This is a genomic window from Agromyces bracchium (assembly GCF_009709675.1).
Lineage (GTDB): Bacteria > Actinomycetota > Actinomycetes > Actinomycetales > Microbacteriaceae > Agromyces > Agromyces bracchium.
This window is the reverse complement of record NZ_WMLB01000026.1, coordinates 1-55,802: the sequence shown is the minus strand read 5'-3', so window position 1 is coordinate 55,802 and position 55,802 is coordinate 1. Positions and strand designations below refer to the sequence as shown.

General features: G+C 71.3%; 55 protein-coding genes and 1 pseudogene (1 of these 56 running past the window's edge). 32 read left to right on the top strand and 24 right to left on the bottom strand.

The window, feature by feature from the left end; translation table 11 throughout:
* The 3 genes in view from GJ743_RS13280 to GJ743_RS13270 are tightly spaced (at most 4 nt apart) and all read left to right on the top strand, a layout consistent with a single transcriptional unit that may run on beyond the window.
* Positions 1-1,116 carry the 3' portion of a C-glycoside deglycosidase beta subunit domain-containing protein gene (locus GJ743_RS13280; protein ID WP_155052393.1) on the top strand. Its footprint begins 360 nt before the window's first position, so only the last 1,116 of its 1,476 coding nucleotides appear in the window; the start codon falls outside the window, past its left edge; the stop codon is at positions 1,114-1,116.
* Positions 1,113-2,063: an alpha/beta hydrolase gene (locus GJ743_RS13275; protein WP_155052392.1), complete on the top strand. Its 951-nt coding sequence runs from the start codon at positions 1,113-1,115 to the stop codon at positions 2,061-2,063. Before GJ743_RS13280 ends, GJ743_RS13275 begins: the two co-directional genes overlap by 4 nt.
* 4 nt (positions 2,064-2,067) lie before the next feature.
* The gene (locus GJ743_RS13270; protein WP_328289176.1) at positions 2,068-3,531 is read left to right on the top strand and encodes a family 43 glycosylhydrolase; all 1,464 of its coding nucleotides are present in this window, start codon (positions 2,068-2,070) and stop codon (positions 3,529-3,531) included.
* Here GJ743_RS13270 and GJ743_RS19660 read toward each other — a convergent pair.
* The 5 genes and pseudogenes from GJ743_RS19660 to GJ743_RS13245 form a co-directional block, all read right to left on the bottom strand.
* Positions 3,524-4,420, bottom strand: coding sequence for a DUF5597 domain-containing protein (locus GJ743_RS19660; protein WP_230386779.1), 897 nt, complete (start codon positions 4,418-4,420; stop codon positions 3,524-3,526). The genes GJ743_RS13270 and GJ743_RS19660 overlap by 8 nt on opposite strands.
* Before the next feature lie 206 nt (positions 4,421-4,626).
* Positions 4,627-5,184: pseudogene (locus GJ743_RS20370) on the bottom strand (beta-galactosidase); the annotation flags it as partial.
* Positions 5,181-7,397 (bottom strand): glycoside hydrolase family 3 N-terminal domain-containing protein, encoded by a 2,217-nt coding sequence (locus GJ743_RS13255; protein WP_155052388.1) that lies wholly within the window; start codon positions 7,395-7,397, stop codon positions 5,181-5,183. The gene GJ743_RS13255 and the pseudogene GJ743_RS20370, both read right to left, overlap by 4 nt.
* Positions 7,398-7,486: 89 nt before the next feature.
* Positions 7,487-8,788, bottom strand: a complete 1,302-nt coding sequence (locus GJ743_RS13250; protein WP_155052387.1) for an ABC transporter substrate-binding protein — start codon at positions 8,786-8,788, stop codon at positions 7,487-7,489.
* A 168-nt stretch (positions 8,789-8,956) separates the two neighbouring features.
* The gene (locus tag GJ743_RS13245) at positions 8,957-11,746 is read right to left on the bottom strand and encodes an alpha-L-rhamnosidase (RefSeq protein ID WP_196217001.1); all 2,790 of its coding nucleotides are present in this window, start codon (positions 11,744-11,746) and stop codon (positions 8,957-8,959) included.
* Positions 11,747-11,932: 186 nt separating this feature from the next.
* Between GJ743_RS13245 and GJ743_RS13240 the strand changes: the two genes are divergently transcribed.
* The 13 genes from GJ743_RS13240 (at position 11,933) to GJ743_RS13180 (ending at position 24,358) form a co-directional block, all read left to right on the top strand.
* Positions 11,933-12,895: a carbohydrate ABC transporter permease gene (locus GJ743_RS13240; RefSeq protein WP_155052385.1), complete on the top strand. Its 963-nt coding sequence runs from the start codon at positions 11,933-11,935 to the stop codon at positions 12,893-12,895.
* Between the two features lie 2 nt (positions 12,896-12,897).
* Positions 12,898-13,734, top strand: a complete 837-nt coding sequence (locus GJ743_RS13235) for a carbohydrate ABC transporter permease (RefSeq protein ID WP_155052384.1) — start codon at positions 12,898-12,900, stop codon at positions 13,732-13,734.
* Between the two features lie 118 nt (positions 13,735-13,852).
* Positions 13,853-14,647, top strand: coding sequence for a TIM barrel protein (locus tag GJ743_RS13230; protein ID WP_328289175.1), 795 nt, complete (start codon positions 13,853-13,855; stop codon positions 14,645-14,647).
* Positions 14,644-16,194 carry a GMC oxidoreductase gene (locus tag GJ743_RS13225; protein ID WP_155052382.1) on the top strand — a complete coding sequence of 517 codons (1,551 nt, stop codon included), beginning with the start codon at positions 14,644-14,646 and terminating at the stop codon, positions 16,192-16,194. Before GJ743_RS13230 ends, GJ743_RS13225 begins: the two co-directional genes overlap by 4 nt.
* A gap of 38 nt (positions 16,195-16,232) precedes the next feature.
* Complete coding sequence (locus tag GJ743_RS13220; RefSeq protein ID WP_155052381.1) at positions 16,233-16,640, top strand: C-glycoside deglycosidase beta subunit domain-containing protein; 408 nt, start codon at positions 16,233-16,235, stop codon at positions 16,638-16,640.
* The gene (locus GJ743_RS13215; RefSeq protein WP_155052380.1) at positions 16,637-17,749 is read left to right on the top strand and encodes a sugar phosphate isomerase/epimerase family protein; all 1,113 of its coding nucleotides are present in this window, start codon (positions 16,637-16,639) and stop codon (positions 17,747-17,749) included. Before GJ743_RS13220 ends, GJ743_RS13215 begins: the two co-directional genes overlap by 4 nt.
* On the top strand, positions 17,746-18,783 hold the full coding sequence (locus GJ743_RS13210) for a sugar phosphate isomerase/epimerase family protein (RefSeq protein WP_155052379.1): 1,038 nt from the start codon (positions 17,746-17,748) through the stop codon (positions 18,781-18,783). Before GJ743_RS13215 ends, GJ743_RS13210 begins: the two co-directional genes overlap by 4 nt.
* 13 nt (positions 18,784-18,796) lie before the next feature.
* The gene (locus GJ743_RS13205; RefSeq protein ID WP_155052378.1) at positions 18,797-19,579 is read left to right on the top strand and encodes a nuclear transport factor 2 family protein; all 783 of its coding nucleotides are present in this window, start codon (positions 18,797-18,799) and stop codon (positions 19,577-19,579) included.
* Between the two features lie 12 nt (positions 19,580-19,591).
* Entirely contained in the window at positions 19,592-20,008 is a 417-nt protein-coding gene (locus GJ743_RS13200; RefSeq protein WP_155052377.1) for a C-glycoside deglycosidase beta subunit domain-containing protein, read from the top strand.
* Positions 20,005-21,180 (top strand): Gfo/Idh/MocA family protein, encoded by a 1,176-nt coding sequence (locus tag GJ743_RS13195; RefSeq protein ID WP_230386778.1) that lies wholly within the window; start codon positions 20,005-20,007, stop codon positions 21,178-21,180. Before GJ743_RS13200 ends, GJ743_RS13195 begins: the two co-directional genes overlap by 4 nt.
* A 38-nt stretch (positions 21,181-21,218) precedes the next feature.
* Positions 21,219-22,229: a sugar phosphate isomerase/epimerase family protein gene (locus GJ743_RS13190; RefSeq protein ID WP_155052376.1), complete on the top strand. Its 1,011-nt coding sequence runs from the start codon at positions 21,219-21,221 to the stop codon at positions 22,227-22,229.
* A gap of 1 nt (position 22,230) precedes the next feature.
* The gene (locus GJ743_RS13185; RefSeq protein WP_328289174.1) at positions 22,231-23,082 is read left to right on the top strand and encodes a ThuA domain-containing protein; all 852 of its coding nucleotides are present in this window, start codon (positions 22,231-22,233) and stop codon (positions 23,080-23,082) included.
* Positions 23,083-23,248: 166 nt separating this feature from the next.
* A complete protein-coding gene (locus GJ743_RS13180; protein WP_155052375.1) occupies positions 23,249-24,358 on the top strand; it encodes a Gfo/Idh/MocA family protein in 1,110 nt (369 codons plus the stop codon).
* Between the two features lie 111 nt (positions 24,359-24,469).
* On the opposite strand, the gene GJ743_RS13175 is transcribed toward GJ743_RS13180, so the two are convergent.
* The 3 genes from GJ743_RS13175 to GJ743_RS19655 are packed head-to-tail and all read right to left on the bottom strand — an operon-like array spanning position 24,470 to position 25,962.
* Positions 24,470-24,739: a hypothetical protein gene (locus GJ743_RS13175; RefSeq protein WP_155052374.1), complete on the bottom strand. Its 270-nt coding sequence runs from the start codon at positions 24,737-24,739 to the stop codon at positions 24,470-24,472.
* A 60-nt stretch (positions 24,740-24,799) separates the two neighbouring features.
* Positions 24,800-25,690 (bottom strand): aldo/keto reductase, encoded by an 891-nt coding sequence (locus GJ743_RS13170; protein WP_328289173.1) that lies wholly within the window; start codon positions 25,688-25,690, stop codon positions 24,800-24,802.
* 56 nt (positions 25,691-25,746) lie between these two features.
* Positions 25,747-25,962, bottom strand: coding sequence for a hypothetical protein (locus GJ743_RS19655; protein ID WP_230386777.1), 216 nt, complete (start codon positions 25,960-25,962; stop codon positions 25,747-25,749).
* A 121-nt stretch (positions 25,963-26,083) separates the two neighbouring features.
* Between GJ743_RS19655 and GJ743_RS13165 the strand changes: the two genes are divergently transcribed.
* Positions 26,084-26,590, top strand: coding sequence for a hypothetical protein (locus tag GJ743_RS13165; RefSeq protein WP_155052372.1), 507 nt, complete (start codon positions 26,084-26,086; stop codon positions 26,588-26,590).
* 105 nt (positions 26,591-26,695) lie between these two features.
* Here the strand turns inward: GJ743_RS13165 and GJ743_RS13160 are convergent, their stop codons facing one another.
* The 5 genes from GJ743_RS13160 to GJ743_RS13140 form a co-directional block, all read right to left on the bottom strand.
* On the bottom strand, positions 26,696-28,288 hold the full coding sequence (locus GJ743_RS13160; RefSeq protein WP_230386776.1) for a dihydrolipoamide acetyltransferase family protein: 1,593 nt from the start codon (positions 28,286-28,288) through the stop codon (positions 26,696-26,698).
* Positions 28,285-29,313 carry an alpha-ketoacid dehydrogenase subunit beta gene (locus GJ743_RS13155; protein WP_155052370.1) on the bottom strand — a complete coding sequence of 343 codons (1,029 nt, stop codon included), beginning with the start codon at positions 29,311-29,313 and terminating at the stop codon, positions 28,285-28,287. The genes GJ743_RS13160 and GJ743_RS13155 overlap by 4 nt, the downstream gene beginning before the upstream one ends.
* Complete coding sequence (gene pdhA / locus GJ743_RS13150; RefSeq protein WP_155052369.1) at positions 29,310-30,455, bottom strand: pyruvate dehydrogenase (acetyl-transferring) E1 component subunit alpha; 1,146 nt, start codon at positions 30,453-30,455, stop codon at positions 29,310-29,312. Before pdhA ends, GJ743_RS13155 begins: the two co-directional genes overlap by 4 nt.
* Positions 30,456-30,564: 109 nt before the next feature.
* Complete coding sequence (locus GJ743_RS13145; RefSeq protein ID WP_155052368.1) at positions 30,565-31,059, bottom strand: Lrp/AsnC family transcriptional regulator; 495 nt, start codon at positions 31,057-31,059, stop codon at positions 30,565-30,567.
* A complete protein-coding gene (locus GJ743_RS13140) occupies positions 31,056-31,898 on the bottom strand; it encodes an oxygenase MpaB family protein (RefSeq protein ID WP_196217000.1) in 843 nt (280 codons plus the stop codon). Before GJ743_RS13140 ends, GJ743_RS13145 begins: the two co-directional genes overlap by 4 nt.
* A gap of 62 nt (positions 31,899-31,960) precedes the next feature.
* Here GJ743_RS13140 and GJ743_RS13135 point away from each other — a divergent pair, with 62 nt between their 5' ends.
* On the top strand, positions 31,961-33,154 hold the full coding sequence (locus tag GJ743_RS13135) for a glycoside hydrolase family 3 N-terminal domain-containing protein (RefSeq protein ID WP_328289172.1): 1,194 nt from the start codon (positions 31,961-31,963) through the stop codon (positions 33,152-33,154).
* Between the two features lie 74 nt (positions 33,155-33,228).
* A complete protein-coding gene (locus GJ743_RS13130; protein WP_155052366.1) occupies positions 33,229-33,795 on the top strand; it encodes a YceI family protein in 567 nt (188 codons plus the stop codon).
* A gap of 167 nt (positions 33,796-33,962) precedes the next feature.
* Here GJ743_RS13130 and GJ743_RS13125 read toward each other — a convergent pair whose 3' ends face one another.
* Positions 33,963-35,081, bottom strand: a complete 1,119-nt coding sequence (locus tag GJ743_RS13125) for a winged helix DNA-binding domain-containing protein (protein ID WP_196216999.1) — start codon at positions 35,079-35,081, stop codon at positions 33,963-33,965.
* 114 nt (positions 35,082-35,195) lie between these two features.
* On the opposite strand from GJ743_RS13125, the gene GJ743_RS13120 reads away from it, so the two are divergent.
* Both GJ743_RS13120 and GJ743_RS13115 read left to right on the top strand, forming a co-directional pair.
* Positions 35,196-36,794, top strand: coding sequence for an ABC-F family ATP-binding cassette domain-containing protein (locus tag GJ743_RS13120; RefSeq protein ID WP_328289171.1), 1,599 nt, complete (start codon positions 35,196-35,198; stop codon positions 36,792-36,794).
* 44 nt (positions 36,795-36,838) lie between these two features.
* Positions 36,839-37,066 (top strand): RNA-binding S4 domain-containing protein, encoded by a 228-nt coding sequence (locus tag GJ743_RS13115; protein WP_155052364.1) that lies wholly within the window; start codon positions 36,839-36,841, stop codon positions 37,064-37,066.
* A gap of 127 nt (positions 37,067-37,193) precedes the next feature.
* Here the strand turns inward: GJ743_RS13115 and GJ743_RS13110 are convergent, their stop codons facing one another.
* Complete coding sequence (locus GJ743_RS13110; RefSeq protein ID WP_196216998.1) at positions 37,194-37,619, bottom strand: nuclear transport factor 2 family protein; 426 nt, start codon at positions 37,617-37,619, stop codon at positions 37,194-37,196.
* Positions 37,620-37,798: 179 nt separating this feature from the next.
* On the opposite strand from GJ743_RS13110, the gene GJ743_RS13105 reads away from it, so the two are divergent.
* A complete protein-coding gene (locus GJ743_RS13105) occupies positions 37,799-38,167 on the top strand; it encodes a DUF2200 domain-containing protein (RefSeq protein ID WP_328289170.1) in 369 nt (122 codons plus the stop codon).
* On the opposite strand, the gene GJ743_RS13100 is transcribed toward GJ743_RS13105, so the two are convergent.
* The 3 genes from GJ743_RS13100 to GJ743_RS13090 are packed head-to-tail and all read right to left on the bottom strand — an operon-like array spanning position 38,164 to position 39,775.
* Entirely contained in the window at positions 38,164-39,072 is a 909-nt protein-coding gene (locus GJ743_RS13100; protein ID WP_155052362.1) for an SURF1 family cytochrome oxidase biogenesis protein, read from the bottom strand. The two genes, GJ743_RS13105 and GJ743_RS13100, sit on opposite strands and share 4 nt — an antisense overlap.
* A complete protein-coding gene (locus GJ743_RS13095) occupies positions 39,069-39,338 on the bottom strand; it encodes a hypothetical protein (RefSeq protein ID WP_328289182.1) in 270 nt (89 codons plus the stop codon). Before GJ743_RS13095 ends, GJ743_RS13100 begins: the two co-directional genes overlap by 4 nt.
* Positions 39,338-39,775 carry a DUF3099 domain-containing protein gene (locus GJ743_RS13090; protein ID WP_155052361.1) on the bottom strand — a complete coding sequence of 146 codons (438 nt, stop codon included), beginning with the start codon at positions 39,773-39,775 and terminating at the stop codon, positions 39,338-39,340. The genes GJ743_RS13095 and GJ743_RS13090 overlap by 1 nt, the downstream gene beginning before the upstream one ends.
* Positions 39,776-39,961: 186 nt before the next feature.
* Between GJ743_RS13090 and GJ743_RS13085 the strand changes: the two genes are divergently transcribed.
* Entirely contained in the window at positions 39,962-40,672 is a 711-nt protein-coding gene (locus GJ743_RS13085) for a beta-ketoacyl-ACP reductase (protein WP_155052360.1), read from the top strand.
* Between the two features lie 72 nt (positions 40,673-40,744).
* Here the strand turns inward: GJ743_RS13085 and serB are convergent, their stop codons facing one another.
* Positions 40,745-41,407, bottom strand: a complete 663-nt coding sequence (serB, locus tag GJ743_RS13080) for a phosphoserine phosphatase SerB (protein ID WP_328289169.1) — start codon at positions 41,405-41,407, stop codon at positions 40,745-40,747.
* Positions 41,404-42,651 (bottom strand): glucose-1-phosphate adenylyltransferase, encoded by a 1,248-nt coding sequence (gene glgC / locus GJ743_RS13075; protein WP_155052359.1) that lies wholly within the window; start codon positions 42,649-42,651, stop codon positions 41,404-41,406. Before glgC ends, serB begins: the two co-directional genes overlap by 4 nt.
* 78 nt (positions 42,652-42,729) lie before the next feature.
* On the opposite strand from glgC, the gene glgA reads away from it, so the two are divergent.
* The 3 genes from glgA to GJ743_RS13060 all read left to right on the top strand — a co-directional run bounded on the left by glgA (position 42,730) and on the right by GJ743_RS13060 (position 45,117).
* Complete coding sequence (gene glgA, locus GJ743_RS13070; protein ID WP_155052358.1) at positions 42,730-43,920, top strand: glycogen synthase; 1,191 nt, start codon at positions 42,730-42,732, stop codon at positions 43,918-43,920.
* A gap of 51 nt (positions 43,921-43,971) precedes the next feature.
* Positions 43,972-44,760: an ABC transporter ATP-binding protein gene (locus GJ743_RS13065; protein ID WP_155052357.1), complete on the top strand. Its 789-nt coding sequence runs from the start codon at positions 43,972-43,974 to the stop codon at positions 44,758-44,760.
* A 108-nt stretch (positions 44,761-44,868) separates the two neighbouring features.
* Positions 44,869-45,117: a type B 50S ribosomal protein L31 gene (locus GJ743_RS13060; RefSeq protein ID WP_155052356.1), complete on the top strand. Its 249-nt coding sequence runs from the start codon at positions 44,869-44,871 to the stop codon at positions 45,115-45,117.
* A 57-nt stretch (positions 45,118-45,174) separates the two neighbouring features.
* Here the strand turns inward: GJ743_RS13060 and GJ743_RS13055 are convergent, their stop codons facing one another.
* Positions 45,175-45,657 (bottom strand): hypothetical protein, encoded by a 483-nt coding sequence (locus tag GJ743_RS13055; protein ID WP_155052355.1) that lies wholly within the window; start codon positions 45,655-45,657, stop codon positions 45,175-45,177.
* Between the two features lie 53 nt (positions 45,658-45,710).
* Positions 45,711-46,412, bottom strand: a complete 702-nt coding sequence (locus GJ743_RS13050; RefSeq protein WP_155052354.1) for an exonuclease domain-containing protein — start codon at positions 46,410-46,412, stop codon at positions 45,711-45,713.
* Between the two features lie 61 nt (positions 46,413-46,473).
* Here GJ743_RS13050 and GJ743_RS13045 point away from each other — a divergent pair, with 61 nt between their 5' ends.
* Both GJ743_RS13045 and GJ743_RS13040 read left to right on the top strand, forming a co-directional pair.
* A complete protein-coding gene (locus GJ743_RS13045; protein WP_155052353.1) occupies positions 46,474-47,382 on the top strand; it encodes an alpha/beta fold hydrolase in 909 nt (302 codons plus the stop codon).
* On the top strand, positions 47,379-48,479 hold the full coding sequence (locus GJ743_RS13040) for a glycosyltransferase family 4 protein (protein ID WP_328289168.1): 1,101 nt from the start codon (positions 47,379-47,381) through the stop codon (positions 48,477-48,479). Before GJ743_RS13045 ends, GJ743_RS13040 begins: the two co-directional genes overlap by 4 nt.
* A 42-nt stretch (positions 48,480-48,521) precedes the next feature.
* Here the strand turns inward: GJ743_RS13040 and GJ743_RS13035 are convergent, their stop codons facing one another.
* A complete protein-coding gene (locus tag GJ743_RS13035) occupies positions 48,522-49,301 on the bottom strand; it encodes a Sir2 family NAD-dependent protein deacetylase (RefSeq protein WP_155052417.1) in 780 nt (259 codons plus the stop codon).
* Positions 49,302-49,425: 124 nt separating this feature from the next.
* Between GJ743_RS13035 and GJ743_RS13030 the strand changes: the two genes are divergently transcribed.
* Both GJ743_RS13030 and GJ743_RS13025 read left to right on the top strand, forming a co-directional pair.
* The gene (locus GJ743_RS13030; protein ID WP_155052352.1) at positions 49,426-50,250 is read left to right on the top strand and encodes a TrmH family RNA methyltransferase; all 825 of its coding nucleotides are present in this window, start codon (positions 49,426-49,428) and stop codon (positions 50,248-50,250) included.
* A 23-nt stretch (positions 50,251-50,273) separates the two neighbouring features.
* Entirely contained in the window at positions 50,274-51,584 is a 1,311-nt protein-coding gene (locus GJ743_RS13025; RefSeq protein WP_155052351.1) for a D-alanyl-D-alanine carboxypeptidase family protein, read from the top strand.
* A 15-nt stretch (positions 51,585-51,599) separates the two neighbouring features.
* On the opposite strand, the gene GJ743_RS13020 is transcribed toward GJ743_RS13025, so the two are convergent.
* Positions 51,600-52,403: an SGNH/GDSL hydrolase family protein gene (locus tag GJ743_RS13020; RefSeq protein ID WP_155052350.1), complete on the bottom strand. Its 804-nt coding sequence runs from the start codon at positions 52,401-52,403 to the stop codon at positions 51,600-51,602.
* Positions 52,404-52,507: 104 nt separating this feature from the next.
* Between GJ743_RS13020 and GJ743_RS13015 the strand changes: the two genes are divergently transcribed.
* Complete coding sequence (locus GJ743_RS13015; protein ID WP_328289167.1) at positions 52,508-54,340, top strand: DEAD/DEAH box helicase; 1,833 nt, start codon at positions 52,508-52,510, stop codon at positions 54,338-54,340.
* Positions 54,341-54,397: 57 nt separating this feature from the next.
* Positions 54,398-55,786, top strand: a complete 1,389-nt coding sequence (locus GJ743_RS13010; RefSeq protein ID WP_155052349.1) for an MFS transporter — start codon at positions 54,398-54,400, stop codon at positions 55,784-55,786.
* Positions 55,787-55,802 lie beyond the last annotated feature (16 nt).

The following is a 55,802-nucleotide window of genomic DNA, read 5'->3' as shown; positions in this document are numbered from 1 at the left end:
ATGTACGTGCCCAACGTCGTGCGCCAGACCCTGACGCTGACGGCCACCGACCGCGACGCGCCGGCGCCAGCGACGGTGACGGATGTCGCGCCGCCGCCGCCCGCGACGGACGCCGACCCGTTCAAGCTCGGCCTCACGCTCTACTCCGCGAGCGCGGAGTTCCGCGCGGGCTGGTACGACTTCGACGGGCTGCTCGACCGGGTCGCGGAGCTCGGCATCGGCCCCGGCATCGAGATCGTGGCCTCGCAGGTGCTGCCGACCTACCCGGTCGTCTCCGACGAGTTCGTGCGCACGTGGCGCAACGCGTTCGACCGCCACGGGTTCGACGCCAGCTCGTTCGGCGCGAACCTCGACATGGGCCGCCGTCGCGACCGCGACATGACGCCCGACGAGGAGTTCGAGTTCAGCGAGACGCTCTTCCGCGGCGCGGCGAAGCTCGGCTTCCCGCTCGTGCGCATCCAGTCGGCGAAGCCCGAGCTGCTGCGCCGGCTGCTTCCGGTCGCCGAGGAGCTGGACCTCAAGCTGGGCTACGAGATCCACGCGCCGCTCGGCCCGAACGCCGACCCGATCCTGAAGGTCCGCGAGACCTACGCCGAGCTCGACTCGCCATTGCTCGGCTTCGTCGCCGACTTCTCCTCGACCATGCACGCGATGTCGCCGACGCTGCTGCGCGCCGTGCGCCGGGCGGGACTCGACGACGACGCCCTCGATCGCCTGCAGGCGATCTGGGCGACCGACGCGCCGATGCGCGAGCGGCAGGAGGAGTTCATCGGCTACCTCCGCGGCCGCGACTTCGACCCGGGGCGCCTCGGGTCGTTCGCCCACCTCGCCTTCAACATGCACGGCCACATCGACCCGCGCGAGTGGGCCGACATCATGCCGCAGATCCTGCACGTGCACGCGAAGTTCTACGACATCGACGACGAGGGCCAGGAGCCCGCGATCGACTACCCCGAGCTCGTGCGCGTCTTCGTCGACGGCGGCTACCGCGGCTACTGGTCGAGCGAGTGGGAGGGCCACGCGTTCGCCGAGCTCGGCGAGGTCGACCCGCTGCTGCTCGTGCGCCGCCAGCACGACCTGATCCGCGCGAGCATGCGGGCGGTGCAGCCGGCATGACCGAGGCCGCTCTCGAGGCGGACACCGCCGGCGTCCCCGACTTCCGGCGGATGCCGGTGCCGGATGCCATCCGATGGCTGGCCGAACACGGCGAGCCTGCCGACCCTCGGCCCGAGATCGACACGGCGTCGCTGGTGCGGCGATTCCCGCACCTCGCGAGCGTGGAGACCGAGGACCGGTCGGTCGACGGTCCGCACGGCCCGGTGCCCGTCCGGGTCCACCGGGACGCTTCCGCCACGCCGACCGGCCGCGCCCTGGTGTGGGTGCACGGCGGCGCCTTCATCGGCGGCCATCTCGACATGCCCGAGTCGAACTGGGTCGCGCGCGAACTCGCCGCGCGTGGCATCCCGGTCGTCTCGGTCGACTACGCCAAGTGCCTCGGCGACGTGCACTTCCCCGTGCCGTCCGACGACGTCCTCGCGGCGTGGCGGTTCGTGACGGATGCCGCGGCCGACCTCGTCGGCGTGGCGCCCGAGTCGCTCGTGCTCGGCGGCGCCAGTGCGGGCGGAGCGCTCACGGCGGGTGCGGTGACCCGCCTCCGCGACGCGGGCGAGCCGCTGCCCGCCGGGCTCGTGCTCGTCTATCCCGTGCTGCACCCGAACGGTCCGGAGGCCTCCGCCGACGTGGACCACGCATCGCCGCACGGTCAGCTCGCCCTGAACTACGCCGGCAGCGAGGCCGCGCTCGCCGACCCGCACGCGTTCGCCGGCCTCGGCGACGGACACGGCTTCCCGCCCACCCTCGTCGTGGTGTGCGAGCGGGACGAACTCCGCCCGTCCGGTGAGCGATTCGCCGAGACGCTCGCCGCTGCGGGCGTCGACGTCGACCTCCGCATCGAGGCGGGCGCCGCCCACGGGCACATCGACCATCCCGGCGACGAGGGCGCGTTGCGCACGATCGCCGCGGTCGCGGACTGGGTCGCACGCGACATCCGGAACCATGATTGACGCGGTGCACTTCACGAACCCGGTGCTCGGCGGCGACCGGCCCGACCCCTCCGTCATCCGAGTCGGCGACGAGTACTGGATGACGTACTCGTCGTTCCAGGCGGCACCCGGCCTGCCGCTGTACCGCTCGACCGACCTCGTGAACTGGACGTACGAGGGCTCGGCCCTGCCGCAACCGCTCGGCAATACGTTCGCGGTCGACATCGCCGAGCACGACGGCCGGTTCTTCATCTACATCCCGTTCATCCCGACGCCATGGTCGGAGCTGACCGAGCCATCGATCTTCGTGATCCACGCGCCCTCGATGCGCGGCCCGTGGTCCGACCCGATCGACCTCGGCATCCGGGGCGCGATCGACCCCGGCCACGTCGTCGGCGAGGACGGGCGGCGCTACCTCTTCGTCAACGGCATCCGGATGGTGCGACTCACCGACGACGGTCTGGCGACGGTCGGCGAGCTCGAGCAGGTCTACGACGGATGGCGCTACCCCGACGAGTGGGTCACCGAGGCGTACGCCCTCGAAGGCCCGAAGCTGTTCCATCGCGGCGAGTGGTTCTACCTCGTCAGCGCCGTCGGCGGCACCGCCGGACCGCCGACCGGGCACATGGTCATCGTCGCCCGCTCGCGCTCGGTGCACGGGCCGTGGGAGAACCACCCGGGCAACCCCATCGCCCGTACGCAGGATGCCCGGGAGCGCTGGTGGTCGCGCGGCCACGCGACGATCCTCCGCGGTCCCGCCGGAGACTGGTGGATGCTCTCGCACGGGCACGAGCACGGCTTCCGCACGCTCGGCCGCCAGATACTGCTCGAGCCGATCGCATGGACCGACGACGGATGGCCCGTGGCGGCCGCCGACCACATCGGCGCGCGGCAGGCGGCACCGGCGGGTGCCGCACCGCAGCGCCCGGCGTCGGGGTTCGCCGAGGACCTCGGCGCGTTCCTGCTCGGCGAGCGGTGGACCTTCCACGCTCCGTCGCCCGATGAGGCCGACCGGCTTCGCATCGACGACGGCCTGGTACTGCGCGCGCGGGGCGACGGGCCGTCCGGCACGTCACCGCTCTGCCTCGTGACCGGCGACCACTCCTACGAGATCGAGGTCGACGTGGAGCTGCTCGGCGAGGACCCGGTCGAGGCCGGCCTGCTGCTGTACTTCAACGACCGGCTGTTCTGCGGCTTCGGCATCGACGGCGAGCGCATGCCGAGCTACTCGGGCGGTCTCCGCACGCATTGGCGCGAGCCCGCCCCACCGGATCGGCGGATGCGCCTGCGGATCTGCAACGAGGAGCACATCGTCACGTCGTGGTACCGGTCGCCCGGCGAGGACTGGGTGCGGCACGCCATCCGCTACGAGACGTCGGGCTACCACGCGAACACGGCCGGCGACCTGCAGAGCCTCCGCCCCGCGATCTACGCGAGCGGCGATGGCGAGGTGCGCTTCCGCGACCTCCGCTACCGCCCGCTCAGCTGAACACTGCTCGCGGCTCGCGCCGCAGGAGCCGGATCCGCGCCGCTCCGACTCTGTGGGTCGGCAGGATCGCCAGCCGCTCATCACCATTGATGATCCGCCCCGCGGTCACGGAGCCCGCCTCCAGCAGGAGTTCCTGCACCGAGTCGATCTCGACGACGGCACCCTCCACGGCGAAGTCGATCGTGACGCCCTGGCCGACGATGATGAACGTGTCCGGCGCCTCCGCGATCAGGAGACCGAAGGGTCGGTGGTCTGCGGCGGCCGGCACCGGAGCCGTCGGCATCGTCTCGTCGGGCAGCGACAGCTCCGGTGCGGGTGCCTGCACTCCCGCGTCGAGCAGCATCCGCTGGAGCAGTGCCAGCGTGCCGCGCGCCGTGACCTGGAGCGGCCCCTGGGTGCGTACGGGCACCGCCTCCTGGCCGGGTTCGATGACGACGGCCGCGAGGGCGCCCCGGCGTCCCGCCGCGGTGACTTCGGACTCGAGCGCGGTCAGGAACGCGAGCACCGTCGCGACCTGCCCGGCGGGATTCGCTCGGTCGATGCCGAAGGCCGACCATCCGATCGCGCCGTAGGTGCCGATCGCGCGAACCAGCTCACCGGCACGCGGCCGGCTCTCCGGGACGAAGAGCGGCTGGCTCGCCGACGCGTACGTCCGCATCGCGCTGTCTGCGTCGTCGACGTAGAGGTCGGGACCCAGCAGTTCGAGAGAGGGTGCGCCCGTGCGCCAGACCTCCATGACGGGCGACGCCGGTCCGCCGCTCGGATACTGCCCTGGGTGTTCCTGGCCGGGCTGGGGCCCGAGCCACGCATTGGCGTACATCGGTATCCGCTTGATCGCCCGACCCCGCCGGGCGAGGTGCTCGACGTACGTGGAGAACGCCCAGGCCATGAACACCTCGTCGGCGCGCGCGTCCCCGCCGAACACCTCCGGCCACGAACCCGATCGGACGGCGCCGCGCTCCAGCAGAGGTCGTGCATCGCGGAGGAACCGCCAGAGCCGAGACGGTCGAGCAGTGCGGCGGGCACGGCCGCGCCCCAGGCGAGTTCGGCGAGCGGACCGCGGTCGCGGCTGTCCGCGAGCAGGCCCGACTCGTTCTCGACCTGGACCATCGCCACGGTGTCGTCGACGTCCATGACGACGAGGTGCCGCATGAGGGTCTCGAACGCGGCGGCGTCGGCATCTCGGAGTTCCGGGCTGAAGACCGAGAGCACCGGCTTCGCCGTCGCACCCGGATACGTGAACGCCGTGCGCCGTTGCGTGTCGACCTCCGCACGCGGGAACCGCCCGGCGTCGGCGCGGACCCAGCTCGGGGCGTAGGTCGACGCGGCGTTCTTGAACGCGCCGAACCAGAGCAGGACGAGTCGAAGCCCGTTCGAGCGCGCCTCCTCGAGCATCGCATCGACGAGCGAGAGGTCGAACGTCCCCTCCGTCGGCTCGAGCAGCGCCCAGCTCACCGGCGCCAGGACGGTGTTGCCGTTCATCCGGCGAACGTGGGCGAACGAATCGGCGATCGACTTCCGCGAGGACGAGGAGGAGTTGTGCACCTGTCCGCCGAGCAGGAGCGCAGGGCGCCCGCCGTGGAGCAACCGGAACCCGCCATCCCGCTCGATCGACCAGCCGCTCGGTGCCGTCGGGATCGTCGTGACCGTCATCGTGGGTCTCCTTCAAGGGTGGTGATCGAGGCGGGCCGCCCGCTGACGCGCAGTTCGACCGCCTGCGTGCGCTCGAGCGTCGGGCCGACGTGCAGTCGGAAGAGCCCGGGCTCGACGGCGAAGCGCGCGCCAGCGGCATCCGTCGCCCAGAAGCCGAGCTCACGTTCGCCGATTTCGAACGAGAAGGTCGCCGTCTCACCGGCGTCGAGCGTGCGCCGTTCGAACGCGACGAGCCGGCGGACGGGCGGCGCGATGCTCGCGACGACGTCCTCGACGAAGACGAGCAGCACCTCGTCGCCGCGACGATCGGACGTGTTCGTCGCGTCGATCGTGATGGTGAGACGAGCGCCCCCCTCGACTTCGCCGAGTGCGACCTCCTCGCGATCCAGCCGGGGCCGCCCGTGGGCGAAGCTCGCATAGCCCGAGCCGTGCCCGAACGCGAACTGCGGTCCGAGCTCGAGGTCGAGGTACTTCGACGTGTACTTCTCGTGCACGTTGTCGGGACCGTGAAGGCCGACGTCGGCGCTCGTCTCGGTCAGCGTGCCGCCGGTGGCGGCCGGACGTCCGGTGCGCTCGTGCGCGTAGTACACGGGCACCTGGCCGGCCGAGCGCGGGAACGACATGGGCAGGCGACCGGCCGGGTCGGCGTCGCCGAGCAGCACGTCGACGATCGCCGCGGATGCCTCGGTGCCGCCGTGCCACGCCTCGAGCACGGTCGGCGCATCGTCGATCCAGTCGGCGACCACGAGCGGCCGCCCATTTTCGAGCACGACCGCGAACGGCGTGGCCGTCGCGGCGATCGCCCTGATCAGGTCGGCCTGTCGGCCGGGAAGGCGGAGGTCGCTGCGCGAGGCCGCCTCGCCGGACAGTGAGCTCGGTTCGCCGGCGAGGAGGACCACGACGTCGGCGTCGCGTGCTGCCGCGACGGCGTCGGCGATGCCGCTGACGTCGTCGTCCAGGAACCCGACGCCCGGGACGACGCGCACGTCGACCTCCGGACGCCGCTCGCGGAGCTCGTCGGCGATGCTGCGAGCCGGCGCGGCGAACGACTGCGTCCATGCGCCGAGGTGGTCCGTCGACTCGGCGTAGGGCCCGGTCAGCAGCACGCGCCGCGGCTCGCGCAAGGGCAGCGTGCCGTCGTTCTTCAGCAGCACGCACGCTCGCGCGGCCGCCTCCCGCACCATGCGCCGGGAGTCGTCGGTCGGCTCGATGCGCTCGTCGGCCTCGGGCACGTACGGATCGTCGAAGAGGCCGAGCGCCTCCTTCAGCGCCAGCACCCGGGTGACCGCGTCGTCGATGCGAGCTGGGGCGAGCCGCTCAGGTGCAAGCACGGACGGGTCGAGCTCGCCGGGCGTGCCGCCCATCTCGATGTCGAGGCCGGCGGAGTAGGCCAGTCGCACGGCGTCCGCGAGGTCGGCCGCGACGCCGTGGGGGATCAGGTTCCGCACGCCGTCGGCGTCCCCGACGACGACTCCGTCGAAGCCCCACTCCTCCTTGAGGACGCCGGTCAGCAGACGACGGTTGGCGTGCATGGGCCGCCCCGCCACGGTGTTGAACGAGGCCATGACGGACGCCGTACCCGCATCGACCGCCGCGCGGAAGGGCTCGAGGTGCACGTTCCGGAGGCGGTGCTCGGAGACGTCCGCTGCGTCGTAGTCGCGCCCGCCCTCGGGTTGACCGTACGCCACAAAGTGCTTCGCGGTCGCCGCGATGGCGTCGGGCGCCGCGAGCGAGGCGCCCTGGTAGCCGCGCACCATCGCCCGGCCCATCTCGGCGGTCAGGTGCACGTCCTCACCGAAGCCCTCGACCGCGCGGCCCCAGCGCGGATCGCGCGACACGTCGAGCATGGGGGAGAACGTCCAGTTCGCGCCGCCCGAACGCGCCTCGGTCGCGGCGAGTCGCGCCAGCCGTTCCACCGTCACGGGGTCGAAGCTCGCGGCCTGCGCGAGTGGGACGGGCGCGATGGTGCGCTGCCCGTGGATGACGTCGAGCCCGACGAGCAGGGGGACACCGAGCCGGGTCTCCTCGACGGCGACCCGCTGCAGTGCGTTGGTCGCGGCGGCCGATCGCGGCCAGAACACCGAGCCGATGCCCTCGCGCACGAGCTTCGCGGCATCGTCGGCCCGGGGCCGGAACACGATCTGGAGTTGGCCGAGCTTCTCGGCGACGGTCATCTCGTCGACCAGGGCGCGGACGCGGGGGCTCGCGAACATGCGGTCTCCTTCATGGCTGGGACGCGGATCGCCGCCCGGGGCGCGAGGCCCCGAGCGGCGATCCGTCGGTGAGGGGATGTCCCCGCGGGTCACTGGTCCCAGGCGGCGTCCATCTCGTCGAGGATGCCGTCGACCGTCGTCTGCCCGGTGAGCAGGCCCTGCACGCCCGCGCCGAGCGCGTCGTACACCGCGGGGTTCGGCCAGGTCGCGTTCGGGAGGCCCGTGAAGGCGCCCGATTCGAGCAGGCCGCCGATGGGCTGGTAGATGGGGAGGAGGTCGTCGCCGGCGACGCCCGTGATCGGCACGGCGCCGAAGATGTCGGCGAAGGTCTTCGCCTGCTCGGGCTCGGCGGCCCAGTCGAGGAACTCCTGCACCGCCGCCTTCACGTCGTCATCAGCGGAGGCGTTGATCGCCCACGCGTAGTTCGCCGAGGCCATCGTGAACTCGCCCGCGCCGTCGGCCGGCGGGAACGCCTGCACGTCGGTCTCGAGGCCGGCGCCGGCGTTGATCGAGTTCGCCGCCGAGCCGGGAACCGGCGCGCTGAGCGCCGTGCCGCCGCCGATGCCGTTCGTGATGTTGTCGAAGGTGCCGCCCGCTGCGCCGTCCTGGAAGCAGCCGGCCTCGTTCAGCTCGACGAAGTCCTCGAGCGCGTCGCGCCATCCGCTGTCGGCGAAGGTGACGTCGCCCGCTGTGCGCTGCTCGTTCCAGTCGGGATCCTGTTCGTACACCCGGGTCGCGGAGAGGATCTGCGAGAACAGGCCGGTGTTGAACGGGACGGACCCGGCGATCACGAGGAAGCTCTTGCCGCCGTCGCGTGCCGTGGCACAGGCATCCAGCAGGTCCTCGTACGTCGCCGGGAACTCGTCGATGCCGACCTCCTCGGCCGCCGCCGGGTTGTAGACGAGGCCGACCGGCTGCAGCGAGGTGGGCTGGGCGTAGATCTCGCCGTCGACCTCGTACAGCGACTCGGTGCCCTCGGGGATGATCCCCGCCGAGGTGTCATCGAGCGGCTCCAGGAAGCCCGCCTCGGCGAGCGTGATGACCGAGATCGGCTGGCCGGTGCCCGGCGAGAGGATCATCGCGTCGGCGGCGTTGCCGCCCTGCAGCTGCGTGGTGACCTGCGTGTTGTAGGCCTCGGAGGGGTAGGGGATGACCTCGACCTCGACGCCGGTCTCCGTCGAGTACTGCTCGAGGAGCTGCGCGTAGGCGTCGTCGGTGTCGTTGGCCTGGGCGACCATGACGGAGAAGCTGTCGGCGGAGCCGCCGGCGGAGTCGCCTCCGTCGTCGTTCCCACCGCCGGAGCAGCCGGCGAGGACCAGTGCACCGGCGACCGGTGCGGCGAGGAGCGACCACCGGAGCTTGGCTGCGGGGTGCTGTGCGTGCTGTGGCATTTCGACCCTTTCGTGACGTCGTTGTCGCCAGCTCTGGGAGGCTGGCACGGCGCTCGGCCGTGGAACCAGCGTTGCACACATTCGCACGATTCTGACATTAGTATCGGTTATGCGGGGCAATAGTCCGGCTGATTCGGGCTGCGGGCACCGGGCCCCGCGTCGCCGATGTCAGAGATCGAACGAGACGGTGGCAGACCCCGATCCGAGGTCGGTCTCGGCGGCGACCTGCCGCGTCAGGCCGGCGCGTTCGAGCCGGATCCCTCGGGCCGACGCCGGCAGTGCGATCGTCGTGGTCGTGTTCGGCGGCACGTCCACGCGGAGTTCCACGCGCCCGTTCTCGAGCCGTTGCCACGAGGACGCCAGCCGCCCGCTCGGCGTGTCGACGTGCGCGGAGACCCGGGTGAGCCCGCACTCGAAGTCGGGTTCGATCCGTGATCGCCGGTAGCCGGGCTCGATGAGCTGCAGCCCGGCCAGGCGTCGGAAGATCCAGTCGTCGACGCAGCCGAAGGCGTAGTGGTTGAACGAGAGTTCGGTCACCGTGCCGTCCGTCCGGATCGCCTCCCAGCCCTCCCAGATCGTGGTGGCGCCCTGCGTCACCTCGTAGAGCCATGACGGCGCCGTCTCCTGGAAGAGGATCCTGCGCGCGAGGTCCCGCTGCCCGGTGTCCCAGAGCACGTCGAGCAGGTGCGGCACCGACAGGAAGCCCGTGTCGAGGTGGTCGTCTGCGCGCTTGATGAGCTCGACCAGTTGGTCGGCGACGAGCGGCACGAGGTCGTCGGGGACGAAGTCGAAGGCCAAGGCGAGCACGTACGGCCCCTGCAGGTCGCCCGGGATCCGGCCCTGCGAGTCGATGTACTCGTCGGCGAAGGCCGCGCGGACCGCCGAGGCTCGAGCGGCGAAGCGCTCGGCGTCCGCTGACCGTCCGAGGACGGACGCGATCTGCGACAGCCGGTCGAGCAGGTGGCCGTGGGAGAGGGAGCCGACGATCTCGCCGGTTCGGCGCGGGGCGTTGATCTGGTCGCCGTCCGGTCCGACGAGCGTGCTGGGCGCGAGCCAGTCGCCGAAGTTCGGCTCGTTGTTCCAGAGGTAGCGCTGGCGCGCGCGGCGCGCGTCGTCGAGTTCGACGCCGACGAGGCGCGGCGGGAGCCCGCGTTCGGCGCTCCGGATCTGGTACTCGGCCCAGGCGACCATGGCGGGGTAGTTCTCCTCCAGGACGCGGACGTCGTCGAAGTGCTCGTAGAGCACGTGGGGGACGATCGCGATCGCGTCGCCCCAGCCGGCCGAGGAGACGAGCAGCATGACGGGGTCGTCGTAGCTCGGAGGCGGCCCCTCGGCGATGAACCGCAGGGACGGCGGATCGGGCGAGATGTTGGTGATCCGTCCGTCCTCGAGTTGGTCGGCGCGGACGTTCGCGAGCCACCGGCTGAGGAACGGCGCGACCGCCATGTTCGTCGCGGCGGTCGGCGCGAACACCTGGATGTCGCCGGTCCACCCGTATCGCTCCCGCTGCGGGCAGTCGGTCGGGATCGAGAGGAAGTTGCCGCGCTGGCTCCAGCGCACGTTCTGATGGAGCCGGTTCAGCCGCTCGTCCGAGCAGCTGAACTCGCCGATGACCGGGAGGTCGGACGAGGTCACGACGGCCGTGAAGTCGTCGGGTCGGATGCCCTCGGGGAAACCCGTGAGGCGTGCGTACCGGAATCCGTGGAACGTGAACGTGGGAGTCCACGTCTCGCCGTCGTCGGCTCCGGCGAGCACGTAGACATCCGTCTGGTCCTTGTTCGGCCCGACGATGTTCATCAGGAAGTTCCCGTGTTCATCGAGCACCTCGGAGTGCTCCAGGCGCACGATCGCTCCGCGCGGTCCGCGGACCCGGAAGCGAATCATCCCGGCGATGACCTGTCCGAAGTCGACCACCGTCTCGGCCGCGGGAGTGCGGATGATCTCGACCGCGGGCAGTTCGAGCACCGGACGGACCGGCTCGCCGGCGAAGGGGACGAGCGGCTGGTCGACGTCGACGACCCGGACCTCGGACCAACCGGAGTCGTCGAAGCCGGGTCGGCTCCATCCGTCCCAGTCGACCCGGGCGTCGAAGCACTCGCCCACCGCGAGGTCGGCGTACCGGAGCGGCCCGTCCGTCGACGAGACCGCCGTGCCGTCCGAGAGGAGGGTGCTGGCGCGCCCGTCGGCGTAGGCGAGTCTGAGCTGCCACGTCGCCCGGAGGCGTTCGCCGTAGTGACGACTGGAGCCGAGGATGCCCACGCGCCCGGCGTACCATCCGTCCGACAGCGTCAACCCGAGGACGTTCTCACCTCGACCGACGAGGCCGGTGACGTCGTAGACCTGGAACGAGAGTCGCCGGTCGTAGCTGTCGTTGCCCGGTGCGAACAGCTCATCCGAGACGGGAGACCCGTTGATCTCGGCGCGGTAGATGCCGTGCGCCGTGGCGTACAGCCGGGCCCGGACGACCTCGCCGTCGACGTCGAACCGCTGGCGGACGTAGGGAAGCGGGTGCAGTCGATCCTCCGGCGGGGAGTCGATCCGGAGCGAATGCAGGTCCTGGAAGCGCGCGGCGCCGTCGGGTCGGACGGGGGCCTGCTCGGGTTCGATCCACGGCGCAGTCCAGGGCTCGTCGCCGAGCAGGGTCGTCTCGAATTCGGAGTGCGCCCAAGCGGTCGGATCGCTCCTCCCGGCGAGCCACGAGCGCACGCGCCACCCGTACCTCGTCGCCGACCGGAGTACGTCGCCCCCGTGCTCGACGAGCGTGGTCCGCGAGGACGGAACGCGACCGCTTCGCCACGCCGGTGCGGATCGGTCGAGGTCGACGACCTCGAGCTCGTACGCGGACTGCGTCAGGTCGTGCTCCGTCGTGGCGAAACGCCAGGAGTACCGAGGGCGGGCGGTCCAGACGCCGGTCGGCGAGGTCAGATGCTCCACGCCCAGATCGCCGATGTCGACCATCGAGACTCCTTTGAATCGATTCATGCCTACCGGTCCAGCCTATGCCGCTCCACGCCATCACTGGGGCGTTCCTACTTATACGCGGCATCGAGATGACTAATGTGTGTTTTCGACACAAGCGTGGGAGAGTGGCCATAACGCGCTTCGATCCGCTGAGGCGCCGCGACGACGATGTCAGGAAGCGAAATGACTGTGACGACGCAGGACAGCACCCGCACCATCACCGTGCCGCCCGCCGCCCGCAATACTCCGCCGCCCAGGCCGCGTGGCGGCCGGAAGCCGCTCATCCAGTTCGGGCACTGGTGGTGGGCACTCCCCGCGGTCGCGGCCGTCATCGGCGTCCACTACGTCGCAACGCTCACGGGCGGATTCTTCGCGTTCACGAACTGGACCGGCCTCGGCGACTGGGACTTCATCGGCCTGGCCAACTTCGAGCGCATCTTCAGTGATCCTCAACTCCTCGGATCGGTCTGGAACACCCTGTTCCTCGCGTTCGGCTCGGTCATCCTGACCAACGTCTTCGGCCTGCTCTACGCGCTCGCGATCAACCGCATGCTGAAGACCCGGTACATCCTGCGCACGCTGCTCTTCATGCCGGTGGTGCTCAGCCCGCTGGCCGTCGCGTACGTCTGGAAGTTCATCTTCCAGTTCGACGGCCCGCTGAACGGATTCCTCGGCCTCATCGGACTCGAGGAGTTCCAGAAGGTCTGGCTCGCCGACCCCACCTGGTCGATCTGGGCCATCCTGATCACCGTCGTGTGGCAGCAGACCGGGTTCGTCATGGTCATCTACCTCGCCGGACTCGCGAGCGTGCCGATCGAGGTCGAGGAGGCCGCTGCGCTCGACGGCGCAGGGATCTGGGGCCGCTTCCGGCACGTCGTGGTCCCCGCCATCCGCCCCTCGATCGCGATCGCCACGACGCTCGGCATCATCCAGGGCCTGCGGATCTTCGACCAGATCCTGGCGCTCACGGGCGGCGGGCCCGCCGGGGCCACCGAGACCCTGGCGACGGAGGTCTACAAGCAGGCGTTCTCGCTCGGGCAGTTCGGCTTCGGCTCGTCGCTCGCGCTCGTGCTCACGCTCATCATCCTCGTGTTCGCGATCCTCCAGCAGTACGTCACCCGCGACCGCGACGCCGGAAAGGCCTGAACATGTTCCGATACACCAAGCTCACCGCGCTCCGCGAGGTCCTCGTCTGGATCGTGACCCTGGTCGGCCTCCTTCCGCTCTATCTCCTGGTCGTGACCTCGCTGAAGACCGACCAGGAGGTGCTGACCACCAGTGCGGTCGCTCTGCCCTCGTCGGTCGACTTCAGCGCGTTCGTGGAGGTGCTGACGTCCACCGGGCGCAACAGCATCCCGATGAGCATCCTGAACAGCGTGATCATCACGGTGGGGGCGATCGCCGGACTCGTGCTGCTCGGGTCGCTGACCGCCTACGTCATCGCCCGCCGCACGCGCACCTGGACGAACGTCACGTTCTACCTGGTCCTCATCGCGATCATCCTGCCCGCGCAGCTCGGCACGGTGCCGCTCTACATCGGTGCGCGGTCGGTCGGCCTCACGGGCAACGCGCTCGGCATGATCCTGCTCTGGATCGGCATCCTGCTGCCGCTCTCGATCTTCCTGTACGCGAGCTTCTTCCGCGGTCTCACGACGGAGTACGAAGAGGCGGCCGTGATCGACGGTGCCACACCGACCCAGGCGTTCTTCCGGGTCGTGCTGCCGCTCATGTCCCCGGCGACGGGCACCGTGGCGATCCTCGCGGGACTCATCGTCTGGAACGACTTCTTCAACTCGCTGATCTTCCTCGGCGGCTCCGAGACGCAGACGCTGCCCGTCGCGATGTACACGTACGTCGGCGGCCTGGTGTCGGCGTGGAACAAGATCTTCGCCGTCGTGATCATCTCGATGATCCCGATCCTCGCCTTCTACATGTTCGCCCAGAAGCGCTTCATCCAGGGTTTCGCCGGAGGTCTCAAGGGCTGAGGTCCGTCGCGGACCTCCACCGATTCGAGGACGGCCGGATCGTCGAGCACCGGACCTGCTGCCGCAGATCCAGTGCATGCCGCCCACGACCCCTTTCCACTCGACACCAGGAGAGCACGTGTACCAGCTCGCACCCAACATCGAACTCCTCTTCACCGAGGCCGGCGACTACCACGACCGCGTCCGCGCCGCCGCCGCGGCCGGATTCACCGCCGTCGAGATGTGGGGGCCGACCGGCGTCGACGCCCCGGCGACGCCGAAGGACCTCCCTGCGCTCAAGGCGGCGCTCGAGGAGACCGGCACGCAACTGACGGCACAGCTCTCTGAGCCGCGCACGCAGTTCATGATTCCGCCGTGGGACCACTCGGAGTTCTTCCGCAAACTCGACGAAGGCGTGGAGATCGCACATCTGCTCGGCACGCCGCGGATCGTGGTCGGCAGTGGGACGGGCTTCGGCGGCTGGAAGCGCCAGGTCCAGTTGGACAAGCTCGTCGAGATCTACCGGAAGGCGATCGCGCAGATCGACGGATCGGACGTCACGCTCGTCCTCGAGCCGGTCAACGTCCGCGTGGACCACCCGGGCTCACTGCTTGATCGCACGAGCGAGGCCGCCTACGTCGCACGTGGCGTCGACTCGCCCTTCTTCGGCGTGCTCTACGACATCTACCACTCGGCAGTCGAGGGCGAGGACATGGCGACCGAGCTCGCGAATGCCGGCGACCTCGTCAAGTACGTCCAGCTCGCCGACACGCCGGGCCGCGGCGAGCCGGGCTCGGGATCGCTCGACTGGGCCGCGACGCTCGGCATCCTTCGCGCGTCGGGGTACGACGGCCCGATCGGGCTCGAGTACTACCCGACGCAGGCATCGGAGGCGTCCGTCGCGCTCATCCGCGAACTGGCGGTGTCCGCATGACCCGGTACCCGGCGTACGTCGACGTCGCGATCGTCGGCAGCGGCCCGACCGGCGCGGCGTACGCCCGCATCCTGAGCGAGGAGGCACCGGACGTTGCCATCGCGATGTTCGAGGTCGGCCCGACGGTCTCCGATCCGCCTGGTGCGCATGTCAAGAACATCGAGAACCCGGTGGCCCGCGCCGCCGCACAGCGCGCGTCCGAGGGCCCCGGCTCCGGCGCCGACACCGTGAGCTCGCCCGGTGCGGTCAAGAGCGGCGAGCGCCGGGCTCGCCCGGGCACGTTCCTACTCGACGAGGGCTATGCGTTCCCGGGCGAGGACGGCCTTCCCGTCGTCGCCATGTCGAGCAACGTCGGCGGCATGTCCGCGCACTGGACCGGCGCGTGCCCGCGGCCCGGGGGCCGCGAGCGCATCGCGTTCCTGCCCGACCTCGACGACCTGCTCGACGAGGCCGACCGACTACTCGGCGTCACCACCGACGCGTTCGACGGTGCGCCCTTCACGGGCCTCGTCCGCGAGCGGCTCGCGGCCGCGGTCGACGACGGCCGCGAGGCGGCGGCGCGCGTGCAGCGGATGCCGCTCGCAGTGCACCGACGCCACGACGGTCGGCTCGTGTGGTCCGGCTCCGACGTCGTCCTGGGCGAGGCGACCCGCAGCAATCCGCGGTTCGCGCTGCACGACGAGTCCCTCGTCAGGCGCGTGCTCGTCGAGGACGGCCGTGCAGCGGGCGTCCTCGTGCGCGACCTGCGGACGGGGGAGGAGCACCAGGTCCGCGCCCGCGCCGTCGTCGTGGCGGCCGATGCGTTGCGCACGCCGCAGCTGCTGTGGGCCAGCGGCATCCGCCCCGACGCACTCGGGCGGTACCTCAACGACCAGACGCAGGTCGTCTTCGCGTCGCGCATCCGCGATGTCGGGCCGGGCGAGGGCGCCGAACACACCGCGCCACCCGAGGGCGGCCTCAGCGAGCAGAGCGGCGTCAGCTGGGTGCCCTACACCGACGAGCAGCCCTTCCACGGGCAGATCATGCAGCTCGACGCGTCGCCCATCCCGCTCGCGGAGGACGACCCCGTCGTGCCCGGCTCGATCGTGGGTCTGGGCCTCTTCTGCGCGAAGGACCTGCAGCGCGATGACCGCGTCGAGTTCAGCGACGACGAGGTCGACGCGTACGGCATGCCGGCGATGCGCATCCACTACCGGCTGACGGATCGCGATCACGAGGTGCTGGAAGCGGCGCGCGAGGAGATCGTGCGCCTCGGCGCAGCGGTCGGCGAGCCGCTCGACCCGCGCCCGTTCACGATGCCCCTCGGGGCCTCGCTGCACTACCAGGGCACGACGCGCATGGGTGAGCGAAACGACGGCGAGAGCGTCTGCAGTCCCGAGAGCGAAGTCTGGGAGGCGCCGGGCGTGTTCGTCGCCGGGAACAACCTCATCCCGACCGCGACGGCGTGCAACCCGACGCTCACCAGCGTCGCGCTGGCGATCCGCGGAGCCCGCGCGATCGCCCGCGAATTCGCGGCGAAGCTTGCTTCCGTCGAAAACAGACATTAGATTGTAGGAATCATGACGAAGAAGTCGAGGAGGTCCGCATGATCGCCGACCGCATCATCGAACAGGGCACGCTCATCACCGATGGCACGCGCGTGTCCGTCGAGGTCCGCATCCCCTGGTATCGCGCACTGCCCGGCTCCTGCATCGCCGGTGCCGCCCTGTCGATCGACGGCGTCGAGGCGCCCGCCGCCACGCTCCGCTGGGGCATGAACGGCCGCACCTTCACGTTCGACGAACTCGTCGGCGAGACGGGCGAGTGGTGGTTCCCGACCGACTCCGCGGTGCTGTCCGGCGACCTGGTCGTCGCAGCGGATGCCGCGGAGCACGAGGTCCGCGTCGACCTGACGCTCTACATCCCGTACATCATCATCGGCGACGACGAGACGCTCCACATCGAGGAGCACGACGTCAAGACGATGCCGGCACGAGAGGCGGTGGCGGCATGACCGCGCTCGGCACGCCCATCCAGGGCGTCACGCTCTACAGCTTCACCCGCGCCTTCCACGGTCGGGAGTACGACCTCGAGGGACTGATCCGCAAGGTCGCCGCCGACGGGTACGGCCCGGGCCTCGAGATCATCGGGTTCTCGAGCTTCCGCGGCTTCCCCGAGATCGACGACCGCTTCGCCGGCGAGTTCCGCGACCTGGTCGACGAGGTCGGACTCGTGACGACCTCGCTCGCTGTGAATGCCGACATCGGCATCCACCGCGACCGGCTGCTCGACCAGGACGAGCTGATCGAGTACATGACGCGGCAGATCCAGGCGGCGGCGAAGCTCGGCTTCCCGATCGCGCGCGTGCAGATCTCGATCACGCCCGACTCGATGGAGCGACTGGCTCCGATCGCCGAGCGCCACGGCGTGACCCTGGCCCTCGAAGTGCACGCCGACCAGTACGCGTCCCACCCGAGGATCCTCGCGCTCCGCGACCGGTACGAGCGGGTCGGCTCGCCGTTCCTCGGGTTCACGGCCGACTGGGGCGCGACCGTCTCCGGCTTCGCCCCGTCGCTGCTCGAGGCGTACCGCCGCCGTGGCGCGTCGGAGGAACTCCTGAGCCGGGTCGTCGCGCTGTGGGATGAGTTCTCCGAGCAGGGCCCCCCGGCCGACCAGGCCGATCACGGCCAGCGCTTCGGTCGCTTCATCGGCCTCGCCGCGCAGAACGGGCGCCCCGACCTCGGCATCGACTTCGCGATCAACGGCACCGGGCTGTTCGGTCCGGCGCGCGTCGACGACTGGCTGGAGATCATGCCGTGGATCAAGCACGTGCACGGCAAGTTCTTCGGCATCGATGAGCACGGCGAGGAGCCGTCCGTCCCCGTGCGCGACCTCATCGGCCTGCTCGTTCGGAACGGATACTCCGGAGCTGTGTCGAGCGAGTACGAGGGCTGGCACTGGAACAACTGGCAGTCGCCGTTCGAGATCATCGCCGCAGAGCAGGCCGTGCAGCGCTCCGCTGCGCAGAACGCCGGCTCGCGCATGATCACGGATGCCGCCGAAGCCCGCGCCGCTCTCGCGAACCACCTCCCGCACGCCCTCATGAAGGAGACGAACGCATGACCGACGGCATCGCCGGCACCGGCATCCGGCTGGGCACGACCCTCTACTCGATGACCAGCGAGTTCGCCGCAGGCCAGTACACGCCCGAGACGCTCATCGCCGCCGTCGCCGAGGCCGGCATCGGACCGGGCGTGGAGTTCAACATCGCGCAACTGCTCCGCACCTACCCCGACGTCGACGCGGACTTCGTCAGGCTGTGGTTCGACTCGCTGGACCGGTACGGGCTCGAGGCGAGCGCCGTCGGCACCAACCTCGACATGGGGCGCCGCAAGGACCGCGACATGACGCCGGACGAGGAGCACGAGTTCTTCGCGCGGCAGTTGAAGACCGCGAACACGCTGGGGTTCACGACCGTCGTGATCCGTTCGGCCGGAAAGGAGCTGCTGCGCAGCCTCCTGCCGCTCGCGGAGCAGTACGACCAGCGACTCGCCTACGAGATCCACGCCCCCGAGGGGCCGAACAGCCCGAAGGTGCTGCAGATCCGCGAGCTGTACGAGGAGCTCGGCAGCGAGCGGCTCGGATTCACCGCCGACTTCTCCTCCACGATGCACAGCCTGTCGCCGCGACTGCTCGGCACGCTCCGGCAGATGGGGATGCCCGAGCAGTACTTCCCCGTGATGGACGAGATCTGGCGGAAGCCGCTGCCGATGCACGTGCGCAACCAGGAGTTCGAGGACTTCCTCACCGCGGAGGGCGTCGACTTCCTCCGCTTCGGCCCGTTCACCCGGCTCGCGTTCAACATGCACGGTCTCGTGCCCCCCGAGGAGTGGCTCGACATCATGCCGCAGACCTTCCACGTGCACGCGAAGTTCTACGACATCGACGAGCACGGCGACGAGCCGGCCATGGACATCCCGCGCATCGTCCGCCAGTTCGTCGTGGGCGGCTACCGCGGCTACCTCTCCAGCGAGTGGGAGGGGCACGCGTTCTCCGATCTCGGAGAAGCCGACCCGATCGACCTCGTGCAGAAGCAGCACGTGCTCATGCGACGTGCCATCGAAGAGACCGTCGCCGCGGCATCCGTCACGGCCTGAATCAGGGAGCAGCATGTCAGACACGGCAGTCACGACCACGCTCGAGGAACTCGCCGCCGAGGTCTCGCGCCTCCGCGGGGAGGTGGCCGATGCCAGCCGCCTCGCGCGGCGCGCCGAGGACCGCGGCCAGGTCGAGAACCTCTTCAACCGCTACATGCACCTGCACAACGCCTTCCAGGACGAGCAGATCGTCCCGTTGTGGGTGAAGCGCGGCACGCCCGGCATCCGAGCGCGCTACACCAACGCCGGACAGTACACGGACTACGACAGCGTCATCCGCTACCACCAGGGTCGTCCGACGCCCGTCGGCAAGCTCATCCTGCACGCCACGACCACGCCCGTGATCGAGGTCGCCGCCGACGGCGAGACGGCCAAGGGCGTGTGGATCATGGCCGGCACCGAGTCGGGGCTCACCGACCCCGAGGTCGCGAGGGCCTTCCCCGACATGTACTCGCCCGGCGAGGTGCAGGGCAAGAAGGTCTGGGCGCACTGGGTGTGGTGCAAGTACGCCATCGACTTCCTCCGCCAGGACGGCGAGTGGAAGATCTGGAAGTTCCGCTGCTACGAGCTCGCCCGCGCACCGTTCCACGAGGACTGGATCAGTTTCGGCGAGAAGAACCAGGCCGCGTTCGACCTCGACCTCATGTACTTCGGCGACGACGGCACGCCCGTCTTCATGCCGCCGGCCGACGAGCCGGTGCCGACCGAGTACCACCCGTACCACCCCTCGACCCGTCAGACGCTCGAGCCGGCGCCGCCCGTGCCGCACGAGACGTTCACCGACACGTTCAAGTAAGGCAGGCACCCCATGGCCACTCACAACTCGCTCTTCGGCGAGCACGACGTGCGGCGCACCGACCACGGCATCGCCGTCTCGGTGCAGCTGCCCTGGTACCGCAGCCTGTGGCTCTCGGCGGTCGACGATGTCGCGGCATCCGTCGACGGGACGGAGATCCCGCGCGACCGGTTGCGGTTCGTGCTCCAGGGTCGCGAATACCGCATCGAGGAACTCCCGGAGCAGTGGGAGACCCTCTGGTTCGTCGCCGACCGGCCCGACGTCGTCATCGACCTCGGCCGAACCCCGGAACCGGGGGAAACCCTGACCGTCGAGGTCGTGCTGACCATGCGCCTGCTGTACATGCAGATCATGCCCGGCGTCGACGGCGGTCCCGGCCGCTACGTCACCAACCGGGTGCCGGTCGAGCGCGAACTCGTCCTCGCATGACCCTGCGGGTGGCCATGATCGGCCACGGGTTCATGGGCGCGGCGCACTCGGTGGGCTGGCGCCAGGCGCCGCGGGTGTTCGACCTGCCCGACGACGTCGAGATGGCCGTGGTCGTCGGACGCGACGCCGACGCCGTGGCGCGGGACGCAGCGCACTGGGGCTGGGCCGAGTCGGCGACCGACTGGCGCGATGTCGTCGCCCGCGACGACATCGACATCGTGGACATCGTGACCCCCGGAGGCTCGCACGCCGAGATCGCGATCGCGGCGCTGGAGGCCGGCAAGCACGTGCTGTGCGAGAAGCCGCTGGCGAACTCGGTCGAGGACGCCGAGGCGATGACGGATGCCGCGGCGCGCGCGTCGGCGCGCGGGGTGCGCGCGCTCGTCGGCTTCACCTACCGTCGCCTCCCGGCGGTCACGCTCCTCCGCGACCTCATCGCAGAGGGGCGAGTCGGCCGCGTGCAGCAGGTCCGCGCGGCGTACCGGCAGGACTGGCTTGTCGATCCGGCGATGCCGCTCGCGTGGCGACTGCAGAAGGAGCACGCCGGTTCGGGCGCACTCGGCGACATCGGAGCGCACCTCATCGACATGACCCGGTTCGTGACGGGGCAATCGATCGACGCGGTGTCGGGCACCCTGGACACGATCATCGCCCGACGACCGTTGCAGGGGTCCGGGTCGGGGCTCTCGGGCGTCGCCGCCGAGGGCTTCGGCGAGGTCACGGTCGACGACGTCGCGATCTTCACGGGTCGCCTCGCGGAAGGTGCGCTCGCCTCCTTCGAGGCCACGCGGTTCGCGACCGGGCGCAAGAACGCACTCACGATCGAGGTATCGGGTGATGCCGGCGCACTCGCGTTCGACCTCGAGCGCTTGAACGAACTGCAGTACTTCGATCGCTCCGCCCCGGAGGGCGTGCAGGGATTCACCACGATCCTCGTCACCGAGCCGTCGCATCCGTACGTGTCGGCCTGGTGGCCGGCGGGTCACACGCTCGGGTACGAGCACGGATTCGTCCACCAGGCGAAGGATCTCGTCGAGGCCGTCGTCGCCGGCACCGACCCGCATCCGTCCTTCGCGGACGGGCTCGCCGTGCAACGCGTGCTCGACGCCGTCGAGCGGAGCGCCGAGCGCGACTCCGCGTGGACCTCCGTGGGTGAACCCGCCCGCCACTAGTCCGAGGCATCGAACCGAAACGAGACGAAGGAGACGCGATGTCGCGCCCGATCACCCTGTTCACCGGCCAGTGGGCCGACCTGCCCTTCGAGGAGGTGGCCCGCCTCGCCGGCGAATGGGGCTACGACGGCCTCGAGATCGCCTGCTGGGGCGACCACATCGACGTCTCGCGGTGGGATGAGGCGGCGTACGTGCAGTCGCGCCTGGACATCCTCGAGCGGAACGGCCTGAAGGTCTGGACCATCTCGAACCACCTCGCGGGCCAGGCGGTCTGCGACGACCCGATCGACCAGCGGCACCGCGACATCCTGAACGATCGGGTCTGGGGCGACGGCGACCCGGAGGGCGTGCGACAGCGCGCCGCCGACGAGCTGAAGGACACCGCCCGCTTCGCGGCCGCCTTGGGCGTCTCGACCGTCACCGGGTTCACCGGGTCGTCGATCTGGAAGTACGTCGCCATGTTCCCGCCCGCGAGCGATGAGATGATCGCCGCCGGCTACCGGGACTTCGCGGACCGGTTCGACCCGATCCTCGACGTGTTCGAGGAGGTGGGCGTGCGGTTCGCGCTCGAGGTGCACCCATCGGAGATCGCCTACGACTACTGGACGGCGCAGGCGACGCTCGACGCGATCGGCCGGCCGGAGGTGTTCGGATTCAACTTCGATCCCTCGCACTTCATCTGGCAGCAGCTCGACCCGGTCGCGTTCGTCCTCGACTACGCGGACCACATCTTCCACGTCCATGTGAAGGAGTCGGTCACGAACCTCGACGGCCGCAACGGCGTGCTCGGATCGCACCTGCCGTGGGCGAACCCGCGTCGCGGGTGGACCTTCGTGTCGACCGGTCACGGCGCGGTGCAGTGGAATCCGCTGTTCCGGGCGCTGAACGCGGTCGGGTACGACGGCCCGACGAGCGTCGAGTGGGAGGACGCCGGCATGGATCGCCTGGTCGGCGCGAAGCAGGCGATCGCGTTCGTGCGCGACCTCGCCGAGATCACTCCGTCCCACGCCGCGTTCGACGCCGCGTTCTCGACTCGGTCGGAGGGCTGATGTGGCCGACGTCCTGAACGTCCTCATCCTCTCGGGCCACATGACCCGCGAGCACGACAACGAGTTCCGCAGCTTCCGCCGGCACAACGAGTGGCTGACGACGCTCCTCGAGGACACCGGGCGGTTCCGCGTCCGCGTCGTCGAGGATCCGCGGGGGCTCGGCGCCGAGGTCATCGACCGGTACGACGTCGTCATCGTCGTCTTCGAGGGGCGCGACGGGTACCACGAGAAGGCCGTCGGGTTCGGCCCCGAGACGGATGCCGCGTTGCTGCGCTTCGTGCACGACGACGGCCAGGGCATCGTGTGGTTCCACGGCTCGGCGGCGCAGGAGGACGACTGGGGCTACCCGGAGGAGTACAACCTCATGCGCGGCTCCAAGTTGACGGTCGCCGGCGGTCTGCGGCCTCGACCGTGGGGCGAGGCGCTGTTGCGCACCGCCGATCCGCGGCATCCGATCACCGAGGGCATCAGCGAGACCTGGACGGTGACGGGCGATGACATCCTCACCGGCGTCGAACTGTACGAGGGCGCGCAGGTGCTGCTCACGACCTTCGACGACCTGGAGTCGTACGAGCGAGCTCCGATGTGGCCGATGTCGCACTACCCGGTGGCGATCCCGCCCGAGGGCGTCGCGGCGCTGCCGGGCATGAACACCGACCAGCCGATCGCGTGGATCAACGAGTACGGGGCGGGCCGCTCCTTCACGATCACGATCGGCCACGACATCGACACGTTCCGTCGGATCGAGTTCATCCGGATGTTCCCGCGTGGCGTCGAGTGGGCGGCGACGGGCGAGGTGTCGCTCGAGGGCCCGGACCGGCGGGGCGAGCGCCGCTTCCTGCCCTGGCCGTAATACGCCCACGAGGGCTGACGCCCGCCGACGGTCGAGCGTCGAATCGGGCGGCCGACGAGGTAGCCGCGGTGCTTATGTCCTGAATAGCAAACACTTATGTGTGTTCCGCGCATAACTGGCGGATACTGGGTGTGGCGTCCCCGTCACCTCACGTCAGGAGTCACACATGTCCATCCGCGCAGGCATCATCGGTACCGGGTTCATGGCACGCGTCCATGCGCAGGCGATCGCCTCCGGCGGGCACCAGCTCGTCGGCGTGACCGGCTCGAACCGCGACCGCGCCGCCGACTTCGTGGCGAACCGGCCGGGCGCTGCGGCGTTCGGGAGCGTTCGCGAGCTGATCGACCTCCGCCCGGACGTGGTGCACGTGACGACCCCGAACGCCCTGCACCGCGAGCAGGCCGAGGAGATCATCGACGCTGGTATCGGCGTGATCGTCGAGAAGCCGCTCGCCACGAGCGTCGAGGACGCCGAAGCGCTCGCGCGCCACCAGTGCGACGTCCCCGTCGCCGCGGTCCCGTTCATCTACCGGTACTACGGCCTCGTCCGCGAGATCCGAGAGCGCATCCGTCTCCTCCCCGGAAATCGCCTGTGGATGCTTCACGGCAGCTACCTGCAGGACTGGCTCGGCGGTGCCGACCAGACGAACTGGCGGGTCGACCCCGCCGCGGGCGGCGCGAGCCGCGCGTTCGGCGACATCGGCGTGCACTGGTGCGACCTCATGGAGTTCGTGACCGGTCATCGCATCACGACGGTGACGGCCCTGGTCGGCAACGCGTTCGAGCGCGAGGGCGGTGCGGCGCAGAACCTGACCGAGGACGGCGCCGTGCTGACCTTCACGACGGACCACGGTGCGCTCGGTTCCCTCGTCGTCAGCCAGGCCAGCGCCGGGCGCGACAACCGGCTCTACTTCTCCTTCGACGGACCCGACGAGAGCTACGAGTTCGACCAGCAGCTGCCCGAACGCGCATGGATCGGTCGCCGCGATGAGAGCCGCCTCATCACGCGGAACCCGTCCAAGGCCATCGCCACGCCCGTCGGCCTCGAGCCGGTTCCGGCGGGCCACCCCCAGGGGTACCAGCAGTGCTTCAACGACTTCGTCGCCGACGCCTACGCCGCCATCGGCGGTCAGGTCTCCGACACGCTGCCGACCTTCGCCGACGGCCTGCGTGCCGCGCGCCTGACGGAGGCCGTCCTCGAGTCGGCGCGGACGGGCGGACCGGTCCGAGTCGCATCCGATGAAGCGCTCGCGAGGGTCGCCGCGACAGTGCGCTGAATGTGGTGGAGCCGGCCATCGCGTTGTCGGAGGGACGCCCCCTACTGGGACGGAGAGTCTGACGCGAAAACCAGAGCTCGCTCCTCTCGCGCGGTCAGCCCCGACGCGGCATCACCAGATGACGCCTCCGCCGGCGGAGATGCCGGCCCAGGTGAGCGCGATGAAGATCGCGGCGAACACGACGGGTGCGATGCCCGCGCCGCTGCGTGCGAGGCCCTTCAACAGGGCGATCACCGCGAAGACCGCGGCGACGATCGAAAGCCCGCCGCCGAGGATCAACCCGATGAACAGGGGGATGGGCATGAGGAGAAGGCCCGCCAACGCGGTCCAGAAGGCGGCCCAGGCGGTCCAGTTCGAACGGCGTACGGTGGCGTCAGACATGGCAACGATCCTTCCAGACGGCGGCGATCCCGCCGCGCAATCCGGAGCGGCGCTGTGTCGTCAGTCCTCCGGAATCGGGAACAGCATCCGCTCGCCGAACTCCCGGTCGGGGTCGGGCCCGCTGCCCTCGCCCGTGTCGAGCGCGTCGATGCGCGCCAGATCGTCCGCCGAGAGGTCGAAGTCGAAGACGTCGAAGTTCTCCGCGATGCGCGCCGGGTTCGTCGACTTCGGGATGGCCGAGCGGCCCTGCTGGACGTGCCAGCGCAGCATGACCTGCGCGGGCGACTTGCCGTGCGCGGCGGCGATCGCTCCGATCGTCTCGTCCTGCATCACGTTGCGCCGCTCGTCGCCCCACGGGCCCGGGTAGAAGGTGATGCCGCCGATCGGCGACCACGCCTGGGTGAGGATGCCCCGAGCGGCGTGCGCCTCCTGCAGCGCAGGCTGCGAATGGTACGGATGCAGCTCGACCTGGTTGACCGCGGGCACGACGTCGACCTCCGCCATGAGCCGGTCGAGGGCGGCCGGGGTGAAGTTGCTCACGCCGATCGCGCGCACGCGGCCGTCGGCGAGGAGGGACTCGAGCGCCCGATAGGCGGCGATGGTGCGGTCGAAGAGGTTGGCGGCCTGCTGGTGCAGGATCAGGAGGTCGAGTCGGTCGACGCCGAGCTTCCGGGTCGACTTCTCCCAGGCGTGGAGCGTCTCGTCGTACCCGTAGTCGCTCGGCCACACCTTCGTCTCGATGAAGACGTCGTCGCGGTCGAGGCCGGAGCGGCGGATGCCCTCGCCGACCTGACGCTCGTTGCCGTAGGCGGCGGCGGTGTCGATGTGACGGTAGCCGATGCGCAGCGCGGTCTCGACCGCGGCGGCGGTCTCGTCGGGCGGGCTCTGGAAGACGCCGAGACCGATGGCCGGGATGCGGACGCCGTTGCCGAGGATCAGGATTTCGCTCACCCGGCTCACCGTACGTGCCGCGAGGCCGGGCAGGGAGGCCCTGCCGGTACCCCGCTTCAGGCGGCGTGCGTGGCGTGCGACCGGCGCGCGCGGATGATCAACTCGGGTGCTGCGGTGAAGCGGCCCTGCCGCCCCTCTTCCGTCAGGTACTGCACGCGGATGCCACGCCCGACCCGGGCGACCTTGGTGATCTCGTACGAGCCGCCGGTCGCGCTGACGAGGACGTCGCCCACGGCGAGCTCCCTGGCCTGCATCAGTTCGACGATTCCCATGTCGAGAGGTTCTCATGACCCACCGACATTCCGGCCCGCCGGGAAGCGGCGCGCTTGCTTGACCGCCCCACCGGCCCGGCCCACAATTGGGGGACATGCCAACACTGGGGGATTGCGCGACATGAGCGACACGACGACCCGGCCCGTCGACCACACGGGCGGCGACGGCGCCTACGGCGACACCGTCGTCTTCCAGCCCGAACCAGAGACCTCCGACACCCGGGCCGACGCGTCGGCGAAGCGCGGTTCATGGAGCCGCGACCTCCGCTTCATGCTCGTCGTCCTCGTGGCGATCGCCGCGCTGTTCCTGGCGTTCGCCCTCGTCGTCGCGTTCAGCCCCGATGCCTCCGGCATCGCCGCGCTCGCGATCGTCGCGGCGCCGATCGCGACCATGGTCGCCGCCTACTACGGCATCTCGCTCGCGCTGCGGCAGGTCGCCGAAGCCCGGCGGTCGGCGGATGCCGCGGAGGCACGCGCTCGGGGCGCCGAGACGAGTGCGCGCGAGTCCGACGCCTGGGCCGCGCAGATGGAGTCCGGCCTCCGCGTCGCGGTCGCGAAGCTCGAGGCGGCCCGCATCGAGACCCGTGACGTCCAGCGTGCCGCAGGCACTCCCGACGACTTCTTCTAGACCGGCCGGAGCCCGGAAACGGCGAAGGCGCATCCACCCGGATGCGCCTTCGCCATGTCGCGCCCACCCCGGGGCAGCGGCCGGACCCGGAGGTTCGGACCGGACTCAGAGGTCGGCGAGCAGCGAGATCGGTCGCTCGATGCAGCCGGCGATGAAGGTGAGGAAGGCGGCTGCCTCCGCACCGTCGCACACCCGGTGGTCGAACGAGATCGTGAGCTCGGTCACCGAGCGCACCGCGATCGCGCCGTCGACGACCCATGGCCGCTCGACGAGTCGTCCGATGCCGAGCATCGCGGCTTCCGGATGGTTGATGATCGCGGCGGAGCCGTCGACGCCGAGCGTGCCGTAGTTGTTCAGCGTGAACGTGCCGCCCGTGAGCGCATCGGGCGGGAAGGCGCCGGTCGACGCCTGGTCGGTGCGAGCCTCGATCGCATCGCGCAACTCGCGCAGCGACATCCGCTCGACGCCGTGCACGACCGGCACGAGGAGGCCCCGCGGGGTCTGCGCTGCAAGTCCGAGGTTGATCCCCGAGTGCAGGACGAGCTCGTTCCGGTCGGCGTCGAAGCTGGCGTTCAGCGACGGATGCCGCCGGAGCCCGGCGATCGCGAAACGCGCGACGAGCGCGGTGATGCCGAACTTCTCGCCCGTGGCCGCGTTGAGCTGGCGACGCGCGGCGAGCAGCTCGGTCGCGTCGACGTCCATCCAGACGGTCGCCTCCGGGATCTCGCGACGCGAACGCGTGAAGTGCGCCGCGGCGGCACGCTGCATGCGGTCGAGCGGGACCCGCTGTTCGCCGGCGCGCGGTGCCGCGGGAGCAGCGGGAGCCGAGGGCGTCGCGGCGACGGAGGAGACCGACGGCATCGCCGGAGCCGTGCCGCGACCCGCGCGTGCCTCGTCGAGTTCGGTGATGAACGCCTCGACGTCGGCACGGACCACGAGGCCGTCGGGCCCGCTGCCGAGCAGCTCGCTCGCGTCGAACCCGTGCTCGCGGGCGAGCCGCCGGACGATCGGCGAGATGACGGGGGAGTGGCGCCCGTGCTCGAGCGTGTGCGCGGCGTGCGCCTCGGCGAGCGCACGCGTCTCGTCGTCGTGCCCGAGGCCCTCGGTCTCCGCGGTCTCGTCCATCGCTCGGCCGGTGCCGGGGGCTGACGCGTCCGAGGGTGCGTCGGGACCCGTGGTCGACGAGGCCGGCTCGGATGCCTCGGGCGTCTCCCCATCGCTCCGGCGCCGGCCGAACCGGGAGGGCGCCGAGGCCGACCTCGCGGTCGCCGCGCTCGTGCGGGTCCCGTAGCCGATGAGCACTGCGCCGGACTCCTCGGAGGCGGCCTCGGTGGGCACGGCGATGCCGGGTTCCGCCGCGACCGGTTCGGCGTGCGCAGGCGACGCGACGCCGACCGCAGCGGCCGGCGCAGCGGCATCCGTCGTCTCGCCGGCGCTCGCGGCGTCGACCTCGGCGCCGATCGGGGCGAGGCGCATGAGCACCTGGCCGGCGTGCAGCACCTGGCCGACCTCGCCGCCGAGCGACTCGACGACGCCGGCGAACGGCGTGGGCAGCTGCACCACCGACTTCGCAGACTCGAGCTCGACGACGGGCTGGTCGACGCTCACCTCGTCGCCGGGGGCGACGAGCCAGGCGACGACCTCGGCCTCGGTCAGGCCCTCGCCGAGGTCGGGCAGGATGAATTCGCGTGCGCTCATGCGAGGTCCCATTCCCACGAGGCGAGCGCCTCGAGCACTCGGTCGGGCGTCGGCAGGTAGTGCTCCTCGAGCTTCGGCGAGGGGTACGGGATGTCGTAGCCCGTGATCCGGAGGATCGGCGCGGCGAGGTGGAAGAAGTTCCGCTCGGTCAGGCGCGCGGCGACCTCGGCGCCGTAGCCGCCGAACTGCGCGGCCTCGTGGATGACGGCCGCGCGCGTGGTCTTGCGCAGCGACGCGCCGACGGTCTCGTCGTCGAACGGCGAGAGGCTCCGGAGGTCGACCACCTCGATCGAGAGCCCCTCGGCCTCGGCGGCGGCCGCGGCATCCAGCGCGGTGCGCACGGTCGGGCCGTACGCGATGAGCGTGACGTCGGTGCCCTCGCGGACGACCTGCGCCCGGTTCATGGGTGCGGTGCGCACCGGCAGCGACAGTTCGGCCTTCGACCAGTAGCGGCTCTTCGGCTCCATGAACACGATCGGGTCGTCGCTGTCGATGGCCTCGCGGAGCATCGAGTACGCGTCGGCCGGGTTCGAGGGCATGACGACCGTGAGGCCGGGCGTCGCGGCCCAGTACGCCTCGGAGGAGTCGGAGTGGTGCTCGACGCCGCCGATCGCGCCGGCGCAGGGGATGCGGATCACCATGGGCAGGCTCACGCGGCCCTTGGTGCGGTTCCGCATCTTCGCGACGTGCGAGACGATCTGCTCGAACGCCGGGTAGCTGAACGCGTCGAACTGCATCTCGACGACGGGGCGCAGCCCGTACATCGCCATGCCGACCGCGGTGCCGACGATGCCCGCCTCCGCGAGCGGCGAATCCCACACCCGCTCGTCGCCGAAGGCGGCCTGCAGGCCGTCGGTCACGCGGAAGACGCCGCCGAGCGGACCGACGTCCTCGCCGTAGACGACGACGCGGTCATCGTCGGCCATCGCGTCGCGGAGGGCGGCGTTCAGCGCGCCCGCCATGGTCAGGGGCTGGGGGGCGGATGCCGCGGCATCCGTCGCGGGCTCGGTGACGGGCGTGCTCATCGGGCGGCCACCTCCTCGCGGGCGTGCGCGGCGTGCCCGGCGTGGGCGGCGAGCTCGGCCTCGAGGGCGGAGCGCTGCTCGGCGAGCGCGGCGCGCGGGGTCGCGTAGACGTGGTCGAAGAGCTCGAGCGGGTCGAGCTCGGGGGACTCGCTCATCGCGTCGCGCGTACGGGCGGCGAGCGTCTCGCCGGCCTCGGTGATCTCGGCGCGAACGTCGTCGGTGAGCGCACCCTCGGAGACGAGGTACTTCTCGAGGCGCTCGATCGGGTCGCGGCGCTTCCAGTGCTCGACGTCGCGCGGGGCGCGGTAGCGGGTCGGGTCGTCGGAGTTCGTGTGCGACTCGATGCGGTAGGTGAGGCCCTCGATGAGGGTCGGGCCGCCGCCCGAGCGTGCGCGGTCGACCGCGGCGGTCGCGACGGCGAACATCGCCGCGACGTCGTTGCCGTCGACGTGGTAGCCGGGCATGCCGTAGCCGACGGCCTTGTCGGCGAGCGTCGTGGCGTGCGTCTGGCGGGCGATGGGCGTGCTGATCGCGAACTGGTTGTTCTGCACCAGGAACACGGTCGGGGTCTGCCACACGGCCGCGAAGTTGAACGCCTCGTGCGCGTCGCCCTCGCTCGTGGCGCCGTCGCCGAGGTAGGTGAGCGTCACGATCGGGTCGTTGCGCAGGCGCGCGGCGTGGGCGAGGCCGACGGCGTGCAGGGCCTGCGTCGCGAGCGGCGTCGCCATGGCGGCCGTGCGGTGCGCGTGCTGGTCCCAGCCGTTGTGCCAGTCGCCGCGGAAGGACTGGAGGATCTCACCGGGCTCGAGGCCGCGCGTGAGCAGCGCGATGCTGTCGCGATAGGTCGGGAACAGCCAGTCGTCGGCCGTGATCGCCGAGACGACGCCGATCTCGCAGGCCTCCTGGCCGTACGCCGACGGATACGTCGCGAGGCGCCCCTGCTTGGTGAGCGCGGTCACCTGCACGTCGAAGCGGCGCGCGATGACCATGCGCCGGTAGAGGTCGAGCAGGCGCTCGACGGGCGGCAGTTCGAACCCGCCGGTCTCGCGGCCGTGGAGTGCGTGCCCGGCGTTGTCGAGGAGCCGGATCGGCTTCTCGGAGGGGAGGACGCGTGGCTCGTGATGCTCGACGTTGAGGCTCATGTGGCCATGGTGCGACAGTCTGGACCCCCCTCGCTCGGAGTGCGGGGCAACCGTGAACGATCGGCACGGGAACGGCGAAACACGGACCGATCGTCCCGCCGCGAGCGCCTCAGGAGCGCCAGATGTCCAGCGACTGCGCGGGCGGTCGCCCGTCGATCTCCTCCAGGATCAGGTGCGAGCGCGTCGAGACGACGCCGGGCATGTCGTGGATGTCGCGCAGGATCGCCTGGCTGAGCTGCTCGTGGTCGGGAGCGCTCACCGTGAGGATGATGTCGATGTCGCCCGAGACGGCCTGCACCTTCTCGACGAACGGCAGCGTGGCGAGCTTCGCCGCGATCGATTCCCACGACACGTCGCCGATGCGGACGACGACGAGCGCCGAGATGTTCAGGCCGATCGACTTGCGGTCGATCTGCGCGCCGAAGCCGGTGATCACCCCGCGTTGCTGGAGTGCGAGAACCCGATTGTGGGCGGCGGTCCGCGAGATGTGCACGCGCTCCGCGAGGGTTCGCACCGAGAGCCGCCCGTCACGGCTGAGCTCCGCGACGATCCGCCGGTCGATCGCGTCGAGCGGCTCGTCGTGGTGCGGTGCGTGCTGGGTCATCCTCGTCCTCGCAGGTCACCCTCAGCGTAGCGGCTGCGGCGACGGAGCCGTCGGAGCGATGCCCGCGTCGGGATGGCCCTGATCTCCGCCGGCACGACGCGCCGGAGCACCGCGATGGCGGTGAGCCATCCGTCGGCGGTGCGCTGGATGCGCGGCGTCCAGTTCATGCCGTAGGCGGCGCGCAGCGTCGGCGGCAGGAGGCCCGCGGTGACCAGCCGGACCGGGACCATCAGCGGAACGAGCGCCGGGGGCAGGCCCGTGCCGGCGAGCAGGTCGCGGGCGACCGAGCGGGCGTCGTCGCCGACGCGGAGGTCCGCCAGCCGGGCATCCCACCACGCCTCGAACTCGGCCCGCGTCTCGGGCCATCCGGCCGGCCCGCCCTGCAGGCGTGCGGCGATCGGCGCATAGCCGCGCACGAGCGCGTCGGCGGTCGCCGTGTCGAGCCGGGAGCCGCTCAGGCGCTCCTCGAGGTCGAGCGCGACGGCCAGGAGCGTCGCGGCGACCCACCGCTGCGCGTCGGCGTCGCGCGCGTCGTACGCGGGGCGATGCGGGTGCTCGCCGTCGCCGCGGACGCGCGCGTGCCGCGCGTCGACGATCCGCGAGACGTGACGGATGTCGCGTTCGTCGCCGAACACGAGCGCCGTGAGGTAGGCGTGGGTGCCGACGAGCCGGTCGAGGGGGCGGTCGCGGAACCGGCTGTGGCGGGCGACTCCGGCCGCGACGCGCGGGTCGGCGAGCTGCAGCAGGATGGCCGTGGCGCCTCCCGCCATCAGCGTGGCGTCCGCCGCATGCCGCCGGAGCACGGCCTGCTCCGGGCCGAGGTCGTGGTCGTCGCTCACCCGTCCAGTCTCCACCGCGCGAGTCCGGGAGTCGTCCAGCCGTGCCGCGTAGACTCCCGCGGGTGCGTCGGAGAGCGGGTTCGTCATCGGTCGCGGCGGTCGCCGCGGTCGCCCTCGGCGCCGCACTGCTCGCCGGCTGTGCGAGCCCCGGCGCGTCGGCGCCGCCCGCCACGCGCGAGACCGCTGCGACGCCCTCGCCGACGCCGACGCCGACCCCGCCGACGCCCGCCGAATGGGCGGCCGAGCGCGTCGGCGCGATGACCGACCAGGAACGTGCCGCATCGCTGCTCATGCTGCACGCGCCCGGCACCGACCCCGCTGCGATGCGCGCGCTCATCGACCGGGGCATCGCCGGGGTCATCCTGATGGGCGACAACGTCCCGGGCTCCGAGGCCGAACTCGCCGGGCTCACGAGCGCACTGCAGGCCGATCCCGAGGCGGCGACCCTCATCGGCATCGACCAGGAGGGCGGCATCGTCAGCCGCATCGCCTGGGACCCGGCGCCGGCGCCGTACGAGCTCCGCGACCAGCCGGCCGCGGCGACGCGCGACGCGTTCGCGGCGCGGGCGTCGGCGCTCGAGGCATCCGGCGTGAACGTCAACTTCGGCATCGTGGCGGATGTCACCGACGATCCGTCCTCGTTCATCTACGACCGGATCCTCGGAACGGACCCGCAGGCGTCCGCCGAGCACGTCGCGGCGGCCGTCGACGGGGAGCGCGGCGCGGTCGCGAGCACGGTCAAGCACTTCCCGGGCCACGGTGCCGCCCCGGGCGACTCGCACGTCTCGGTGCCGGCGGCGCCGCTGTCGCTCGAAGAGTGGCGGGCCGGGCCGGCGGTGCCCTTCCAGGCGGCGATCGACGCCGACGTCGAACTCGTCATGACGGGCCACCTCAGCTACCCGGCCGTGGATGCCGCGCCCGCCTCGCTCTCGCCGGAGTGGCACCGGATCCTCCGCGACGAGCTCGGCTTCGACGGCGTTCTCGTCACCGACGACATGCTGATGCTGCAGCACAACGGGCTCGCCGAGTACGCCGACCCGGGGGAGAACGCGATCCGGGCGATCGCGGCCGGCAGCGACCTGCTGCTCTACGTGCTGCCCGCCGACCCGTCGGAGTTCGGCATCAGCGTCGAGGGGCTGGCCGCCTCCATCGCCGGCGCGGTCGCCGACGGGCGCATCCCGTCGGAGCGGCTCGAGGAGGCGGCGATCCGCGTCATGGAACTCCGCCGCGAGATCGCTTCGGACGTCGGGGAATAGATCCGAACGGTCCATGCGTTTGCATTCATCGTGGCCACCCGGCCCGGAACGCAACGACTGGGAGAGAGACCCGAATGACGACGACCGCGACGACCCTCGAGATCCCCGGCTACCGCGCCGGCACCTGGAAGATCGACCCCACGCACAGCGAGGTGGGCTTCAGCATCCGCCACCTCATGATCAGCAAGGTCAAGGGCAAGTTCGAGCGCTTCGACGCCACGTTCATCACCGCCGAGGACCCGCTGGACTCGCGCGTGACCGCATCGGCCGAGGTCGCCTCGATCACCACCAACGAGCCCAACCGCGACGCGCACCTGCGCACCGGCGACTTCTTCGAGGCCGAGCAGCACCCGACGATCGACTTCGTCTCGACCGGCGTCCGCGTCGAGGGCGGCGAGTTCAAGGTCGACGGCGAGCTCAGCATGCGCGGCGTCACCAAGCCCGTCACGTTCGACTTCGACTTCGGCGGTTTCGGCGGCGACCCGTACGGCAACTACAAGGGCGGGGCGACCGCCAAGGCCGTCGTGAACCGCGAGGACTTCGGCCTCACCTACAACGCGGCCCTCGAGACCGGCGGCGTGCTCCTCGGCGAGCAGGTCACCATCACGCTCGAGCTGCAGGCGGCGCTCGTCCAGGACTGAGCGCGTTCCCGTCCGGCCGCCGTGCGCGGGCGGGCGGATGAGGACCGAGGGGTCGCGCCGGCGGATGCCGGTGCGGCCCCTCGTTCGTCTGTCGAGCCGAGGGGAACTCGTCCACGCGGGCGTTCGGGGCGACCGGCCATGAGGACCGGAGCGCCGCCCGCCCCGGCTCACGGCGCCGTCGAATCGATGCCCTGCAGCTCGATGCCCTGGAAGCCCGCCCACGCCCGGACGGGTCGCTCGAAGCGGGATGCCGCCGCGGCGTGCTTCGACTCGAACCACCGCAGCTCGATGCGCGGCTTCGCCGCGGTGCCCGACCGCTTCCACGTGCCGACCACGCGCCCATCGAGCACCAGCGTGGGCTGGAACACCCCGTTGCCGCCGGGAATCACCAGGTCGCCGAACGCCGGATCGCAGACGGGGGAGCGATCGGCATAGCCGAGGTAGTACTCGTCGAACCCGGCGAGCGCGAGCGCCCCGCTCGGGCGGGATGCCGCGGCATCCGTCGCACCGGCCGCGACGTAGCGCTCGGGCCCGTCGTCGGCGGGTCGATCGACGAACCGCTCGACCCGGTCGCCCGCGCCATCGAGGGCGGTCCGCGTGTCGCGCATCGTCAGCCCGCTCCACCATGCGAAATCGGCGAGCGTGACCGGGCCGTGCCCGCGCACGTAGGCCGTGAAGAGCTCGGCGAGCGTCTGCTCAGCCGAGTCGGGTTCGCCGGCGCCGACTGGGGCCCATTCGTCGAGCAGCGCGAAGTGCTGGAGTCGCCCGTCGACCGGTCCGCCGCAGAGCACGCCGTCGAGCGCGAGCCACCAGATGAGGTGGTACGTGCGCGGGCCGTTCGCGTCGATGCCCGCCGCCCGCCAGAGTCCGGAGAGCTCGTCGCGCGTGGCCGTGCCGCCGCCCGCGAGTTCGCGTTCGACCGCGTCGCGTGCACGGCGGTACTCGGTCTCGCCGAGCTCGAGCCGCTCGTGCCGGAGCCGCGCGTTCGCGAGCACACGCGGGCCGGTGAGTCGGAGCGTCGGGCGCAGCATCCGCGCCGGGAGGATGTGCAGCGTGCCGCGCATCGGCCACGAGCGCACGACCCGGCGCTCGGCGAGCGCCGCATCCACCGCGTCGGGCGTCGGCCGCGTCATCCGCGACCCGATCACCCACTTCGCGGCGCCCAGGTCTTGCGCCTGGATCGCCCCGAGGCGCTCGACGACGCTCACGGCGTCGTCGGCCGGCGTGCGGAACCCGTGCGAGTGCAGGCGCACCGCGCGCGAGAGCTGGGACGAACCGGTCGGCATACGGTCAGTCTGCCGCGCACCGCCGACACGCGGCATCCGTCGCCCGAGGCTAGACTGGAGGGCTGTGCCGCTCGGCACGCCCACCCATTCCGCTCCCCGGCCCCGGAGGTCACCGTGCTCGCCGTCCACGACCTCGAGATCCGCGTCGGTGCGCGCCTGCTCATGGAGGACGTGAGCTTCCGCGTCTCCTCGGGCGACAAGATCGGCCTCGTCGGGCGCAACGGCGCCGGCAAGACGACGCTGACGAAGACGCTCGCCGGCGAGACGCTGCCCACCGACGGTCGCATCGACCGCTCCGGCGAGATCGGGTACCTGCCGCAGGATCCGCGCTCGGGCGACCCGGAGATGCTGGCCCGCACGCGCATCCTCGACGCGCGCGGGCTGGGTTCGCTCGTCGTCGGCATGCGCGAGGCGTCCGAGAAGATGGGCTCGAGCGACCCCGTCGTCGCCGAGAAGGCGATGAAGCGCTTCGGCACGCTGACCGACCGGTTCACCGCGCTCGGCGGGTACGCCGCCGAGGCCGAGGCCGCGTCGATCGCGTCGAACCTGAACCTGCCCGACCGGATCCTCGACCAGCCGCTGAAGACCCTCTCGGGCGGCCAGCGTCGGCGCATCGAGCTCGCGCGGATCCTGTTCTCGGACGCCGACACGATGATCCTCGACGAGCCGACGAACCACCTCGACGCCGACTCGGTCGTGTGGCTCCGCGAGTTCCTGAAGGGCTACCGGGGCGGCGTGATCGTCATCAGCCACGACGTCGAGCTCGTCGGCGAGGTCGTGAACCGCGTGTTCTACCTCGACGCGAACCGCTCGGTCATCGACGTGTACAACATGGGCTGGAAGCACTACCTCCGCCAGCGCGCGGCCGACGAGGAGCGCCGCAAGAAGGAGCGCGCGAACGCCGAGAAGAAGGCCGACGCGCTGCGGCAGCAGGCCGCGAAGTTCGGCGCGAAGGCCTCGAAGGCCGCGGCCGCCCACCAGATGGTCGCGCGCGCCGAGAAGCTCCTGTCGGGGCTCGAGGAGGTCCGCGCCGTCGACCGGGTCGCCAAGCTGCGGTTCCCGACCCCCGCGCCCTGCGGACGCACCCCCCTGACCGCTGCCGACCTGTCGAAGAGCTACGGCTCGCTCGAGATCTTCACGGCCGTCGACCTCGCGATCGACCGCGGCTCGAAGGTCGTCATCATCGGCCTGAACGGCGCGGGCAAGACCACCCTCCTCCGCATCCTCGCGGGCGTCGACCGACCCGACACGGGCGTCGTCGACGCCGGCCACGGGCTGCGGATCGGCTACTACGCGCAGGAGCACGAGACGCTCGACGTCTCGCGGACCGTGCTGCAGAACATGGTCAGCGCCTCGCCGAACCTCACCGAGACCGAGGCGCGCAAGGTCCTCGGCTCGTTCCTGTTCACCGGCGACGACGTGCACAAGCCCGCCGGCGTGCTCTCGGGCGGCGAGAAGACGCGCCTCGCGCTCGCCACCATCGTCGTCTCGGGCGCGAACGTACTGCTCCTCGACGAGCCGACCAACAACCTCGACCCCGCCAGCCGCGAGGAGATCCTCGACGCGCTCGCGCACTACGAGGGCGCCGTCGTGCTCGTCTCCCACGACCCCGGCGCGGTCGAGTCACTGAACCCCGAGCGCGTGCTCATCATGCCCGACGGCGTCGAGGACCACTGGAGTCGCGAGTACCAGGAGCTCATCGAGCTCGCGTAGGGCCAGGCGGCTCGGGCCGGCATCCGGTCGGCCAGCGTTGAGGGATGACGAACCCCGCACCGATCGAGGACGTCCCCATCGGCGGAGAGGGCATTCGGCTCGGGCGGTTCCTGAAGTTCGCCGGGCTCCTCGACTCCGGCGGCGACGTGAAGGAGGCCGTCATCGGCGGCCACGTGGCGGTGAACGGCGAGGTCGATCGGCGACGCGGTCGTCAGCTGGTGCTCGGAGACGTCGTCGGCTTCGACGGACGCAGGGTCCGCGTCTGCCCGTGAGGGACCACATCGGAGCGCTGAGGCTGCCAGCTTCCGCCAGTCGGCCAGATCGGCCCGGGCGATCTCCGCGCCCTTCAGCATGTCCATGCCCGCAGACCCTACCCGCGAGCCGAACGCGCTGTGCCGGTCAGTCCTCGAACGACCGGCCTTCGGCCTGGGCGCGGTCAGGGGCCGACAGGTGCGTCTGCACGAACCGCCAGCCGTCGTCGGTGCGCACCAGCCCGACCGTCATGCGCAGGCCCGACATCTCGAACGGCTGCCCGCCGGCGGAGCCGGACGCCGTGACATCGCAGTAGGCGAACGCGGCGCCGCCGATCGCCGTCACGCGGAGGTTGGAGAGCCGGAACTCCGCGTCGTCGGCCTGCGAGAAGTCCCGCGTCGCCTGGGCGCGGTACTCGTCGAGGCCGAACCGCACCTCGTCCGCGCCGGTGCCCACGAGTTGGACGTCGTCCCCGATCGCGTTTCGCAGGAGCGCACCCATGTCCCTCGCCCGATAGGCTTCCGCCCACTCCCGGAGCACCGCCTCGACCTCATCGACAGCCGTATCGCTCATCATGACCTCCTCGTCAGCGGATGGATACCCGAAGTGTCCCACCGGGACCGGCCCGCGGCCAGTGGTCCGGCAGTCGCGAGGTGCCGCCGAGCCGTACGGGCACCGCCCGCTCAACGGTCGAAATCCGGCCGCGTAGTCTTGAGTCTCGGCAAGGCCGCCGTCGACCCGAGGAGGAACACGTGTCCGCACACCGGATCTACGGGATGAGCTTCGGCAGCATCTACCCGCTGTACGTGCAGAAGGTCGAGCGGAAGGACCACAGCAAGGCCGAGCTCGACCGGGTCATCACGTGGCTCACCGGCTACGACGACGCCGGGCTCGACGAGGCGATCGCCGACGGGCGCACCCTCGAGGCGTTCTTCGCGGAAGCCCCGGCGATGAACCCGAACGCCTCGCTCATCACGGGCGTCATCTGCGGCATGCGCGTCGAGGAGATCGAGGACCCGCTCATGCAGAAGATCCGCTACATGGACAAGCTCGTCGACGAGGTCGCGCGCGGCAAGAAGATGACGTCGATCCTGCGCGGCACGGAGGTCGCGAAGGCCTAGCGCCGGTCGAGGATCTCGTCCTCGACGTCCGCGTCCGTCCGGCGTCGATCGGCCTTCGCCGGGCGCTGTCGCGGACTCGATCGACGTGTGCGGCTCGCCGGGTCGACCTGGCGAGCGGATGGCGCGGCCACGCGCCCGTCGTCCGCCCCGACCGCACCCGCCCCCGCGGCATCCGCTTCGAGCACCTTGCGCTCCTGGTTCGCGAACCAGGCCAACGCGATGAACGCGAGCAGCGCGAACACGAACCACTGCAGCGCGTACGAGAGATGCGGCCCCTCGTCGCGCACCGGCCGGGGGAGTGCCACCGGCGGTTCGCTCGCGGCGGCACCCGATTGGATGAGGATGCCGTAGGCGCCCGTGTAGGCGGGCGCGCCGACGCGATCGGCGAGCTCGTCGAGGTCGATCGTCGCGAGTTCCGTGCCCGACGACGTGCGGCCCGCGATCCGTCCTTCGCCCGCCTTGAGGCGCGCCGTGATCTCGACCTCGCCGGCGGGCGGCGCGGCGACCTCCGACGGACGCCCGTCGGAGTCCTGCGGGATCCAGCCGCGGTCGACCATGAACACCGTGCCGTCGGCCAGCCGGAACGGCGTGATCACCTCGAAGCCCGTGCTGCCGCCGTACGGGCGGTTGCGGACGACGACCTCCTCCGAGGCGAGGTACTCGCCGGTCGCGGCGACCACCTGCCAGCGCTGGTCGATGTCGAAGCCGTCGGGCTCGGGGAGCGCCTCGGCGAGCGGCACCGGGTCGGCGTCGTAGTTCGCGTCGATGCGGGCGACCTCGGCGAGCGCCTCGGCGCGGCGGTTGAGCTGCCAGGTGCCGAGCGCCGAGCACGCGATCGCGAACACGATGACGAGTGCGAGGTAGCCCGCCCAGCGGGGCGAGGCGAGGAACCGCCAGCGGTTCATGCGCCCTCACCGCCAGAGCGGGCGTCTCGGCCGAGCGGCGCCGCGGGCGCGGCATCCGTCGCCTCGAACGCCGCCACCCGCACCGGGAAGGAACGCGAGGCGAGGAAGTCGCGCAGGTACTCGACGTGCTCGTCGCACGCGAGCCAGGTCTTCACGCGGTCCTCCGAGTGGATCTTCGGGTTCCGCCAGTCGATGCGCCACGTCGCGCCCTCGCGGCATCCCGCGCGGGAGCAGCCGCCCTCCAGGGCGGCGGAGGAGAGGCCGATCACCGGTCGCCCTCCCGGTCGTCGGCCGGGCGATCATCGTTCGGGCGCTCGGCCGACGGCGCGTCGGGCTCGGGCGCAGCGCCGGAACCGTCGGTCGAGCCGGCCCGGTCGGATGCCGACGGCTGGGCGTCGCCCGCGGCATCCGCCGTCGTCCAGTCCGTCCCGCCGTCGGCGCGGCGCAGCGGCACGATGCCGCCCGGACTCTCGACGTCGGAGCGGCGCGTCGTCGCCACGTTCGCGACGACGACCGCGAAGTACGGCAGGAACACCGCGCCGAGCGCGAACACCAGCAGCCACCAGCCCTGCACGAACAGCAGCGCGACGATGCAGGCGACGCGGATCGACATCATGACCGTGTACTTGATCATGCGGGCACGTCGTTCCTCGTCGGGCGACGGAGGCAGCGACGTGATCGACTGCAGGGGTGGGTGCTTCATGGTGGTCGCCGTGGACTGCGGCGCTCCTCACCTCAAGCCTACGTCCGCTGCGGGCGACGGATGCCGCGCACTCGGCAACCTCTATGCTGGGACGGGTCGCGCGCCCCTGTCGCGCACCCTTCCAGCCGAGCACGCCGGAATCCGCGCGTCGGCCGACACAGCCCCCCAGAGAGACGGAGTCCCGCCATGACCACGAGCCGCACGGTGCTGGTGACCGGAGGCAACCGGGGGATCGGCTACGCGATCGCCGAGGAGTTCGTCGCGCAGGGCCACCGCGTGGCCGTGACCGCGCGCTCCGGGGACGGCCCCGCGGGCACGCTCACCGTGCGCGCCGACGTCACCGACGCCGAGTCGATCGACCGCGCGTTCACCGAGATCGAGGCCGAGCTCGGACCGGTCGAGGTCCTCGTGGCGAATGCGGGCATCACGCGCGACACGCTCCTCATGCGCATGAGCGAGGAGGAGTTCACGAGCGTCGTCGACACCAACCTCACCGGCGCGTTCCGCGTCGTCAAGCGCGCCTCGAAGGGCATGCTGAAGGCCCGCTTCGGGCGCATCGTGCTCATCTCGAGCGTCGTCGGCCTCTACGGCGGCGCCGGCCAGGTCAACTACTCGTCGTCGAAGGCCGCGCTCGTCGGCATGGCCCGCTCCATCACCCGCGAGCTCGGAGCGCGGAACATCACCGCCAACGTCATCGCGCCCGGCTTCATCGAGACCGACATGACCGACGCGCTTCCCGAGGCGCAGCAGGCCGAGTACAAGAAGAGCATCCCGGCAGGCCGCTTCGCGACCCCGTCGGAGGTCGCGAAGGTCGTCGCGTGGGTGGCGGGCGACGACGCCGGCTACATCTCGGGCGCCGTCATCCCCGTCGACGGCGGCCTCGGCATGGGGCACTGAGCGCCCGCACATCTAATCCGACGCCCTCGGCCGCTTCAGGCGGACGGGGGCGTCGTGGTCTCCGCGCGACGATCAGCCGCGCAGGCCCGCGAGCGCCAGCACGCCGCTGAGGTCGACCCGGTCGATCGCGACGTCCGCCTGCGCCCGCACGACCGGCTTCGCGCAGAACGCGACGCCGAGCGCCGCGCGGTCGAGCATGCGCAGGTCGTTCGCGCCGTCGCCCACTGCGATCGTCCGCGAGAGCGGGGTGCCGGATGCCGCGGCCCACTCCTCGAGCGCGCGCCGCTTCGCCTCGGCGTCGACGATGTCGCCGAGCACGCGCCCGGTGAGCCGGTCAGCCTCGACCTCGAGGCGGTTCGCCCGGCAGAAGTCGAGCCCGAGCCGCGCGGCGAGCGGGTCGAGCAATTCGTGGAAGCCGCCCGAGACCACGCCGACGCGGCCGCCCGCTGCATGTACGCCGTCGATCAGCTCCTGCACGCCGGGCGTGGGCGTGAGTCGCTCGCGTGCGGCGAGCACCTCGACGACCGGGAGGCCGGCGAGCGTCGCCACGCGTTCGCGGAGGCTCGCGGCGAAGTCGAGCTCGCCGCGCATCGCGCGCTCGGTGACTGCGGCGACGTGCTCGAGGCTCCCCGCCGCCTCGGCGAGCAGCTCGATCGCCTCCTCGCGGATCAACGTCGAGTCGGCGTCGAGCACGACGAGGAGGCCGCCCGCGCGGCCGGTGGTGCCGCGACTCACGCGTGCTTCCGCACGTGGGACCCCTTGCCCACGACGGTGATGCCGCTGTCAGTGACGACGAAGCCGCGCGCGCGGTCCTCGGCACGGTCGACGCCGATGTGCGCTCCGGCCTCGACGACGACCTCCTTGTCGAGGATGGCGCGGCGCACGGTGGCACCCGCCTCGATACGGGCGCGGTCGAAGAGGATCGAGTCGGACACGTTCGCGCCCGAGCCGACGATCGCCCACGGTCCGAGCACGCTGCGCTCCACGTGCGCGCCCGAGATGACCGAACCGAGCGAGACGATCGAGTCGATCACGGTGCCGAGCGATCCGCGCGCGTCGCGCGTGAACTTCGCGGGCGGCGAGTTGACCTGCTGGCTGAAGATCGGCCACTCCTGGTTGTACAGGTTGAACACCGGCAGCACCGAGATGAGGTCCTGGTGGGCCTCGAAGAACGAGTCGATCGTTCCCACGTCGCGCCAGTAGTAGCGGTCGCGGTCGGTCGAGCCGGGCACGTCGTTGCCCTTGAGGTCGTAGACGCCGGCCTTGCCCTGCGACACGAACGCGGGGATGATGTCGCCGCCCATGTCGTGGCTGGAGTCGGTGCGCTCGCCGTCGCGCAGCACGGCGTCGATGAGCGCGTCGGCGTTGAAGACGTAATTGCCCATCGAGGCGAGCACCTCGCCGGGGGAGTCGGGCAGGCCCTCGGGGTCGCTCGGCTTCTCGAGGAAGCGGTGGATGCGGTCGGGCGACTTCGGGTCGATCTCGATGACCCCGAACTGGTTCGCGAGCGAGATCGGCTGGCGGATGGCCGCGACCGTCGCCTCGGCGCCCGAGTCGATGTGCGCCTGGATCATCTGGCTGAAGTCCATGCGGTAGACGTGGTCGGCGCCGACCACGACGATGATGTCGGGCTGCTCGTCGTAGATCAGGTTGAGGCTCTGCAGGATCGCGTCGGCCGAACCCGAGAACCAGCGCTTGCCGAGGCGCTGCTGGGCCGGCACGGATGCCACGTACGAGCCGAGCATGCCGTCGAGGCGCCACGTCTGCGACACGTGGCGGTCGAGGCTGTGCGACTTGTACTGGGTCAGCACCACGATCTGCTGGAGGCCGGAGTTGATGAGGTTCGAGAGTGCGAAGTCGATCAGGCGGTACTGACCGCCGAACGGCACCGCCGGCTTGGCACGGTCCTCGGTCAGGGGCATGAGGCGCTTGCCTTCGCCGCCCGCGAGCACGATTCCGAAGATCTTCCGCGTAGCCATGTGCCCAGCGTAGTCAGCCCGGCGCCGCAGATGACAGGTGGTTGACGGCCCGTGTCCGACTGGGGCTAACGTTGCCGCATGCGAGTCGACCTGCTCACGCGCGAATACCCGCCCGAGATCTACGGAGGGGCCGGCGTGCACGTCGCCGAACTCGTCCGCGCGCTTCGCCGCGACATCGACGTCCGGGTCCGCTGCTTCGGCGCCCCGCGGGAGGAGTCGGGCACCACCGCGTACCCGACCCCCGCCGAGTTCGCGGGCGCGAACGCGGCCCTGTCGACCATGGGCGTCGACCTGCTGATGGCGCAGGATGCCGCGGGCGCCGACCTCGTGCACTCCCACACCTGGTACGCGAACTTCGCGGGCTTCACCGCGAAGGCGCTGCACGGCATCCCGCACGTCGTGACGGCGCACAGCCTCGAGCCGCTCCGGCCGTGGAAGGCCGAGCAGCTCGGCGGCGGCTACCGCGTGTCGAGCTGGGTCGAACGCACGGCATTCGAGGACGCCGACGCGGTGATCGCGGTGAGCGACGGCATGCGGCGCGACATCCTGCGCTCGTACCCCGACATCGACCCGGCGAAGGTCTCGGTCGTCTACAACGGCATCGACCTGACCGACTGGCGCGCGAACGACGACCCCGACCTCGCGCGGTCGCTCGGCGTCGACCCCGATCGTCCGTCGATCGTCTTCGTCGGCCGGATCACGCGCCAGAAGGGCCTGCCGTACCTGCTGCGCGCGGCGCGTTCGCTGCCCGACGACGTGCAGCTCGTGCTCTGTGCGGGCGCGCCCGACACCCCGGAGATCATGGCCGAGGTGTCGGGGCTCGTCGACGAGCTCGCCGCGACCCGACAGGGCGTCGTCTGGATCGACCGGCACCTGCCGCGGGGCGAACTCACGGCCCTGCTCACCGCGGCGACGTGCTTCGTCTGCCCGTCGGTGTACGAACCGCTCGGGATCGTGAACCTCGAGGCGATGGCGTGCGGTGCGGCGGTGGTCGGGACCGCGACCGGCGGCATCCCCGAGGTCGTCGACGACGGCGTCACGGGCGTGCTCGTCCCCATCGAGCAGCACGACGACGGCACCGGCACGCCACTGGATCCCGACCGTTTCGTCGCCGATCTCGCCGCTGCGCTGGAGCGCGTCGTCGCCGACCCCGCGCGAGCGCGGGAGATGGGCGCGGCGGGCCGCCGACGCGCTGAGGAGCACTTCGCCTGGGGCGCGATCGCGGCCGACACCCGAGCGCTGTACGAGCGCGTCCTCGCCGGTCGGTGACGCCCTCCCGCTGCGCGGGACGGCCCACCTCGTCCCACTAGGCTGGAGACCATGGCGTCTACGGTTCTGCAGTTCCAGCATGTGTCGGTGGTTCGCGATGGCAACACGATCCTCGACGGCATCGACTGGAACGTGGCATCCGACGAGCGTTGGGTGATCCTCGGGCCGAACGGCGCGGGCAAGACCACGCTGCTGCAGATCGCCGCCGCGGCGATGCACCCCACGAAGGGCTCCGTCGAGGTGCTGCAGGAGGCGCTCGGCAAGGTCGACGTCTTCGAGCTTCGACCGATGATCGGGTTCGCCTCCACCGCGATGGCCCGGCTCATCCCGCGGAACGAGAGCGTGCTGAACACCGTGCTCACCGCCGCCTACTCGGTCACCGGCCGGTGGAACGAGGAGTACGAGTCGATCGACGACCGGCGCGCGCAGCGCGTGCTCAAGGAGTGGGGCCTCGACGGCTTCGCCGAGCGCCGGTTCGGCAGTCTCTCCGACGGCGAGCAGAAGCGCGTGCAGATCGCGCGCTCGGTCATGACCGACCCCGAGCTGCTGCTGCTCGACGAGCCGGCCGCGAGCCTCGACCTGGGCGCCAGGGAGGAGCTCGTGGCACTCCTCGGCGGCTACGCGTCGTCGAAGTCGTCGCCCGCGATCGTCATGGTGACCCACCACGTGGAGGAGATCCCCGAGGGGTTCACGCACGCGCTGCTCCTCGCCGATGGGTCGATCCGCGCGGCCGGTCCGATCGCCGAGGCGCTCACCTCCGAGACGCTCAGCGACACGTTCGGCATGCCGATCGAGCTCACCGAGCGCGATGGCCGCTACACGGCACGCGCCGCGCGGTGACGCACCGAGACGCCCGTCTCTGCTAGAATCGTGTTTTGGCCAAAGGCCGACACGCTTCCCTGCCCTCGAGGCGGGGCGACCCCAACATCCGATCAAGCAAGGATTCTCATGAAGACCGAAATCCACCCCGAGTACAACGCCGTCGTCTTCCGCGACCTCGCCTCGGGCGAGACGTTCCTCACCCGCTCGACGGTGACCAGCGACAAGACCATCGAGCTCGACGGCGAGACGTACCCGGTGATCGACGTCGAGATCTCGTCGGCCTCGCACCCGTTCTACACGGGCAAGCAGCGCATCATGGACTCGGCCGGCCGCGTCGAGAAGTTCAACAAGCGCTTCAAGGGCTTCGGCGCGTAAGACGCTCCACGACAGGGGCGGGCGACTTCGGTCGTCCGCCCCTTCGTCATGCCCGCGTCATGCCCGGGTGAGCCCCGCCGCCCAGTCCAACGCGTCGAGCTGCGCCTGGTGCGCCGTGATCCGACCGGCATCGAGCGCTTCACCGGCCGCCAGGAGCGCCTCGGCCTCGTGGGGCGTGCCCGCGCCCTCGTCGATCACCGACCGCGCGCGGTCGACGAGTTCGCGGATCGAGATGCGCTCGTGCAGGAACTGCGCGGCGAGCTCGCGGAGCGCGAGCTGCAGGGTCGCGGGGTCGCGCGGGTCGGGCACGCTCGCGTCGAGCTCGACGAGTGCGCGGCCGAGCGCCTCCCGGAGGTCCCACGGCGAGTCGGCGTCGGACATGCCGGCGAGCTCGTGCAGCGCGGGGGAGTCGAGCCCCGCGACGGTCGCCTCGACGGCCGCGTCGACGAGGAAGCCGGGCGGGCTGTCGCCGAGGATCCAGAGTGCGCTCGCCTCGAGGAGCGCGTCGGTCGCTGAGCGGACGGGCGGTCGTTCCGACATAGCACAAGGCTCCCACGTCGGACGCCCTCGCGCGACGGACTTCCGGCCCGAGTTCAGCGGAGCGGCCAGGCCCCCGAGGTCGTGAACTCGGGCTCGCCGTTCATGCGGCGCCACTCCTGGTAGCTCTCGGCCTGCTCGCGCGACCAGTCGACCTGGCTGGCGTGCAGCTCGGCGATCGCGGTCGCCGCGAGCTCGGGGAAGGCGCGCGCGATCGCCTGCGCCACTCGGCCGGCGGCGATCGCATCGGCGCCCGCGTCGTGCGCCGCGGTCAGCTCGACGCCGTAGTGCTCGCACGCCGCGGTGAGCGTGCGCTTGCCGCGCCGGAAACGGTCGACCGCCTTGTCGATGACGAGCGGGTCGATCACGAACCCGGGCCCGCGGAACGCCTCGTGTCCGTACCGCTCGGCCTCGCGATGGAGCACCGACAGGTCGTAGGCGGCGTTGTACGCGACGATCGGGTGGCCGCGGCCCGCGGACTCCCGCAGCGCATCGATGATCTCGGCGACCGCCTGCGCGGCCGCCTGGCCCTCGAGACGGGCGCGCTCGGTCGTCACCCCGTGGATCAGGCTCGCCGCCGTCGGGATCTCGACGCCGGGGTCGACGAGCCACTCGCGTTGCTCGAGCACCGCGCCATCCGCCCCGATCACGCCGACGTGGGCGGTCACGATGCGGCAGGTGTCGATGTCGATGCCGGTGGTCTCGAGGTCGAACACCGCGAGGGTGTCGGCCCAGGATGCGACGGGGGAGTGCTCCATGCCGGTCACGGTATCCGCGGCCTCCGACAGCGCTCAGGTGGCGCGCCGTAGGATGCTGGGGATGATCGCCTCACCGTACGCCGTCGACCTCGAGCGGATCCCCGTCCGCGAGCACCGTGCCGCCGTCCTGGGCAGCGAGACCGCATGGTGGGAGTACGGCCCGGATGACGCCCCGCTCATCGTCGCCGTGCACGGCTTCCGCGGCGACCACCACGGCCTCGAGCCGATCGTGGCGAAGCTCCCCGGCTACCGCGTGATCATCCCCGACCTGCCCGGGTTCGGCGCATCCTCGACGTTCGCCGACCGGCCGCACGACATCGACGCCTACGCCGACTGGCTCGTCGCCTTCGTCGACGTCGTGGGCGCGACGGATGCCGCGGCGAGCGCCGGCGCCTGGACCCTGCTCGGCCACTCGTTCGGCTCGATCGTCACGAGCGCCGCCGTCGCGGCCGGTCTCGCGCCCGACCGGCTCATCCTGGTCAACCCGATCGGTGCGCCCGCCCTCGAGGGGCCCCGGGCGATCATGACGCGCCTCGCCGTCGCCTACTACCGCGCCGCCGCCGCGCTCCCGGAGCGCGCCGGATTCGCGCTGCTGCGGAATCGCGCGATCGTGCGCGTCATGAGCGTCACCATGGCGAAGACGCGCGATCCCGAACTGCGCCGGTTCATCCACGACCAGCACGACCGGTACTTCTCCGCGTTCGACGACCGCGACGCCGTGCTGCAGGCGTTCGAGGCATCCGTCGGGCACGACGTGCGCGAGTACGCGCCCGCGATCGCGACCCCCACCCTGCTCGTCGTCGCAGAGGAGGACGACGTCACCCCGATCGAGGCCCAGTACCGGCTCCACCCGCTGTTCGCCGACGCGACGCTCGCGGTGATCCCCGACGTCGGCCACCTGGTCCACTACGAGACCCCCGGCGAGGCGGCGGGGCACATCCGCGTGTTCGTCGAGGGCGAGCGGGCGTGAGGCTCCTCGTCGACTGCCGGTACGTCCGGATCGACCACCACGACGGCATCAGCCGGTTCACCGCGGGCATCGTCGCCGAGCTCGCGAAGCGGCATCCGCTCACCATGCTGATCAGCGACCACCGGCAGCTCGCCAAGCTGCCGGCACTGCCGTGGGAGCTCGTCAGCGGGCCGACGAGCGTGCGCGAGCCGTGGGTGGCGCGGCAGGTGCGCAAGCTGAAGCCCGACGTGGTGTTCTCGCCCATGCAGACCATGGGCTCGTGGGGGCGCGACTACGGGCTCGTGCTGACGCTCCACGACCTGATCTACTACGAGAACCGCACGCCGCCGCGCGACCTGCCCGCCTTCGTGCGCGTGCTGTGGCGCCTGTACCACCTCATGTGGTGGCCGCAGCGGATGCTGCTGAACCGGGCCGACGCGGTCGTCACCGTGTCCGAGACGAGCGCCGGCCTGATCCGGAAGCACCGGCTCACCAAGCGGCCGCTCACGGTCGTGCAGAACGCCGCCGACGAGATCGGCTCGCCCGACCTGCCGCGCGCGCGGCCCGAGGGCGGCCGGCTCGTGTACATGGGTTCGTTCATGTCGTACAAGGGCGTCGAGACGCTCGTGCGCGCCCTCGCGCAACTGCCCGACCACGAGCTGCACCTCATGAGCCGGGTGAGCGACGAACAGCGTCGGCGCCTCACGCGCATCGCGCCCGAGGCGCGGCTCGTGTTCCACGACGGCGCGACCGACGAGGAGTACGCGAGCGTGCTCGCGGGTGCGACGGCGCTCGTGACCGCGTCGAAGGCCGAGGGCTTCGGCATCCCGCTCGTCGAGGCCATGCGGCTCGGCACGCCGGTCGTCGTGAGCGACATCCCGATCTTCCGCGAGATCGGCGGCGAGGCGGCGACCTACTTCGCGGTCGACGACGCGGATGCCGCGGCTCGCGCGATCACCTCGCTCGACGCGCCCGGGGAGTGGGAGCTCCGGTCCGCGGCATCCGTCGAGGTCGCGAAGCGGTTCACGTGGAGTGCTTCGGCCGAACGACTGCTCGAGGTGCTCACCGAGGTCGGCGGGACGAACCGACGCGCGGCGCACGCCCGCGGGCGGCGCTGAGGCGACGCGCTTCCGGCGCGCTTCCGGCGCGCCCGGCTCGTCTCAGGCGAGCGCCGCCGCCATCGCCGTGAGCGTCTCCGTCGCACCGGCGTCGAGCTTGACCGTCGCGCGGCTGTCGCCCTTCGTGATACCGCGGTTCACGACCACGATCGGCACCCGGCGACGCCGGGCGATCTCGAGCAGGCGCACCCCGGAGTTCACGACGAGCGACGAGCCCGCCACGAGGAGCACGTCGGCCCGTTGCACGAGCGCCGCCGCCTGCCGGTAGACCGGCGTCGGCACGAACTCGCCGAAGAACACCACGTCGGGCTTCAGCATGCCGCCGCACACCGTGCACGCGGGGATCACCATCGACTCCACGCCGTCGACCTCCACGTCGCCGTCGGGCGCGGGTCGGATCGCGACGTCGAGGTCGATGTGCGGGTTCACCGCGGCGAGCCGGTCGGCGATCGACTGCCGCGCGAACACCTGCCCGCACGTCAGGCACACCACGCGATCGGACGCCCCGTGCAGCTCCACCACGTGCGAACTGCCCGCGCGGCGGTGCAGGCCGTCGACGTTCTGCGTCACGACCCCTGACACCACGCCCGACTCCTCGAGCCGCGCGAGCGCGCGATGCCCCTCGTTCGGCTGCGCCGTGCCGAAGGTCCGCCAGCCGAGGTGGCTGCCCGCCCAATAGCGCTTGCGCGCCGTCTCGGACGCGAGGAAGGTCTGCACCGTCATCGGCGTGCGCACCGGAGCGCCCTCACCACGGTAGTCGGGAATGCCCGAGTCCGTGCTCACGCCCGCGCCCGTGAGGACCGCCACGCGCGACCCTCGCATGAGGCGGATCGCCTCGTCGAGCAGCACGTCGGACGGCGCCGGAGCCTCGATCCCAGTGACCACGCGCGTCTCCCTTCGACGGTGCTGCGATTCTAGACGCGGAGCTTTTCCGGAATGTTTCCGGATGACGCCCGCCGACCGGGAGGACCACGTGCGTATCGAACACGTCACCGACGCGTCATCCGACGCAGTCGCCGACTACGCCCGCCTGACGGATGTCGCCCTGCGCAGCATCACCGAACCCGAGCGCGGGGTCTTCATCGCCGAGTCCGCGAAGGTCATCCGGCGCGCGATCGCCGCCGGGTGCACGCCGCGCTCCGTGCTCATGGAGGAGAAGTGGCTCGCCGACCTCGAGCCGCACCTCGCGCCGTTCGACATCCCGGTGCACCTCGCCGACCCCGCCGGGCTCGAGGCGATCACGGGGTACCGCGTGCACCGCGGAGCGCTCGCCGCGTTCGAACGGCCCGAGCTGCCCGACCCCGCCGACCTCCTCGCGAACGCCCGACGCGTCGTCATCCTCGAGGACATCGTCGACCACACCAACGTCGGGGCGATCCTCCGCTCGGTCGCCGCGCTCGGCGCCGACGCCGTGCTCGTCACCCCGCGCTGCGCCGACCCGCTCTACCGCCGGAGCGTGCGCGTCAGCATGGGCACCGTCTTCCAGGTGCCGTGGACCCGGCTGCCCGAGTGGGTCGAGGCCCGCGAGCTGCTGACCGCGCACGGCTTCACCGTCGCGGCGCTCGCGCTCGCCGACGGCGCCGTCACGCTGCGCGAACTCGCGGCTGACCCGCCCGAGCGGCTCGCGCTCGTGCTCGGCGCCGAGGGCGACGGTCTCTCACGACAGGCGCTCGCCGCGGCCGACGCGATCGTCACCATTCCGATGGCCCACGGCGTCGACTCGCTGAACGTCGCGGCCGCCGCGGCCGTGGCGCTCTACGCGCTCGCATAGGTCGGCTGGGTATCCTGCAACGGATGTCTCGCACGCTCGACCCGGCTCCGCCCACCCCGACGCGACCCACGAAACCGTCGGCCGCGGTCTACCGGCGACGGCGGATCGTCGCGGTCGCCGTCCTCGCCGTCCTCCTCGGCCTCTTCGTCGGCGGCGGGATCTACACGTCGTCGGCGCTCGGTGCGCCGATCCCGGTCGCCGAACCGGCGATCGACGACCCGGCGCCCGTCGCCGCCGAGGCGCAGGCCGTCGACCAGCCCGGCTTCGGCACCTGGGCGGTCGGGGCGGTCGGCTTCGACGGACTCATGGCCGCGGGCGGCGAGGACTCGCCGATGCCCATGGCGAGCATCGCGAAGGTGATCACGGCGCTCGTCGTGCTCGAGGAGCACCCCATCCCCGACGGCGAGGGCGGCCCGCAGATCGCGTACACCGACGCCGACATCGACATCTACTGGGACATGATCGCCCAGAACGGGTCGGTCGCGCCGGTCGTCGCCGGCTCCGAGCTCTCGCTGAAGGAGAGCCTCGAGGCGATGATGCTTCCCTCGGGCAACAACTACAGCATCTCGCTCGCGAACTGGGCGTTCGGCTCGGTCGACGCCTACCTCGAGCGCGCGACCGCGTGGCTCGCCGAGCACGGGCTCACGGAGACCCGCGTGGTCGACACGAGCGGGCTCTCGCTCGACGACGTCAGCACCGCCGCCGACCTCGTCCGCCTCGGCGAGATCGCCCTCGAGGACCCGACTCTCGCGGAGATCGTCGCCACGCAGTCGGTCGACATCCCCGAGCTCGGCACGATCGAGAACTCCAACCGCCTGCTCGGCACGCACGGCATCGACGGCATCAAGACGGGCACGACGGATGACGCGGCGAACCTGCTGTTCTCCGCCGATGTCGCGGTGGGCGAGGCATCCGTCACGCTGGTCGGCGTCGTGCTCGGCGGCGACACGCACGCGATCGTGCGCCAGGCCGTCGCGGGACTCGTCGACTCGATCGGCCCCGGATTCCACGAGGTCGTCGCCCTCGAGGCCGGCCGGCCGCTCGCGGCCTACGCCACGCCGTGGGGCGACACGGCCGAGGCACGCGCGACCGAGGGCGCGACCGTCGTCGTCTGGTCGGACACCCCGGTCGACGTCGCGGTGCAGGCCGACGAGCTCCGACTCGTCGCCGACGGCGACGAGGTCGGGGTGGCGACGGTCACCGCCGGTTCGCAGGTGATCGAGATCCCGCTCGTGGTCGACGGCGCGCTCGAGGATCCGGGCGCCTGGTGGCGCCTGTCGAACCCGGGCGCGCTCGACGAGGGCGTCATCGCCGACGCGCCGCACCCGGGCTGAGCGCGCGGCGCCCGCTCAGTCGCCGGGCGTCGACTCCGGGCGCGAAGCGTACGGCCCCGCGGCCGGTCGCTTCGGGGTGACGAGGTCGCCGGACGACTGGTGCCGGATGCGTCGGATGACCCACGGGACGAGGTACTCGCGCGCCCACGACAGGTCCTCCGTCCGCGCCTCGCGCCAGGTTCGCTCGGGCAGCGGCTCGGGCTTCATCGGCTCGAGGTCGTTCCCGACATTCAGCGCGTCGAGCACCATGCGGGCGACGGTGTGATGCCCGAGGGCGTTGAGGTGCAGCCGGTCGCGGTCCCACATCCGCTGGTCCTGGATCTCGGCGAGCGCCCACTGGTCGGCGACGAGGCAGTCGTGCTTCTGGGCGATCGCGCGGAGGTTCTCGTTGTAGATCGCGACCTTGCCGCGGATGCCGCGGAACACGGGGGAGAAGCCGACGTCGACGCCCGTGAAGATCACGATCGTCGCGCGGTCGCGCGCCAGGCGTTCGATCGCGTACTCGAAGCGCGCCGAGATCTCGTCGGGGTCGGTGCGCGGACGGATGACGTCGTTGCCGCCCGCCGAGATCGTGATGAGGTCGGGGCGCAGCTCGATCGCGGGCTCGACCTGCTCGTCGATGATCTGCTGGATGAGCCGCCCCCGGATCGCGAGGTTCGCGTAGGCGAAGTCGTCGGTGCCCTGCGACAGCACCTCGGCGACGCGGTCGGCCCAGCCGCGGTGCCCGCCCGGCACGCCGGGCTCGGGGTCGCCGATGCCCTCCGTGAACGAGTCGCCGATCGCGACATATCTCGACCAGGGATGCTGCTGGGTGACCATCCCTCCATTCTGCACAGCCCGGGAGCCGCCGGTGCGGCGTGTCGGATGCACGTGCGTGCGTCGCGCGACATCCGTGTCGGCCGGCTCGACTACAGTGCTGCAGAGTGAGCAACGCGACCCCCACCGGCAGCCACCTGCCCGGCACCTCGGCCGCCGAACACCTCTCACCCTCGTTCCCGGCCCGTGCGCCGTGGGGCACCGCGTCGAAGCTCCGGGCCTGGCAGGCCGAGGCGCTCGAGCAGTACTTCGCCTCCGAACCGCGCGACTTCCTCGCCGCAGCGACCCCCGGCGCCGGCAAGACGACCTTCGCGCTCCGCATCGCGGCGGAACTGCGGGCGCGACGCACGATCGACCGCATCACGGTGGTCGCGCCCACCGACCACCTGAAGCGGCAGTGGGCGGATGCCGCTGCGCGCGTCGGCATCCGACTCGACCCGGGGTTCCGCAACGCCCACGGCCGGTCCGCCCGGCACTTCCACGGCGTCGCCGTGACGTACGCGCAGGTCGCCGTGCGGCCCGCGCTGCACCGCGAGCTCACGCTCTCCGGCCGATCGCTCGTGATCCTCGACGAGGTGCACCACGGCGGCGACGCGCTCTCGTGGGGCGACGCGATCCGCGAGGCGTTCGGGCCCGCGACCCGGCGGCTCTCGCTCACCGGCACGCCCTTCCGAAGCGACACCGCGCCCATCCCGTTCGTCGACTACGCGCCCGACGAGCAGGGCGTCCGCGTCTCCCGGACCGACTACGACTACGGCTACGGCCGGGCGCTCCAGGACGGCGTCGTGCGCCCGGTGCTCTTCATGGTCTACGCCGGCAGCATGCGCTGGCGCACCAAGGCGGGCGACGAGATGGAGGCGCGCCTCGGCGAGGACGCGACGAAGGACATCCACTCGGCGGCCTGGCGCACCGCGCTCGAGCCGACGGGGGAGTGGATCCCGTCCGTCCTCCAGGCCGCCGACCGGCGGCTCACCGAGGTGCGGCACGCGATCCCCGACGCCGGCGGCCTCGTGATCGCGACCGACCAGTCGACCGCGCGCGCCTACGCCGAGATCCTCGAGCGCGTCTGCGGCGAGAAGGTCACCGTGGTGCTCTCCGACGAGAAGGAGGCGTCCGGCCGGATCGAGGAGTTCTCCGAGGGCACGAGCCGGTGGATGGTGGCCGTGCGGATGGTGTCCGAGGGGGTCGACGTGCCGCGGCTCGCGGTGGGGGTCTACGCGACGAGCTCGTCGACGCCGCTCTTCTTCGCGCAGGCGATCGGCCGGTTCGTCCGGGCGCGCCGGCGCGGCGAGACGGCGTCGGTGTTCCTCCCGAACGTGCCCGTGCTCATGGCGCTCGCCGGCGAGCTCGAGCGCCAGCGCGACCACGCGCTCGATCGGCGCAGCGGAGACGACGACGACCCCGGTCTCGACGACGGGCTGCTCGAGGCGGCCAACCGCGAGGAGAAGGGGTCCGACGAGCTCCAGGACGAGTTCACCTGGCAGGCGCTCGGGTCCGACGCGACGTTCGATCGCGTCGTGTTCGACGGCACCGACTTCGGCACGTTCGCCGAGCCCGGCAGCGACGAGGAGCTCGACTTCATCGGCATTCCCGGCATCCTCGAGCCCGAGCAGGTCCACGAACTGCTGCGCCATCGACAGGCGCGCCAGGCCCGCCGGGCGTCGGATCGACGCAAGCACGCTCTGGCCGCGGGCGAGTCGGACGGCGAGGATGGTGCCGAGGAGCGCGCCGAGCCGGTCGCGCTGTACCGCACTCTGAAGGAGCAGCGCTCGCTGCTCAACAGCCTCGTCGGGCTGTACGCCCGCCAGACGGGGCAGGCGCACTCGCTCGTGCACGCCGAGCTGCGGCGCGCGTGCGGCGGGCCCGAGGTCGCCCAGGCGACCGTGACGCAGCTGCAGTCGCGCATCGAGATGCTCCGGAAGCGGCTGTCCGGACGCTGATCGGTGCCGCCCACCCGGCCGCCGACGCCGACGGACGCCGGGCGTAGCATGGCGCGCATGGACCGCCGGACGCGTGTGCTCGTCATCGCGATCGTCGTGGCATTCATCGCGTTCCTCGACGGCGCGGTGATCAACATCGCCCTTCCGGCCATCGAATACGAGCTCGGCGGCGGCCTGACGCTGCAGCAATGGGCGGTCGACGCCTACCTGCTCACGCTCGGGTCGTTGATCCTGCTGGCGGGGTCGCTGTCGGATTCCTTCGGCCGGCTGCGGATCCTGCGGATCGGCCTCTACGGCTTCGGGGTCACCTCCATCGTGTGCGCGATCGCGATGGACGGCACGGTGCTCATCGTGGCGCGCGCGCTGCAGGGTGCCGCCGGCGCACTGCTCGTGCCGAGCTCGCTCGCCCTCATCATCGCGAACTTCGCCGCCGACGAGCAGGGCCGTGCGATCGGCCGCTGGACGGCGTGGACCACGAGCGCCTTCCTGGTCGGTCCGATCCTCGGCGGCGCGTTCGTCGACCTCGTGTCGTGGCGACTCGTGTTCGCCATCAACGTGCTGCCGATCGCCGTCGCCCTGATCATGATGCGCCCGCTGGGTCGCGATGAGCCGAACCCGGATCGCGCGCGCGTCGACTGGCTCGGCGCGACCCTCGGCGTCGTCGGCCTCGGCGGACTGGTCTTCGCGCTCATCGAGCAGGGCCGCCTCGGCTGGGCCGACCCCCTGGTCTTCGTCCCCGCGGCGGTAGGCGTCGTCGCACTCATCGCGTTCGTGACGTGGGAGCGGCAGGCGCCGACGCCGATGCTGCCGCTGTCCCTGTTCCGGGCGCGCAACTTCGCCGCGGGCAACCTCGCCACCTGGTTCATCTACGCCGCGTTCATGCTCGGCCTCTTCGCGCTGCCCATCTTCCTGCAGGAGGTCGGCGGATTCCCGGCGACCCTCGCAGGACTCGCCACGCTGCCGCCGATGGTGATGCTCGTGCTCCTCGGCTCCTGGTTCGGCACGCTCGGCGGGAAGTTCGGTCCGCGGTTCTTCATGACGGCCGGACCGATCGTGGTGGGCATCGGGTATCTGCTGACGGTGGTCGTGGACGTGCCCGTGCAGTACTGGTGGCAGGTCTTCCCGGGCATGGTGGTGGTCGGCCTCGGGATGGCGATGACCGTCGCCCCGCTGACCTCCGCGATCCTCGGGGCGGTGGACCCGTCCCGCGCCGGCATCGGGTCGGCGGTGAACAACGCCGTCGCCCGCATCGCGGGTCTCGTCTCGGTCGCGTCGATCGGCGTCATCGTCGCGGGCGACCTGGACGTCGATGGCTACCGGCGCACGGCGGTCGTGCTCGCGGCGCTCCTCTTCGTCGGCGGCCTGGTGTCGTGGATCGGCATCAGGAACCCGGGAGCGCCGGGACGCTCCTATGGATGTCAAGCGGGGTGTTCGAGGAGTCGGTAGAGGTCGCGGGCGATGT

Bases quoted from the DNA above. Each gene is read 5' to 3' on its own strand.
- GJ743_RS13275 (WP_155052392.1), top strand. From the start codon at position 1,113: ATGACCGAGGCCGCTCTCGAGGCGGACACCGCCGGCGTCCCCGACTTC.
- GJ743_RS19660 (WP_230386779.1), bottom strand. From the start codon at position 4,420: ATGGCCTGGGCGTTCTCCACGTACGTCGAGCACCTCGCCCGGCGGGGT.
- GJ743_RS13255 (WP_155052388.1), bottom strand. From the start codon at position 7,397: ATGTTCGCGAGCCCCCGCGTCCGCGCCCTGGTCGACGAGATGACCGTC.
- GJ743_RS13250 (WP_155052387.1), bottom strand. From the start codon at position 8,788: ATGCCACAGCACGCACAGCACCCCGCAGCCAAGCTCCGGTGGTCGCTC.
- GJ743_RS13245 (WP_196217001.1), bottom strand. From the start codon at position 11,746: ATGGTCGACATCGGCGATCTGGGCGTGGAGCATCTGACCTCGCCGACC.
- GJ743_RS13240 (WP_155052385.1), top strand. From the start codon at position 11,933: ATGACTGTGACGACGCAGGACAGCACCCGCACCATCACCGTGCCGCCC.
- GJ743_RS13235 (WP_155052384.1), top strand. From the start codon at position 12,898: ATGTTCCGATACACCAAGCTCACCGCGCTCCGCGAGGTCCTCGTCTGG.
- GJ743_RS13225 (WP_155052382.1), top strand. From the start codon at position 14,644: ATGACCCGGTACCCGGCGTACGTCGACGTCGCGATCGTCGGCAGCGGC.
- GJ743_RS13220 (WP_155052381.1), top strand. From the start codon at position 16,233: ATGATCGCCGACCGCATCATCGAACAGGGCACGCTCATCACCGATGGC.
- GJ743_RS13215 (WP_155052380.1), top strand. From the start codon at position 16,637: ATGACCGCGCTCGGCACGCCCATCCAGGGCGTCACGCTCTACAGCTTC.
- GJ743_RS13210 (WP_155052379.1), top strand. From the start codon at position 17,746: ATGACCGACGGCATCGCCGGCACCGGCATCCGGCTGGGCACGACCCTC.
- GJ743_RS13205 (WP_155052378.1), top strand. From the start codon at position 18,797: ATGTCAGACACGGCAGTCACGACCACGCTCGAGGAACTCGCCGCCGAG.
- GJ743_RS13200 (WP_155052377.1), top strand. From the start codon at position 19,592: ATGGCCACTCACAACTCGCTCTTCGGCGAGCACGACGTGCGGCGCACC.
- GJ743_RS13195 (WP_230386778.1), top strand. From the start codon at position 20,005: ATGACCCTGCGGGTGGCCATGATCGGCCACGGGTTCATGGGCGCGGCG.
- GJ743_RS13190 (WP_155052376.1), top strand. From the start codon at position 21,219: ATGTCGCGCCCGATCACCCTGTTCACCGGCCAGTGGGCCGACCTGCCC.
- GJ743_RS13180 (WP_155052375.1), top strand. From the start codon at position 23,249: ATGTCCATCCGCGCAGGCATCATCGGTACCGGGTTCATGGCACGCGTC.
- GJ743_RS13175 (WP_155052374.1), bottom strand. From the start codon at position 24,739: ATGTCTGACGCCACCGTACGCCGTTCGAACTGGACCGCCTGGGCCGCC.
- GJ743_RS19655 (WP_230386777.1), bottom strand. From the start codon at position 25,962: ATGGGAATCGTCGAACTGATGCAGGCCAGGGAGCTCGCCGTGGGCGAC.
- GJ743_RS13165 (WP_155052372.1), top strand. From the start codon at position 26,084: ATGAGCGACACGACGACCCGGCCCGTCGACCACACGGGCGGCGACGGC.
- GJ743_RS13160 (WP_230386776.1), bottom strand. From the start codon at position 28,288: ATGAGCGCACGCGAATTCATCCTGCCCGACCTCGGCGAGGGCCTGACC.
- GJ743_RS13155 (WP_155052370.1), bottom strand. From the start codon at position 29,313: ATGAGCACGCCCGTCACCGAGCCCGCGACGGATGCCGCGGCATCCGCC.
- pdhA (WP_155052369.1), bottom strand. From the start codon at position 30,455: ATGAGCCTCAACGTCGAGCATCACGAGCCACGCGTCCTCCCCTCCGAG.
- GJ743_RS13145 (WP_155052368.1), bottom strand. From the start codon at position 31,059: ATGACCCAGCACGCACCGCACCACGACGAGCCGCTCGACGCGATCGAC.
- GJ743_RS13130 (WP_155052366.1), top strand. From the start codon at position 33,229: ATGACGACGACCGCGACGACCCTCGAGATCCCCGGCTACCGCGCCGGC.
- GJ743_RS13125 (WP_196216999.1), bottom strand. From the start codon at position 35,081: ATGCCGACCGGTTCGTCCCAGCTCTCGCGCGCGGTGCGCCTGCACTCG.
- GJ743_RS13115 (WP_155052364.1), top strand. From the start codon at position 36,839: ATGACGAACCCCGCACCGATCGAGGACGTCCCCATCGGCGGAGAGGGC.
- GJ743_RS13110 (WP_196216998.1), bottom strand. From the start codon at position 37,619: ATGAGCGATACGGCTGTCGATGAGGTCGAGGCGGTGCTCCGGGAGTGG.
- GJ743_RS13100 (WP_155052362.1), bottom strand. From the start codon at position 39,072: ATGAACCGCTGGCGGTTCCTCGCCTCGCCCCGCTGGGCGGGCTACCTC.
- GJ743_RS13090 (WP_155052361.1), bottom strand. From the start codon at position 39,775: ATGAAGCACCCACCCCTGCAGTCGATCACGTCGCTGCCTCCGTCGCCC.
- GJ743_RS13085 (WP_155052360.1), top strand. From the start codon at position 39,962: ATGACCACGAGCCGCACGGTGCTGGTGACCGGAGGCAACCGGGGGATC.
- glgC (WP_155052359.1), bottom strand. From the start codon at position 42,651: ATGGCTACGCGGAAGATCTTCGGAATCGTGCTCGCGGGCGGCGAAGGC.
- glgA (WP_155052358.1), top strand. From the start codon at position 42,730: ATGCGAGTCGACCTGCTCACGCGCGAATACCCGCCCGAGATCTACGGA.
- GJ743_RS13065 (WP_155052357.1), top strand. From the start codon at position 43,972: ATGGCGTCTACGGTTCTGCAGTTCCAGCATGTGTCGGTGGTTCGCGAT.
- GJ743_RS13060 (WP_155052356.1), top strand. From the start codon at position 44,869: ATGAAGACCGAAATCCACCCCGAGTACAACGCCGTCGTCTTCCGCGAC.
- GJ743_RS13055 (WP_155052355.1), bottom strand. From the start codon at position 45,657: ATGTCGGAACGACCGCCCGTCCGCTCAGCGACCGACGCGCTCCTCGAG.
- GJ743_RS13050 (WP_155052354.1), bottom strand. From the start codon at position 46,412: ATGGAGCACTCCCCCGTCGCATCCTGGGCCGACACCCTCGCGGTGTTC.
- GJ743_RS13045 (WP_155052353.1), top strand. From the start codon at position 46,474: ATGATCGCCTCACCGTACGCCGTCGACCTCGAGCGGATCCCCGTCCGC.
- GJ743_RS13035 (WP_155052417.1), bottom strand. From the start codon at position 49,301: ATGCGAGGGTCGCGCGTGGCGGTCCTCACGGGCGCGGGCGTGAGCACG.
- GJ743_RS13030 (WP_155052352.1), top strand. From the start codon at position 49,426: ATGACGCCCGCCGACCGGGAGGACCACGTGCGTATCGAACACGTCACC.
- GJ743_RS13025 (WP_155052351.1), top strand. From the start codon at position 50,274: ATGTCTCGCACGCTCGACCCGGCTCCGCCCACCCCGACGCGACCCACG.
- GJ743_RS13020 (WP_155052350.1), bottom strand. From the start codon at position 52,403: ATGGTCACCCAGCAGCATCCCTGGTCGAGATATGTCGCGATCGGCGAC.
- GJ743_RS13010 (WP_155052349.1), top strand. From the start codon at position 54,398: ATGGACCGCCGGACGCGTGTGCTCGTCATCGCGATCGTCGTGGCATTC.